Origin of the sequence: Streptomyces sp. NBC_01352 (genome assembly GCF_036237295.1) — a bacterium.
GTDB classification, from domain to species: Bacteria; Actinomycetota; Actinomycetes; order Streptomycetales; family Streptomycetaceae; genus Streptomyces; species Streptomyces plumbiresistens.
This window is the reverse complement of sequence record NZ_CP108354.1, coordinates 4689518-4745948: the sequence shown is the minus strand read 5'-3', so window position 1 is coordinate 4745948 and position 56431 is coordinate 4689518. Positions and strand designations below refer to the sequence as shown.

Annotated in this window: 56 protein-coding genes (1 of these 56 only partly in view); 31 read left to right on the top strand and 25 right to left on the bottom strand. The window is 68.5% G+C overall.

The annotated features are described in order from the left end of the window. Positions 1-67 precede the first annotated feature (67 nt). The 7 genes from rplK (at position 68) to OG252_RS21870 (ending at position 11758) form a co-directional block, all read left to right on the top strand. The gene (rplK, locus tag OG252_RS21900) at positions 68-502 is read left to right on the top strand and encodes a 50S ribosomal protein L11 (protein ID WP_266435150.1); all 435 of its coding nucleotides are present in this window, start codon (positions 68-70) and stop codon (positions 500-502) included. Between the two features lie 82 nt (positions 503-584). Beyond that, positions 585-1310 carry a 50S ribosomal protein L1 gene (gene rplA, locus OG252_RS21895; protein ID WP_266435148.1) on the top strand — a complete coding sequence of 242 codons (726 nt, stop codon included), beginning with the start codon at positions 585-587 and terminating at the stop codon, positions 1308-1310. Between the two features lie 120 nt (positions 1311-1430). Further along, the gene (locus tag OG252_RS21890) at positions 1431-2291 is read left to right on the top strand and encodes an LppX_LprAFG lipoprotein (RefSeq protein ID WP_329338090.1); all 861 of its coding nucleotides are present in this window, start codon (positions 1431-1433) and stop codon (positions 2289-2291) included. 329 nt (positions 2292-2620) lie between these two features. Next, positions 2621-3151, top strand: a complete 531-nt coding sequence (gene rplJ, locus OG252_RS21885; protein WP_030039746.1) for a 50S ribosomal protein L10 — start codon at positions 2621-2623, stop codon at positions 3149-3151. A 126-nt stretch (positions 3152-3277) separates the two neighbouring features. Further along, positions 3278-3661 (top strand): 50S ribosomal protein L7/L12, encoded by a 384-nt coding sequence (gene rplL, locus OG252_RS21880; protein ID WP_266435141.1) that lies wholly within the window; start codon positions 3278-3280, stop codon positions 3659-3661. A 617-nt stretch (positions 3662-4278) separates the two neighbouring features. Then, positions 4279-7764, top strand: a complete 3486-nt coding sequence (gene rpoB, locus OG252_RS21875; protein ID WP_266435121.1) for a DNA-directed RNA polymerase subunit beta — start codon at positions 4279-4281, stop codon at positions 7762-7764. Positions 7765-7858: 94 nt separating this feature from the next. Beyond that, a complete protein-coding gene (locus tag OG252_RS21870; RefSeq protein WP_266435118.1) occupies positions 7859-11758 on the top strand; it encodes a DNA-directed RNA polymerase subunit beta' in 3900 nt (1299 codons plus the stop codon). 99 nt (positions 11759-11857) lie between these two features. On the opposite strand, the gene OG252_RS21865 is transcribed toward OG252_RS21870, so the two are convergent. The 13 genes from OG252_RS21865 to OG252_RS21805 form a co-directional block, all read right to left on the bottom strand. Then, positions 11858-12118 carry a hypothetical protein gene (locus OG252_RS21865; protein WP_266435116.1) on the bottom strand — a complete coding sequence of 87 codons (261 nt, stop codon included), beginning with the start codon at positions 12116-12118 and terminating at the stop codon, positions 11858-11860. Then, positions 12115-12366 carry a hypothetical protein gene (locus OG252_RS21860; RefSeq protein WP_329338083.1) on the bottom strand — a complete coding sequence of 84 codons (252 nt, stop codon included), beginning with the start codon at positions 12364-12366 and terminating at the stop codon, positions 12115-12117. The genes OG252_RS21865 and OG252_RS21860 overlap by 4 nt, the downstream gene beginning before the upstream one ends. Before the next feature lie 27 nt (positions 12367-12393). Next, positions 12394-13263 carry a peptidoglycan-binding protein gene (locus OG252_RS21855; RefSeq protein ID WP_329338081.1) on the bottom strand — a complete coding sequence of 290 codons (870 nt, stop codon included), beginning with the start codon at positions 13261-13263 and terminating at the stop codon, positions 12394-12396. A 79-nt stretch (positions 13264-13342) separates the two neighbouring features. Next, a complete protein-coding gene (locus tag OG252_RS21850; protein WP_329338079.1) occupies positions 13343-13771 on the bottom strand; it encodes an ATP-binding protein in 429 nt (142 codons plus the stop codon). Positions 13772-13814: 43 nt separating this feature from the next. Beyond that, the gene (locus OG252_RS21845; protein ID WP_266435107.1) at positions 13815-14519 is read right to left on the bottom strand and encodes a hypothetical protein; all 705 of its coding nucleotides are present in this window, start codon (positions 14517-14519) and stop codon (positions 13815-13817) included. Beyond that, entirely contained in the window at positions 14519-15655 is a 1137-nt protein-coding gene (locus OG252_RS21840; RefSeq protein ID WP_329338077.1) for a hypothetical protein, read from the bottom strand. The genes OG252_RS21845 and OG252_RS21840 overlap by 1 nt, the downstream gene beginning before the upstream one ends. Continuing rightward, the gene (locus tag OG252_RS21835; protein WP_329338075.1) at positions 15652-16755 is read right to left on the bottom strand and encodes a hypothetical protein; all 1104 of its coding nucleotides are present in this window, start codon (positions 16753-16755) and stop codon (positions 15652-15654) included. The genes OG252_RS21840 and OG252_RS21835 overlap by 4 nt, the downstream gene beginning before the upstream one ends. A 63-nt stretch (positions 16756-16818) precedes the next feature. Further along, positions 16819-18015: a hypothetical protein gene (locus tag OG252_RS21830; RefSeq protein WP_266435101.1), complete on the bottom strand. Its 1197-nt coding sequence runs from the start codon at positions 18013-18015 to the stop codon at positions 16819-16821. 40 nt (positions 18016-18055) lie between these two features. Further along, positions 18056-19282: a hypothetical protein gene (locus OG252_RS21825; protein ID WP_329338073.1), complete on the bottom strand. Its 1227-nt coding sequence runs from the start codon at positions 19280-19282 to the stop codon at positions 18056-18058. A gap of 67 nt (positions 19283-19349) precedes the next feature. Further along, on the bottom strand, positions 19350-20270 hold the full coding sequence (locus OG252_RS21820) for a phage distal tail protein (protein WP_329338071.1): 921 nt from the start codon (positions 20268-20270) through the stop codon (positions 19350-19352). A gap of 72 nt (positions 20271-20342) precedes the next feature. Beyond that, positions 20343-21635 (bottom strand): tape-measure protein, encoded by a 1293-nt coding sequence (locus OG252_RS21815; RefSeq protein WP_329338069.1) that lies wholly within the window; start codon positions 21633-21635, stop codon positions 20343-20345. After that, entirely contained in the window at positions 21632-22825 is a 1194-nt protein-coding gene (locus OG252_RS21810) for a phage tail protein (protein ID WP_329338066.1), read from the bottom strand. The genes OG252_RS21815 and OG252_RS21810 overlap by 4 nt, the downstream gene beginning before the upstream one ends. 27 nt (positions 22826-22852) lie before the next feature. Continuing rightward, the gene (locus OG252_RS21805) at positions 22853-23704 is read right to left on the bottom strand and encodes a hypothetical protein (protein WP_329338064.1); all 852 of its coding nucleotides are present in this window, start codon (positions 23702-23704) and stop codon (positions 22853-22855) included. Between the two features lie 93 nt (positions 23705-23797). On the opposite strand from OG252_RS21805, the gene OG252_RS21800 reads away from it, so the two are divergent. Then, positions 23798-24223 (top strand): DUF3592 domain-containing protein, encoded by a 426-nt coding sequence (locus OG252_RS21800; RefSeq protein WP_266435088.1) that lies wholly within the window; start codon positions 23798-23800, stop codon positions 24221-24223. Between the two features lie 601 nt (positions 24224-24824). On the opposite strand, the gene OG252_RS21795 is transcribed toward OG252_RS21800, so the two are convergent. After that, the gene (locus OG252_RS21795) at positions 24825-25040 is read right to left on the bottom strand and encodes a hypothetical protein (protein WP_266435086.1); all 216 of its coding nucleotides are present in this window, start codon (positions 25038-25040) and stop codon (positions 24825-24827) included. A gap of 348 nt (positions 25041-25388) precedes the next feature. Here OG252_RS21795 and OG252_RS21790 point away from each other — a divergent pair, with 348 nt between their 5' ends. Continuing rightward, on the top strand, positions 25389-26228 hold the full coding sequence (locus tag OG252_RS21790) for a hypothetical protein (protein WP_329338060.1): 840 nt from the start codon (positions 25389-25391) through the stop codon (positions 26226-26228). A gap of 31 nt (positions 26229-26259) precedes the next feature. On the opposite strand, the gene OG252_RS21785 is transcribed toward OG252_RS21790, so the two are convergent. From OG252_RS21785 to OG252_RS21765, 5 genes are all read right to left on the bottom strand, one after another. Continuing rightward, positions 26260-26616, bottom strand: a complete 357-nt coding sequence (locus OG252_RS21785) for a hypothetical protein (RefSeq protein WP_443068421.1) — start codon at positions 26614-26616, stop codon at positions 26260-26262. Between the two features lie 116 nt (positions 26617-26732). Beyond that, positions 26733-27023, bottom strand: coding sequence for a hypothetical protein (locus tag OG252_RS21780; RefSeq protein ID WP_266435082.1), 291 nt, complete (start codon positions 27021-27023; stop codon positions 26733-26735). A gap of 141 nt (positions 27024-27164) precedes the next feature. Next, entirely contained in the window at positions 27165-27767 is a 603-nt protein-coding gene (locus tag OG252_RS21775) for a phage tail tube protein (RefSeq protein WP_266435080.1), read from the bottom strand. Between the two features lie 136 nt (positions 27768-27903). Next, the gene (locus OG252_RS21770; RefSeq protein ID WP_266435078.1) at positions 27904-28317 is read right to left on the bottom strand and encodes a hypothetical protein; all 414 of its coding nucleotides are present in this window, start codon (positions 28315-28317) and stop codon (positions 27904-27906) included. 352 nt (positions 28318-28669) lie between these two features. Further along, entirely contained in the window at positions 28670-29149 is a 480-nt protein-coding gene (locus tag OG252_RS21765; protein ID WP_266435076.1) for a helix-turn-helix domain-containing protein, read from the bottom strand. A 245-nt stretch (positions 29150-29394) separates the two neighbouring features. Between OG252_RS21765 and OG252_RS21760 the strand changes: the two genes are divergently transcribed. The 8 genes from OG252_RS21760 to OG252_RS21725 all read left to right on the top strand — a co-directional run bounded on the left by OG252_RS21760 (position 29395) and on the right by OG252_RS21725 (position 36997). Then, a complete protein-coding gene (locus tag OG252_RS21760; RefSeq protein WP_266435074.1) occupies positions 29395-29694 on the top strand; it encodes a WhiB family transcriptional regulator in 300 nt (99 codons plus the stop codon). Next, entirely contained in the window at positions 29687-30394 is a 708-nt protein-coding gene (locus OG252_RS21755; RefSeq protein ID WP_443068420.1) for a hypothetical protein, read from the top strand. The genes OG252_RS21760 and OG252_RS21755 overlap by 8 nt, the downstream gene beginning before the upstream one ends. Next, complete coding sequence (locus OG252_RS21750) at positions 30391-30597, top strand: hypothetical protein (protein ID WP_329338056.1); 207 nt, start codon at positions 30391-30393, stop codon at positions 30595-30597. The genes OG252_RS21755 and OG252_RS21750 overlap by 4 nt, the downstream gene beginning before the upstream one ends. Before the next feature lie 369 nt (positions 30598-30966). Continuing rightward, positions 30967-31830, top strand: coding sequence for a glycosyltransferase family 2 protein (locus OG252_RS21745; protein WP_329338054.1), 864 nt, complete (start codon positions 30967-30969; stop codon positions 31828-31830). A 147-nt stretch (positions 31831-31977) separates the two neighbouring features. Then, positions 31978-33168: a cellulase family glycosylhydrolase gene (locus OG252_RS21740; RefSeq protein WP_329338052.1), complete on the top strand. Its 1191-nt coding sequence runs from the start codon at positions 31978-31980 to the stop codon at positions 33166-33168. A gap of 114 nt (positions 33169-33282) precedes the next feature. Beyond that, positions 33283-34647 (top strand): lipopolysaccharide biosynthesis protein, encoded by a 1365-nt coding sequence (locus OG252_RS21735; RefSeq protein WP_266435067.1) that lies wholly within the window; start codon positions 33283-33285, stop codon positions 34645-34647. Next, positions 34644-35804: a glycosyltransferase family 4 protein gene (locus OG252_RS21730; RefSeq protein ID WP_266435065.1), complete on the top strand. Its 1161-nt coding sequence runs from the start codon at positions 34644-34646 to the stop codon at positions 35802-35804. Before OG252_RS21735 ends, OG252_RS21730 begins: the two co-directional genes overlap by 4 nt. Further along, entirely contained in the window at positions 35801-36997 is a 1197-nt protein-coding gene (locus OG252_RS21725) for a glycosyltransferase family 4 protein (RefSeq protein ID WP_329338049.1), read from the top strand. The genes OG252_RS21730 and OG252_RS21725 overlap by 4 nt, the downstream gene beginning before the upstream one ends. 93 nt (positions 36998-37090) lie before the next feature. Here the strand turns inward: OG252_RS21725 and OG252_RS21720 are convergent, their stop codons facing one another. The 5 genes from OG252_RS21720 to OG252_RS21700 all read right to left on the bottom strand — a co-directional run bounded on the left by OG252_RS21720 (position 37091) and on the right by OG252_RS21700 (position 43142). Next, positions 37091-38230: a glycosyltransferase family 4 protein gene (locus OG252_RS21720; protein WP_266435061.1), complete on the bottom strand. Its 1140-nt coding sequence runs from the start codon at positions 38228-38230 to the stop codon at positions 37091-37093. Then, complete coding sequence (locus OG252_RS21715; protein WP_329338047.1) at positions 38227-40647, bottom strand: DUF2206 domain-containing protein; 2421 nt, start codon at positions 40645-40647, stop codon at positions 38227-38229. The genes OG252_RS21720 and OG252_RS21715 overlap by 4 nt, the downstream gene beginning before the upstream one ends. After that, complete coding sequence (locus OG252_RS21710) at positions 40644-41765, bottom strand: glycosyltransferase family 4 protein (RefSeq protein ID WP_329338045.1); 1122 nt, start codon at positions 41763-41765, stop codon at positions 40644-40646. The genes OG252_RS21715 and OG252_RS21710 overlap by 4 nt, the downstream gene beginning before the upstream one ends. Continuing rightward, positions 41762-42223: a hypothetical protein gene (locus OG252_RS21705; RefSeq protein ID WP_266435055.1), complete on the bottom strand. Its 462-nt coding sequence runs from the start codon at positions 42221-42223 to the stop codon at positions 41762-41764. Before OG252_RS21705 ends, OG252_RS21710 begins: the two co-directional genes overlap by 4 nt. 94 nt (positions 42224-42317) lie before the next feature. Beyond that, positions 42318-43142 (bottom strand): glycosyltransferase family 2 protein, encoded by an 825-nt coding sequence (locus OG252_RS21700; RefSeq protein ID WP_266435053.1) that lies wholly within the window; start codon positions 43140-43142, stop codon positions 42318-42320. A gap of 357 nt (positions 43143-43499) precedes the next feature. On the opposite strand from OG252_RS21700, the gene OG252_RS21695 reads away from it, so the two are divergent. The 6 genes from OG252_RS21695 (at position 43500) to tuf (ending at position 50459) form a co-directional block, all read left to right on the top strand. Further along, positions 43500-45140 (top strand): right-handed parallel beta-helix repeat-containing protein, encoded by a 1641-nt coding sequence (locus OG252_RS21695; RefSeq protein ID WP_329338041.1) that lies wholly within the window; start codon positions 43500-43502, stop codon positions 45138-45140. 83 nt (positions 45141-45223) lie between these two features. Beyond that, on the top strand, positions 45224-45841 hold the full coding sequence (locus OG252_RS21690; protein ID WP_406494720.1) for a DUF1707 and DUF4190 domain-containing protein: 618 nt from the start codon (positions 45224-45226) through the stop codon (positions 45839-45841). Positions 45842-46109: 268 nt separating this feature from the next. Then, on the top strand, positions 46110-46481 hold the full coding sequence (rpsL, locus tag OG252_RS21685; protein WP_003948652.1) for a 30S ribosomal protein S12: 372 nt from the start codon (positions 46110-46112) through the stop codon (positions 46479-46481). A 3-nt stretch (positions 46482-46484) separates the two neighbouring features. Next, positions 46485-46955 carry a 30S ribosomal protein S7 gene (gene rpsG / locus OG252_RS21680; protein ID WP_003992340.1) on the top strand — a complete coding sequence of 157 codons (471 nt, stop codon included), beginning with the start codon at positions 46485-46487 and terminating at the stop codon, positions 46953-46955. Positions 46956-46994: 39 nt separating this feature from the next. Beyond that, positions 46995-49121: an elongation factor G gene (gene fusA, locus OG252_RS21675; RefSeq protein WP_266435050.1), complete on the top strand. Its 2127-nt coding sequence runs from the start codon at positions 46995-46997 to the stop codon at positions 49119-49121. Positions 49122-49265: 144 nt separating this feature from the next. Then, entirely contained in the window at positions 49266-50459 is a 1194-nt protein-coding gene (gene tuf, locus OG252_RS21670; protein ID WP_217237702.1) for an elongation factor Tu, read from the top strand. Between the two features lie 94 nt (positions 50460-50553). Here the strand turns inward: tuf and OG252_RS21665 are convergent, their stop codons facing one another. Further along, the gene (locus OG252_RS21665; RefSeq protein ID WP_266435046.1) at positions 50554-50937 is read right to left on the bottom strand and encodes a phage holin family protein; all 384 of its coding nucleotides are present in this window, start codon (positions 50935-50937) and stop codon (positions 50554-50556) included. A 225-nt stretch (positions 50938-51162) separates the two neighbouring features. Between OG252_RS21665 and OG252_RS21660 the strand changes: the two genes are divergently transcribed. From OG252_RS21660 to rpsS, 8 genes are all read left to right on the top strand, one after another. Continuing rightward, the gene (locus tag OG252_RS21660; RefSeq protein WP_329338038.1) at positions 51163-52383 is read left to right on the top strand and encodes an acyltransferase family protein; all 1221 of its coding nucleotides are present in this window, start codon (positions 51163-51165) and stop codon (positions 52381-52383) included. Positions 52384-52416: 33 nt separating this feature from the next. Further along, positions 52417-52929, top strand: coding sequence for a hypothetical protein (locus OG252_RS21655; protein ID WP_329338036.1), 513 nt, complete (start codon positions 52417-52419; stop codon positions 52927-52929). 454 nt (positions 52930-53383) lie between these two features. Next, positions 53384-53692 (top strand): 30S ribosomal protein S10, encoded by a 309-nt coding sequence (rpsJ, locus tag OG252_RS21650; protein ID WP_003948644.1) that lies wholly within the window; start codon positions 53384-53386, stop codon positions 53690-53692. A gap of 17 nt (positions 53693-53709) precedes the next feature. Continuing rightward, positions 53710-54354 carry a 50S ribosomal protein L3 gene (rplC, locus tag OG252_RS21645; protein ID WP_053753931.1) on the top strand — a complete coding sequence of 215 codons (645 nt, stop codon included), beginning with the start codon at positions 53710-53712 and terminating at the stop codon, positions 54352-54354. Between the two features lie 8 nt (positions 54355-54362). Beyond that, the gene (rplD, locus tag OG252_RS21640) at positions 54363-55019 is read left to right on the top strand and encodes a 50S ribosomal protein L4 (protein ID WP_266435037.1); all 657 of its coding nucleotides are present in this window, start codon (positions 54363-54365) and stop codon (positions 55017-55019) included. Further along, positions 55019-55438, top strand: coding sequence for a 50S ribosomal protein L23 (rplW, locus tag OG252_RS21635; protein WP_030039756.1), 420 nt, complete (start codon positions 55019-55021; stop codon positions 55436-55438). Before rplD ends, rplW begins: the two co-directional genes overlap by 1 nt. A 40-nt stretch (positions 55439-55478) precedes the next feature. Then, the gene (gene rplB / locus OG252_RS21630) at positions 55479-56315 is read left to right on the top strand and encodes a 50S ribosomal protein L2 (protein ID WP_097285858.1); all 837 of its coding nucleotides are present in this window, start codon (positions 55479-55481) and stop codon (positions 56313-56315) included. 12 nt (positions 56316-56327) lie between these two features. After that, a protein-coding gene (gene rpsS, locus OG252_RS21625) for a 30S ribosomal protein S19 (RefSeq protein ID WP_003948639.1) crosses the window boundary here: on the top strand, positions 56328-56431 show its beginning. The gene runs 178 nt beyond the window's last position; the window shows 104 of its 282 coding nt (coding positions 1-104); its start codon is at positions 56328-56330; its stop codon lies off the right edge, out of view.

Sequence of the window (56431 nt, the reverse complement as noted above, 5' to 3'; positions counted from 1 at the left end):
TACCCGTTAGGGTTGTGCGGTTGCCTTCGGGCATCAGGAAACTGACAGAAAAGACAGAGGACCCGGAATGCCTCCCAAGAAGAAGAAGGTCACGGGGCTCATCAAGCTCCAGATCCAGGCCGGTGCCGCCAACCCGGCGCCGCCGGTCGGCCCCGCGCTGGGTCAGCACGGCGTCAACATCATGGAGTTCTGCAAGGCGTACAACGCCGCGACCGAGTCGCAGCGTGGCTGGGTGATCCCGGTGGAGATCACGGTCTACGAGGACCGCTCCTTCACCTTCATCACCAAGACGCCGCCGGCCGCCAAGATGATTCTCAAGGCCGCGGGTATCGAGAAGGGCTCCGGCGAGCCGCACAAGACCAAGGTCGCCAAGATCACCGAGGCGCAGGTCCGCGAGATCGCCACCACCAAGCTCGCCGACCTCAACGCCAACGACCTGGACGCCGCCGCGAAGATCATCGCCGGTACCGCGCGTTCCATGGGCGTCACGGTCGAGGGCTGAGCCCCAACCCCCGCACAGCAGAAGAAGTGGCAGGGCCTGCTCGGCCCGCACCACGACTCCTCAAGAACACACAGGAGCAGTAGTGAGCAAGCGCAGCAAGTCTCTCCGCGCTGCGGACGCCAAGATCGACCGGGACAAGTTCTACGCCCCGCTCGAGGCCGTCCGCCTCGCCAAGGAGACCTCCACGAGCAAGTTCGACGGCACCGTCGAGGTCGCCTTCCGTCTGGGTGTCGACCCGCGCAAGGCCGACCAGATGGTCCGTGGCACCGTGAACCTCCCGCACGGCACCGGCAAGACCGCCCGGGTCCTGGTCTTCGCGACCGGTGACCGTGCCGAGGCCGCTCGTGCCGCGGGCGCCGACATCGTCGGCGCCGACGAACTCATCGACGAGGTGTCGAAGGGCCGTCTGGACTTCGACGCCGTCGTCGCCACCCCCGACCTCATGGGCAAGGTCGGCCGCCTCGGCCGTGTCCTCGGCCCGCGTGGTCTGATGCCGAACCCGAAGACCGGCACCGTGACTCCTGACGTCGTCAAGGCCGTCAACGAGATCAAGGGCGGCAAGATCGAGTTCCGCGTCGACAAGCACTCGAACCTGCACTTCATCATCGGCAAGGCGTCCTTCGACGACACCCAGCTGGTGGAGAACTACGGCGCGGCCCTGGACGAGATCCTTCGTCTGAAGCCGTCCGCCGCCAAGGGTCGCTACATCAAGAAGGCCGCGATCAGCACCACGATCGGCCCCGGCATTCCGGTCGACCCGAACCGCACCCGCAACCTCCTCGTCGAGGAGGACCCGGCTGCGGTCTGAGCCTGACGGCTCGCCTGGTCGGCGACGGGCCCCGCACCTTCTCGGTGCGGGGCCCGTTCCTGTGTGAGGGGACTGTGCCCTGGGTTAGCGTGCGCACAGGGCAATGGCACAGGGGGACGTATGAAGTGCACGACGGGGCGAGGCGGTGTCCGCTCGGTCGCGATGGCGGCCGCACTGACGGTGCTGACCGCCTGTACCTCCTCCGAGCCCTCCCCGAAGCCCGAGAACGACCGTGCGGCGACCTCCGAGTTCCTCCCGGCCCTGCGCCTGGCCGAGCGGTCCACCGACCGGGCCGAGTCGGCCAGGGTGCGGTCCACCACCGTCATGGGCACCCAGCTGTCCGTCGAGGCGGACGGCGCCCTGGACTGGGGCAGCGCGCTCACCGGCACCCTGACCATCACGTACACCGGCGGCACCACGGCCGACACGATGCGCGGCCTCGGCATCACGTCGATGGAGGCCCGCTATCTGTCCGACGCCTACTACGCGCGGATGGGCGACGCGTTCGCCGAGAAGGCCGGCGGCAAGCACTGGCTCAGGTACGTCTACGACGATCTCGAGGCCCTCGGCGGCGGTGGCGCGAACTTCGCCGACCAGATGCGCAACACCACGCCCAACCAGTCGGTGAAGCTGCTCCTGGACTGCGAGGACGTGCGCAAGGTCGGCGCGGAGACGGTGAACGGGCAGCCCACCACGCACTACTCCGGCACGGTCGAGGTGAGCGACGTCGCCGACGCCGAGCTGCGGCAGCAGCTGGAAGGGGCCGGGGTGACCACACAGACCGTCGACATCTGGGTCGACGACCAGGATCTGCTGGTCAAGAAGGTCGAGAAGGGCCGGATGGCCACCGGCGAGCTGACCCAGACCGCGTACTACAGCGACTACGGCGTGCGGGTCTCCGTACAAAAGCCTCCGGCCGGCGACACCGAGGACTTCAAGGAGCTCCTGAAGCAGCAGGGCGCGCTCGGCAACACCCCCTGAGCCACAGGGAAAGGTCACGGCCACAGGTGCGGACGCCGCGAGCTGGGCCCCGTACGGGCGGATTTGCTCGAGGGCGATCCGGTCGCGTACTCTCCTGAGGAAGCCAAAGACCGCTGGTCGTTGCCGTGTGCTCGTAAGAGGGCGCGGTGGCCGAAGGATCCGCTGAACTGCGGACGACCCGCGCAGGTGACCGTGGATGTGCTCCCGGAGTTCGCTGCTTGCGTTGCGAATGCCGGTCGAGCTACGCCCCGTGCGCCTGCGCCGGGGCGTTTCGTTCGTCCCAGCCCCTTCTGAGCGGTCCTCATCACCCGGAAGGAGGCCGACGCTCTATGGCAAGGCCCGACAAGGCTGCCGCGGTGGCCGAGCTCGCGGAGCAGTTCCGTAGCTCGAATGCCGCCGTGCTGACCGAGTACCGGGGTCTCACCGTGGCGCAGCTCAAGACGCTGCGTCGTTCGCTCGGTGAGAACGCCCAGTACGCCGTGGTGAAGAACACGCTGACCAAGATTGCGGCCAACGAGGCCGGGATCTCTACGCTCGACGACCTGTTCAACGGTCCGACGGCAGTCGCCTTCGTCACCGGTGACCCGGTGGAGTCGGCGAAGGGTCTTCGTGACTTCGCCAAGGACAACCCGAACCTCGTCATCAAGGGCGGTGTCCTTGACGGCAAGGCGCTGTCCGCCGACGAGATCAAGAAGCTTGCGGACCTCGAGTCCCGCGAGGTTCTGCTCTCCAAGCTGGCGGGTGCCTTCAAGGGCAAGCAGACTCAGGCTGCTCAGGTCTTCCAGGCGCTCCCGTCGAAGCTCGTCCGCACCGTGGACGCCCTTCGTGCCAAGCAGGACGAGCAGGGCGGTGCCGAGTAACTCGGCTCCCGAAATGATCGCTGCCTGAGGCTCCCCGCCTGAGGTGACGGTCGTCGCGGGCCGAACGTACGCCCGCCAGACATGTACATACCGGCACCAGCCGAAAAAGTGGAAGGATCGCCCATCATGGCGAAGCTCAGCCAGGAAGACCTGCTCGCGCAGTTCGAAGAGATGACCCTCATCGAGCTCTCCGAGTTCGTGAAGGCGTTCGAGGAGAAGTTCGACGTCACCGCCGCCGCCGCGGTCGCCGTTGCCGGTCCGGCCGGTCCGGCCGCCCCGGCCGAGGCTGCTGAGGAGCAGGACGAGTTCGACGTCATCCTCACCGGCGCCGGCGAGAAGAAGATCCAGGTCATCAAGGTCGTGCGTGAGCTGACCTCCCTGGGCCTCAAGGAGGCCAAGGACCTCGTGGACGGCGCCCCGAAGCCCGTTCTCGAGAAGGTCGCCAAGGAGGCCGCGGAGAAGGCCGCCGAGTCCCTCAAGGGCGCCGGCGCCTCCGTCGAGGTCAAGTGACCCCACGGAGTCCGCAGGACTCCTCTTGCTAGCTGACACAGTCCCTTCGAGAGGGCTGTAACGCTGACGCACCGAAGAGCGATCATCCATCCGGGTGGTCGCTCTTCGGCGTTCCGGGGAGCCGGGCGGCGGCTGCCTTGCACCGACGTTCGTGCGGAGTATGGTGATCTTCGTCGTGTCTCCGGGCGCCCCCGGTGCAGGCTGCAACGTGACGAGCGCAGCACCCGGTTCGGGCAAGGAGGGCCTTGACGAACCGCACGCAGCGCGCAATTCTCAGGACGCGTCGTCACAAGGATCCGAATCCGAGGCATGGATCGGCGACGAAGAGGGCAGTATCACCGTGCGTTGAGGACGTGGGCTTGCCGAAGGTGTTGAGAGCAACGAGGGTCTTGAAAAACCCGGACTGGACATCAGTGTGCCAAATGGCTACACTGACCCTTTGCGCTGCCTGTTAGCTGCCTCCTGCCCGTCACCAGGGGCATACCCTCGCTTGAGCACCGACGATCAGACCGTATCTGACCTGGCCATTTGAGCTGGAGAAGGAATCGTCTGTCTCTGTGTCCGGGAGAGGGACCGGTACGCGCGTAGTGAGTCCGAGCCCTCGGAAGGACCCCCTCTTGGCCGCCTCGCGCACTGCCTCGACCGCGAATACGAACAACGGCGCCAGCACCGCCCCGCTGCGCATCTCCTTTGCAAAGATCAAGGAGCCCCTCGAGGTTCCGAACCTTCTTGCGCTGCAAACCGAGAGCTTCGACTGGCTGCTCGGCAACGACGCGTGGAAGGCTCGTGTCGAGGCGGCTCTGGAGTCCGGTCAGGACGTCCCCACCAAGTCCGGTCTGGAGGAGATCTTCGAGGAGATCTCTCCGATCGAGGACTTCTCCGGGTCGATGTCGCTGACGTTCCGCGACCACCGTTTCGAGCCGCCTAAGAACAGCATCGACGAGTGCAAGGACCGCGACTTCACGTACGCGGCCCCGCTCTTCGTCACCGCCGAGTTCACCAACAACGAGACCGGCGAGATCAAGTCCCAGACCGTCTTCATGGGCGACTTCCCGCTCATGACCGGCAAGGGCACCTTCGTCATCAACGGCACCGAGCGTGTCGTGGTGTCGCAGCTGGTCCGCTCGCCGGGTGTCTACTTCGACTCCTCCATCGACAAGACGTCCGACAAGGACATCTTCTCCGCCAAGATCATCCCGTCCCGGGGTGCCTGGCTGGAGATGGAGATCGACAAGCGCGACATGGTCGGTGTGCGCATCGACCGCAAGCGCAAGCAGTCCGTCACCGTCCTGCTCAAGGCTCTCGGCTGGACCACCGAGCAGATCCTCGAGGAGTTCGGCGAGTACGAGTCCATGCGCGCCACCCTGGAGAAGGACCACACCCAGGGCCAGGACGACGCGCTGCTCGACATCTACCGCAAGCTGCGTCCGGGCGAGCCCCCGACGCGTGAGGCCGCGCAGACCCTGCTCGAGAACCTCTACTTCAACCCCAAGCGCTACGACCTCGCCAAGGTCGGCCGCTACAAGGTCAACAAGAAGCTGGGTGGGGACGCTCCGCTGAACGCGGGTGTCCTGACCGTCGAGGACGTCATCTCGACGATCAAGTACCTGGTGAAGCTGCACGCCGGCGAGACCGAGACGGCCGCCGACAACGGCCAGACGATCGTCGTCGAGACCGACGACATCGACCACTTCGGCAACCGTCGTCTGCGCAGCGTCGGCGAGCTCATCCAGAACCAGGTCCGTACGGGTCTGGCGCGTATGGAGCGAGTCGTCCGCGAGCGGATGACGACCCAGGACGTCGAGGCGATCACGCCGCAGACCCTGATCAACATCCGGCCGGTCGTCGCCTCCATCAAGGAGTTCTTCGGCACCAGCCAGCTGTCGCAGTTCATGGACCAGAACAACCCGCTGTCGGGTCTCACCCACAAGCGCCGTCTGTCGGCTCTGGGCCCGGGTGGTCTCTCCCGTGAGCGGGCCGGCTTCGAGGTCCGTGACGTGCACCCGTCCCACTACGGACGCATGTGCCCGATCGAGACCCCTGAAGGCCCGAACATCGGTCTGATCGGTTCGCTCGCCTCCTACGGCCGCGTCAACGCGTTCGGTTTCGTGGAGACGCCGTACCGCAAGGTCACCGGCGGTGTCGTCACCGACGACGTCGACTACCTGACGGCCGACGAAGAGGACCGATTCGTCATCGCGCAGGCCAACGCCGAGCTCAATGACGACATGCGTTTCACCGAGAACCGCGTCCTGGTCCGCCGCCGTGGCGGCGAGGTCGACTACGTCCCCGGTGACGACGTGGACTACATGGACGTCTCGCCGCGCCAGATGGTGTCGGTCGCGACCGCCATGATCCCGTTCCTCGAGCACGACGACGCCAACCGTGCCCTGATGGGCGCGAACATGATGCGTCAGGCCGTGCCGCTCATCAAGAGCGAGTCCCCGCTCGTCGGCACCGGCATGGAGTACCGCTCCGCCGTCGACGCCGGCGACGTGGTCAAGGCCGAGAAGGCGGGTGTGGTCCAGGAGGTCTCCGCGGACTACATCACCACCGCCAACGACGACGGCACGTACATCACGTACCGCCTGGCCAAGTTCGCCCGCTCCAACCAGGGCACCTCGGTCAACCAGAAGGTCATCGTCAACGAGGGCGACCGGATCATCGACGGCCAGGTCCTGGCCGACGGTCCGGCCACCGAGAACGGCGAGATGGCGCTGGGCAAGAACCTGCTCGTGGCGTTCATGCCGTGGGAGGGTCACAACTACGAGGACGCGATCATCCTGTCGCAGCGCCTCGTGCAGGACGACGTCCTCTCCTCGATCCACATCGAGGAGCACGAGGTCGACGCCCGTGACACCAAGCTCGGCCCCGAGGAGATCACCCGGGACATCCCGAACGTCTCCGAGGAGGTCCTCGCCGACCTCGACGAGCGCGGCATCATCCGTATCGGTGCCGAGGTCGTCGCCGGCGACATCCTGGTCGGCAAGGTCACGCCCAAGGGCGAGACCGAGCTGACCCCGGAGGAGCGCCTGCTCCGTGCGATCTTCGGTGAGAAGGCCCGTGAGGTCCGTGACACCTCGCTGAAGGTGCCGCACGGCGAGATCGGCAAGGTCATCGGCGTCCGCGTCTTCGACCGTGAAGAGGGCGACGAGCTGCCGCCGGGCGTGAACCAGCTGGTTCGTGTCTACGTGGCGCAGAAGCGCAAGATCACGGACGGCGACAAGCTGGCCGGCCGTCACGGCAACAAGGGTGTCATCTCCAAGATCCTGCCCATCGAGGACATGCCGTTCCTCGAGGACGGGACCCCGGTCGACATCATCCTGAACCCGCTGGGTGTGCCGTCCCGAATGAACCCGGGACAGGTCCTGGAGATCCACCTCGGCTGGCTCGCCAGCCGCGGCTGGGACGTCTCCGGCCTCGCGGAGGACTGGGCACAGCGCCTCCAGGTCATCGGCGCCGACCAGGTCGACCCCGGCACGAACGTGGCGACCCCGGTGTTCGACGGCGCCCGCGAGGACGAGCTGACCGGTCTGCTGCAGCACACCATCCCGAACCGCGACGGGGACCGTCTGGTCCTCCCGACCGGTAAGGCGCGGCTGTTCGACGGCCGTAGCGGTGAGCCGTTCCCGGAGCCGATCTCGGTCGGCTTCATGTACATCCTGAAGCTGCACCACCTGGTCGACGACAAGCTGCACGCCCGGTCGACCGGTCCGTACTCGATGATCACCCAGCAGCCGCTGGGTGGTAAGGCCCAGTTCGGTGGCCAGCGCTTCGGTGAGATGGAGGTGTGGGCGCTGGAGGCTTATGGCGCCGCGTACGCCCTCCAGGAGCTGCTGACCATCAAGTCCGACGACGTCACCGGCCGCGTGAAGGTCTACGAGGCCATCGTCAAGGGCGAGAACATTCCCGAGCCCGGCATCCCCGAGTCCTTCAAGGTGCTCATCAAGGAGATGCAGTCCCTGTGCCTCAACGTGGAGGTGCTGTCCTCGGACGGCATGTCCATCGAGATGCGCGACACCGACGAGGACGTCTTCCGCGCTGCGGAGGAGCTTGGCATCGACCTGTCCCGGCGTGAGCCGAGCAGCGTCGAAGAGGTCTGACGGGAGTTCGGAGGCCTTCGCCATGAAGGCCTCCGGCCCCAGGACCCCCGTATCAGACCCCATGACTTACAACCCTGAGAGGGATTGACGCATAGTGCTCGACGTCAACTTCTTCGACGAGCTCCGGATCGGTCTGGCCACCGCTGACGACATCCGTCAGTGGAGCCACGGCGAGGTCAAGAAGCCCGAGACCATCAACTACCGCACCCTCAAGCCCGAGAAGGACGGACTCTTCTGCGAGAAGATCTTCGGTCCGACCCGGGACTGGGAGTGCTACTGCGGCAAGTACAAGCGTGTCCGCTTCAAGGGCATCATCTGTGAGCGCTGTGGCGTCGAGGTCACTCGCGCCAAGGTGCGTCGTGAGCGGATGGGCCACATCGAACTGGCCGCGCCCGTCACGCACATCTGGTACTTCAAGGGCGTTCCGTCGCGGCTGGGCTACCTGCTCGACCTCGCCCCGAAGGACCTCGAGAAGGTCATCTACTTCGCGGCGTACATGATCACGTACGTCGACGAGGAGCGCCGCACCCGCGACCTGCCCTCCCTGGAGGCGCACGTCTCCGTCGAGCGGCAGCAGGTCGAGAACCGCCGGGACGCCGACCTGGAGGCCCGCGCCAAGAAGCTCGAGACCGACCTGGCCGAGCTGGAGGCCGAGGGCGCCAAGGCCGACGTGCGCCGCAAGGTGCGCGAAGGTGCCGAGCGGGAGATGAAGCAGCTGCGCGACCGTTCGCAGCGCGAGATCGACCGTCTCGACGAGGTGTGGACCCGGTTCAAGAACCTCAAGGTCCAGGACCTCGAGGGTGACGAGCTGCTCTACCGCGAGCTGCGTGACCGCTTCGGCACGTACTTCGACGGTTCGATGGGTGCCGCGGCGCTGCAGAAGCGCCTGGAGTCCTTCGACCTCGACGAAGAGGCCGAGCGGCTGCGCGAGATCATCCGTACCGGCAAGGGCCAGAAGAAGACCCGTGCGCTGAAGCGGCTGAAGGTCGTGTCTGCCTTCCTGCAGACCTCCAACAGCCCCAAGGGCATGGTCCTCGACTGCGTCCCGGTCATCCCGCCGGACCTTCGCCCGATGGTGCAGCTGGACGGTGGCCGCTTCGCGACCTCCGACCTGAACGACCTGTACCGCCGTGTGATCAACCGGAACAACCGCCTGAAGCGGCTTCTCGACCTCGGCGCGCCCGAGATCATCGTGAACAACGAGAAGCGCATGCTCCAGGAGGCCGTGGACGCCCTCTTCGACAACGGTCGTCGTGGTCGCCCGGTCACCGGTCCCGGCAACCGCCCGCTGAAGTCCCTGAGCGACATGCTCAAGGGCAAGCAGGGTCGTTTCCGTCAGAACCTGCTCGGCAAGCGCGTGGACTACTCCGCGCGTTCCGTGATCGTCGTCGGTCCGCAGCTGAAGCTGCACCAGTGTGGTCTGCCCAAGGCCATGGCGCTGGAGCTCTTCAAGCCGTTCGTGATGAAGCGCCTGGTCGACCTGAACCACGCGCAGAACATCAAGAGCGCCAAGCGGATGGTCGAGCGCGGCCGCACGGTCGTGTACGACGTCCTCGAAGAGGTCATCGCCGAGCACCCGGTTCTGCTGAACCGTGCGCCCACCCTGCACCGCCTGGGCATCCAGGCCTTCGAGCCGCAGCTGGTCGAGGGCAAGGCCATCCAGATCCACCCGCTCGTCTGCACCGCGTTCAACGCGGACTTCGACGGTGACCAGATGGCCGTGCACCTTCCGCTGTCCGCGGAGGCGCAGGCCGAGGCCCGCATCCTGATGCTGTCCTCGAACAACATCCTCAAGCCCGCCGACGGCCGTCCGGTGACGATGCCGACCCAGGACATGGTCCTCGGTCTGTTCTTCCTCACCACCGACGGTGAACTGCGTGACACCAAGGGCGAGGGCCGGTCCTTCGGCTCCACGGCCGAGGCGATCATGGCGTTCGACGCCGGCGAGCTCGCGCTGCAGTCGCCGATCGACATCCGCTTCCCGGTGGGCACCATCCCGCCGCGCGGCTGGACTCCGCCGGTGCGTGAGGAGGGCGAGCCCGAGTGGCAGCAGGGGGACACCTTCCGCCTGCGCACCACCCTGGGCCGCGCGCTCTTCAACGAGCTGCTGCCCGAGGACTACCCGTTCGTCGACTACTCGGTGGGCAAGAAGCAGCTCTCCGAGATCGTCAACGACCTGGCCGAGCGCTACCCCAAGGTCATCGTGGCGGCGACGCTCGACAACCTGAAGGCGGCCGGCTTCTTCTGGGCGACCCGTTCCGGTGTCACCGTGGCCATCTCCGACGTCGTCGTTCCCGAGGCGAAGAAGGAGATCGTCAAGGGCTACGAGGCGCTGGACGAGAAGGTCCAGAAGCAGTACGAGCGCGGTCTGATCACCAAGGAAGAGCGCACGCAGGAGCTCATCGCGATCTGGACCAAGGCGACCAACGAGGTCGCCGAGGCGATGAACGCGAACTTCCCCAAGACGAACCCCATCTTCATGATGGTTGACTCGGGTGCCCGAGGAAACATGATGCAGATGCGGCAGATCGCCGGTATGCGCGGTCTGGTGTCGAACGCGAAGAACGAGACCATCCCGCGTCCGATCAAGGCGTCCTTCCGTGAGGGCCTGTCCGTGCTGGAGTACTTCATCTCCACGCACGGTGCCCGTAAGGGTCTGGCGGACACCGCCCTGCGTACCGCCGACTCGGGTTACCTGACCCGTCGTCTGGTGGACGTCTCGCAGGACGTCATCATCCGCGAGGAGGACTGCGGCACCGAGCGCGGTCTGAAGCTGCGGATCGCCAACCGCGACGCCGACGGTGTGCTGCGCAAGACGGACGACGTCGAGACCAGCGTCTACGCCCGCATGCTCGCCGAGGACGTCGTCATCGACGGCAAGGTGATCGCGCCGGCCAACGTCGACCTCGGCGATGTCCTCATCGACCAGCTGGTGCGCCACGGTGTCGAGGAGGTCAAGACCCGCTCGATCCTGACCTGCGAGTCGCACGTCGGCACCTGTGCCATGTGCTACGGCCGCTCGCTGGCCACCGGCAAGCTGGTCGACATCGGTGAGGCGGTCGGCATCATCGCCGCCCAGTCCATCGGTGAGCCCGGTACCCAGCTGACGATGCGTACCTTCCACACCGGTGGTGTGGCCGGTGACGACATCACCCAGGGTCTGCCCCGTGTCGTCGAGCTCTTCGAGGCTCGTACGCCGAAGGGTGTCGCCCCGATCTCCGAGGCCCAGGGCCGCGTGCGGATCGAGGAGACCGAGAAGACCAAGAAGATCGTCGTCACCCCGGACGACGGCAGCGACGAGACGGCGTTCCCGATCTCGAAGCGTGCCCGACTCCTGGTCAGCGAGGGCGAGCACGTCGAGGTGGGCCAGAAGCTCACCGTGGGTGCCACCAACCCGCACGATGTGCTGCGCATTCTGGGTCAGCGCGCCGTCCAGGTCCACCTGGTCGGCGAGGTCCAGAAGGTCTACAACTCGCAGGGTGTGTCGATCCACGACAAGCACATCGAGATCATCATCCGGCAGATGCTGCGCCGCGTGACGATCATCGAGTCGGGCGACGCGGAGCTGCTGCCCGGCGAGCTGGTCGAGCGTTCGAAGTTCGAGACCGAGAACCGTCGTGTGGTCCAGGAGGGCGGTCACCCGGCCTCCGGTCGTCCGCAGCTGATGGGTATCACCAAGGCCTCGCTGGCGACCGAGTCGTGGCTGTCGGCGGCGTCCTTCCAGGAGACGACCAGGGTTCTGACGGACGCGGCGATCAACGCCAAGTCCGACTCCCTGATCGGCCTCAAGGAGAACGTCATCATCGGTAAGCTCATCCCGGCCGGTACGGGTCTGTCCCGCTACCGCAACATCCGGGTCGAGCCGACCGAGGAGGCCAAGGCCGCGATGTACTCGGCCGTCGGCTACGACGACATCGACTACTCGCCGTTCGGCACGGGCTCCGGCCAGGCCGTTCCGCTGGAGGACTACGACTACGGTCCGTACAACCAGTAGTAGTTGGTCCTGAGGTCCTGAGGTTCAGGGGTCCTGAGGGTCTGAGGTTCTGAAGGGCGGTCACCCCGTTTCGTACGGGGTGGCCGCCCTTCGGCCTGTTCAGCGTGCTGCCAGTTCCCAGGCCATGACGATCATGGTGGCTACGGCGGCCAGCGCGCCGATGCTGGCGAGCGGCCATCGGGAGTGCTCCAGGGCGTCCAACCGCTGTTCGTGATCGGCGAGTTGCTTGTCGGTCTGGTCGCTGCGCTGGACGAGGAGGGCGAGGGACCCGTCGACGCGGGCGAAACCGGCCTCGACGGTGCCGCGCAGGCGTTCCAGTTCGAGGGCGACGTCGTGCTGTTGCTGCTCCGGAGGCGTCATCCGGCACCCCCGGAGTCCGGGCCGGCTGTGCTTGCTGTGCTGTCTGTGCGCAGCCAGGCGGGAAGCAGGGTCTGGACGCCGGGTACGGCCATGACACGGGTCACGCCCGCGGCGACGGCGAGGGCGCCGGCCACCCAGGGGAGTGTCCTGGAGATGCCGGCGGCGTCGACGACCGTCGGCAGCAGGACGCACAGGCCGGCAGCGGTCTGGACAACGGTGCGGAGGGTCCGCTTGGCGGCCTCTGACATGGGGGCGGCCTCCTTTCTGTACGGGTCTCAGGGGCTGTACGGGACCTGCAGTGCCGCCCAGGACTTCGCGCCCGGCCACCCGTCGGCCGACGCGCCGGTGTAGCCGAGCTTTCGCTGCCACTTCGCGTACGACCGGCGGTCGGCCTCGGTCCACTGGGGGCCGGGGCCGTCGGTGTAGGCGGAGCAGCCGAGGGCGACCAGGCGCTTGCCCATCGCTGTGACGATCGGCGACCGGGGGTGCTTCCTGAACCAGGCGGCGCCGGGGAAGGGCTGGTATGTGGGCCTGGGGGCACTGGTCGGCTTCTTGCCGAGCCGGGTGGCGACCCTGGCCCGGAAGTCGGTCATCGTGAACCCGCGCGGGTCGATCTTCGCGCTGGTCCACTCCTTGTGTCCGATGACGGAGCCGGCGCTCCAGCCGTGGGCCCGGCACAGCGCGGCCGCCGCCCGGGCCGTCGCGTCCAGCTGGGCCTCGGGCCAGGGGTCCTTGCCGTCGCCGAGGTTGACGCACTCGAAGCCGTAGAAGTGCACGTTGCCGTCGGTGTCGTTCTCGTTGGGGGAGGGGAGAGGGGTGCGTTCGGCGACTACGGCGTTCAGTACGTCCCCGTCGCCGCTGCCGGCGTGGTTGGCGCGGCCGTTGCCGACCAGGTGAACCGTGCCGTCCTTGGCGATGACGCCGTGGCAGAGCGGGCCGGGGAGGTCGGAGCGGCCGTTGAAGCAGAGGTTGACGGTGGCGGCGGTGCCCGAGGTGACGGTGTGGTGGATGATCACGCCGTTGACCGGGCCCCAACTTCCCTTGTGGTTGCGGTTGTTGGTGTGCCAGCCAGGGTGTTCGACGACGGTGACGCCCTCGGCCCGTAGGGCGGAGACGAGGGCGTCGGCGGAGAGGGGTGTGGCCATGGGCTGCCTTTCAGGGGTGACGCGGGCATGAGAAAACCCCGGCCGGGAGCGGCTCGGGGTGGATGTGGCGGGGGGTGGGTCAGGTGGTTGCTGTCCCTGTCCCTGTCCCTGTCTCCGTGTCCGTGTCCGTGTCCGGATCCGGGGTGCTCGGGCTCGTCCACGTGGCGCACAGGGCCGCGTACTTCTCCGTGTTCGCCCGGAAGTCGACCAGTGCGGCGGCGACCGCCCGCTGCACGGCCGTCTGGTCCGGTACGACGGGGTCGGTGCCGGTCGGCTGGACGGTGACGCGGCCGCCGCCGCGCAGGACGGCGCCGCTGCCGTCGGTCTCGGAGAACTGGGCCGTGACGGTCACGGACGCGTGGCGTCCGGTGAGCGGGTCGGGGGCGATGATGCTGCTGAGGCTGGCGTCGGAGACGTTGACGTGGATCGCGTGACCGTCCTCGACGACCGTGGCGCGGCCCGCGTAGTCGATCGCGACGCCCCAGGGCTGGCTGGTGTCGATGTCCATGGGTTTCTCCGTGAGGGCTGAAAGGGCTGAGGGCTGAAGGGGCTTACGAGGTCTGGAGGCCGAACATCATTCGCGGCTGGGCGTAGACCGTGCCGGAGGTCGAGGTGACCCGGGCCTGGATCTCCACCTTGAGCAGCGAACCGAACGAGGCGTTGAAGTCGGCGGCGACGGCGCCGGTGTGGTCGAGGGACGTGGGCGCGGTGACGGCACCGGACCACTCGGCGTCGTTGATCAGGACGCGGACCTCGCCCGTGGCACCGGAGCTGACCGCCGTCGCGACGAAGATGCGCATCCGCGGCTGCCACAGCGGGTTCCAGGACCGGGCGACCGTCGACCAGTCCGTCAGAGTGGTGCGCGGCCAGCGGGCGTTGTCCAGGTCGGTCGGGAGTGCCATCGGGAGCCAGGGCCGGGCCAGGCCGCCGGTGTCGATGTCGTCGGAGAAGATCTCGCGGCCGTTGACGTCGTGGACCCGCAGCGGCTGCTGGGAGGTGCTGGTGCCGTCGCCGTTGTACATACTCAGCGCCAGCTTGCCGGTCTGGCGGCGGATCGCGAGGCCGAACTCGTCAGCCGTCCACTTGCCGACCCGGAACACCTCGGAGCTGTTGTCCGGGGTCCGTACGGAGATGTAACCGCCCGCGCCCGAGCCCTTGTTGAGCGCGGGCAGGCCGTTGACGGCGGTGGACAGCTGCTGGATGCGGCGTTCCATCTGGGTGAGCCGGTCGATGATGTCTTCGGGGAGCTGGGGCATCAGACCTCCTCCAGGTAGAGCTCGGCGGTGTCGGGGCGGCCGCGCTGGGCCGGGCTCACCTTGACGCCGATGATCCGGTACCGGGCGTCCAGGCCCTCGGCCCACCACTCGTCGGTGATGCGGATACGGACGGTTCGGCCGAGCAGGGCGGGCGGGACCAGGTCGTCGAGGCGGACGCTGATCTCCGGGATCACCACGGCCGCGGTGGCCGATGCCAGTTCGGCCTTGGCCAGCGAGTTCAGGGTGGCCTTGCTCGTGACCTCGGTGTGGTCGGAGGACAGGTCGATGCGCGGGTAGCCCGCCTTGGTGATCAGGTCGTCGGCGACCTGGATGTCGGAGCACTGCGGGCGGGACTCCGCGGCCTGGTTGTCGTTGACGGAGGCCCCGCGGGTCCGCGCGGTGGTGCCGCCACGGGTGGCGTCGCGCGGAAAGGAGTACGCCAGGATCGTGCCCGGCCGGTCCAACAGCAGGTCGGTGGTGCCGATCAGGATCTTCGGGTTGCCCAGGCGCAGCCGGCGCGTCCGTTCGCCGGTGGACGGGTCGCGGTAGACGGCGATGTGGTGCTCGAAGCCGTTGTCCACGGCGGCGAGCGCGTCGAGCGCCTCCAGGTAGACGGTCTCGTCCCCGTCGCGGTAGGAGACGGTGCGGGTCTGCGTGGAGGTCTCGTCGCCGGACGTGACGCCGATGTCGCCGCCGGCCTCGGTGGGCTCGGCTTCGGCGTCGACGGTCCCGGTCTGGAGGTGCCGCCAGAGCTTGCGGGCCACCTCCAGCTGGTCCTCATCGGTGAACGCGAGGTCCTTGCGGATGCGGCGGCGGCCCGCGTACGACTCGAAGGTGGCCGCCTGGATGCCGAGGGTGAGGACGCCCCGGGTGTCGCTCTGCAGGGTGGACGTCCAGATGATGCCGCCCCACCACAGGTCGTTGCCGCGCTGGAGGTACACCGAGGTGCGGCCCTCTTCGATGCGGCGGGCGCGGGCGGCCATCTCGGCGTTGGGGAGGGGGACGGTGCCGGAGAGGGAACCGGCCTTGCCTATGTAGTCGTCGACGGTGACGTCTCGTAGGGGCAGGATGTCGATGGTGTGGTCGGTGAGCAGGTCGCAGAAGATCGCCCGGTAGGGCGTGTTGATCGTGCTCATGAGGCGGCCTCGTAGGTGGCGGTGCCCCGGACGGCGTGCGAGGCGGCCCAGGTCCAGGGCGACAGGGAGTCCGCGGTGCCCTGGTTGGGACCGGCGATCGTGGCGGCGTCGACCCGGCCCGTGCCGATGTTCAACTCGAAGGTGTTGGTCGTGGCGAGGTAGATCCGGCCCATCAGGCGGGCGGCGTTGGTGGCGGACAGCTCGGCGAAACCGATGACGGGGTGGGCCGCGGAAGCGGGCACAGGCAGCGAGAACCGCCAGTTGTCCGCGGTGGTGGGACTGGTGCCGAAGTTGGTGGTGGTGCCGAACTGGATCGAGAAGTTGAGGTGCACGGTCGTACCGGACTTGAGGTAACGGCAGTTGACGGTGGCGTTGCCGTACGACGGTGTGGCGCTCCCGGTGCCGGTCGTCCAGTTCGGCGTCCAGCTCTGCCAGGTCGGCAGGGCCGGGTAGTCGGCCCAGGCGCTGCCGGTCCAGCGCTGCAACTGGCCATTTATGTCGCGGTACTGGCCGGGGTAGGAGCCGATCGCGGTGTCGGACGTGACCGACAGGATGCCGCCGACGGCGACCGTCGGGGTACGGCGGTCGGCGAGGACGGAGGACCAGGCGAGACCGCCGCCGCCCGCACTCGCGCCCTTGGCCACGGTGACCTGGTACAGCGGGATCGCGAGGGCGGGTACGGGCTCGGCGGCCGGGGTGGCGGCCGGGGTGCCCGGGATGATCTCGACGACGGCCTCGGTACGGTCCTGGCCGTCGTACGCGTGGTCGTACACCCGCAGCACGACCAGGTCGATCCGGTCGTACAGGGCGTCGCCGTCGGCGAAGGTCAGGGGCAGGTACCCGGTCAGGGCGACCGGGTAGGCGCCCTGGGTGTCGGTGCCCTGGAGGACCGCGCGGCCGGGGCTGACGCTCACGGTCATGGTGTTCGGGGTGCCGGTCAGGGTGAATCCGGAGATCCGCCACTGGCCGTCGGGGGAGCCTGGCAGGATGCCGGAGCGGGTGGCGACGGCCGAGGTCGGAGTGAGGGCGCCGAGCGAGACGAGCCGGGTGTCCTCGCGGGACTGGCCGTCCGGGGACAGCCAGCCTGAGCGTACGGGCATGGGGAACTCCCTTTCTGGGGCAGGTCAGTTGGGCGGGTCTGTGGGCCGGGTCAGTTGGCCGGGTCAGTTGGCTGGTTCGACGCGCATGAAGATGTTGTCGAACCAGCAGGTCACGGCCGCGTCGCTGGAGCGGTGCATGGCGGTCGCCGTGTAGCTCGTGCCCGGGGTGAGCGCGCCCAGCCGCCACACTGTGGAGGCCGACGAGTAGACGGTGCCGCCGTGGGAGACGCAGTACTCGTCGTTCGCGCTCGACACGACGGTGCCGCCCTGGGTGACCTGCGCGGCCATGAACGCCGTGGCGGTGGTGCTGCTCTGCGTCAGCATGCGCGCGCCGAAGTGGAGCAGTACGGCGCCGGTGGTCGGGGCGGTGAAGGCGAGGGTGAGCGCGGTGACGGTGGATTCCGTGAGCGCGGCCGTGTAGGTCGTCGACGTGGTGTAGCCGGAGTCCAGGGACGACGCGAACGGCGGCGGCGTGATCGCCGACTGCCATGCGGAGCCGTTCCAGCGTTGCAGGACGCCGAGGGAGGAGTCGCGGTACTGGCCGGTGTAACTGCCTGTGGTGACCGTGCCGGTCGGCGCGATGCCGCCGAGCGCCTTCGGGTATCTGACCCACTCGGTGCCGTTCCAGCGCTGGAGGAAACCCGAGTTGTCGTTGTCCTGGTACTGACCGGGGTAGCTGCCGGCCGCTGTCGCGTTGTTGTAGACCGGGAGGATGCCGCCGGCCGAGACCAGCGTGGTGCGCAGGTCGGTGGTGGAGGTGGTCCAGGGGATGCCGCCGGTCCCCGCGCTGGTTCCGGCCGGGACGGAGACCCGGAACAGCGGGAGCGCCAGGTCCGGGGTGGTCGGTGCGACGGGGGCGGCGGCCGGGGTGCCCTGGACGATCTCGACGACTGCCTCGGTGCGGCCGGAGCCGTCGTAGGCGTCGTCGTACACGCGCAGCACGAGCAGGTCGATGCGGCCGTGCTGGGCGTCGCCGTCGGCGAAGGTCACCGTGATGTCCTCGTCGAGGGCGACCGGGTAGGCACCCTGGGTGGTGGTGCCCTGGATGACGGCCCTGCCGTGGAAGACGACGGCGGTCATCGTGCCGGCATTGCCGCTCATCCACAGGCCGCCCACCCGGTACTGGCCGTCGTACGTGCCCGGCAGGATGCCCGAGCGGGACTGGAGGGGGCCGGCCGGGGTGGTGGCGCCGAGAGCGGTGTGGCGGGTGGCCTGGCGGGTCTGGCCGGTGGGGGACAGCCAGCCGGAGTGCAGTGTCATGGTCAGCGAGCCCTTCGATTGGTCTGCTGGCTGTGTCCGCTCAGGAGGGTGAGGCGGCTTCGTAGGTGCCGTGGATGGACAGGACGTCCCCCAAGGCCCAGGCGAAGGGCAGCGACCTGTCCCAGAGGCCGGTGTTGGTGGCCAGGGCGTCGCGCACCGAGCGGACGAATCCGCCGTTGGTCGCCGCCAGCAGGGCGGAGCCCTGGTGGAGCAGTGATTCCGAGGAGTCGAACGCCTCCGCGTTCAGAACGCGCCCGTCCAGCTTCCAGGCGGGGGTGGCGACCGGGGCGGTCGGCAGCGAGAACGTCCAGTTGGCGTTGGCGTCCTGGGCGGCCAGGTTGGTCGTCGAACCGATCTTCAGGTAGATCCGGACGTGCACGACCGTGCTGATCTTCATGTACGACCCGGCGAGCGTCCCGTTGCCGATCGTGGGCGCCGGGCCGTTCTCGGCACCCCAGACCGGCGTGTAGTCGACCCAGCTCGGCACCGGCTGGTACGACACCCACGTCGTGCCGTTCCAGCGCTGTAGCAGCCCCGAGGACGAATCCCGGTACTGCCCGGTGTAGCTCGCCGTGGTGACCGCACCGGCCGGGGCGATCCCGCCCAGCGCGCTCGGGTACGACACCCACGCCGAGCCGTCCCAGCGCTGCAGCGTGCCGCCGGAGTCCCGGTACTGGCCGGGGTACGCGCCGTTGCCGGTGTCGCCGTACGCCGGGAGGATGCCGCCGAGCGCGACGACGGACGTCCGCAGGTCCTCGGCGTCGTTGTTCCAGTTGACGCCGCCGGTACCGGCGCTGACGCCGGCCCGCACGGTGACCCGGTAGATCGGCAGCGCGATGTCCGGGAGCGGAGGGTCGACGGGGGTGGCGGACGGAGTGCCCTTGATGATCTCGACGGCGGCCTTCGTGAAGCCGGAGTCGTCGTACAGGTCGTCGTAGATGCGGAGTACGACGAGGTCGATCCGGGCGTTGGAGGCGTCGCCGTCGGCGAAGGTGAGGGACAGCGACTCGGGGAGCGTGACCGGGTAGGCGCCCTGGTTGTTCTCGGCCTGGATGACCGCCCGGCCCTCGTACACGGTCGCCTTCATGGTGCCGGCGCCGCCCTCCATCCAGAAGCCGGAGACTCGGTGCTGGCCGCTGTAGGAGCCGGGCAGGATGCCGGAGCGGACCCCGACGGGGTTGCTCGGCGTGGTCGCGCCGAGCTGGGTGAGGCGGGTGTCCTCGCGGGTCTGGCCGGTCTCGGCCACCCATGAGCTGCGCAGGTTCACGAGTGTTCTCCTCTGGGGTGGGGCACGGGGTGGGGCACGTGGGGCATGGGGTGATTCACGGCCCGGGTCACCATTCGGCGTCGCGCCAGCGGACGGTCATCCGGGCGCCGGTGTCGTACGTGTCCGGCCGGAACGCCAGCTGGGCGCGGCCCGGTTCGAAGGCGAACAGCTCCTCGGGACTGCTGTCCGCGGCCGCGGTGTGGCGGCGCGAGGCGGTGCCGTTGAGGGTGACCGTGCCGGCCGCGGTGTCGACGACCAGCTCGTCACCGGCGGCGAGGGTGATGTCGTAGCGCAGGCGGCGGGCGGAAGTGCGGTCGGTGACGGTCGGGTTGGCGCACGGACCGTTGAAGATGAGCACCGGGTGCGTGGGCGCCGAGCCGGTGTTGTCGGCGTTGACGTCTCCGGTGGAGGCCGTCTGACCCCAGTACAGCGGCCAGGTCAGCGGCCAGGTGAGGCCGCTCTCCGGCTGCGGGGCGCCGGTGACGGCGGCCTGCTCGTCGACGGCGTAGCGGCGCGGGTCGGTGGCGTACCACTGCACGGACGCCTTGGAGACGCCCTGGGTGGTGTACGTCCGGTCGGCGGCCAGCACGCGCTGGCTGACCCGGGCCCGCACGGCCAGCGTCTCGCCGTGCAGCCGAACGGCGAGCCAGCGCTCGGCGTCGCCGAGCAGGAGGGCCTGGCGCAGGACGCGCATCGCGGCGAGGGAGGACTCGGTGCCGCTCTCCGCCGGTACGGTCCACAGGGTGCCGCCGACCTTGCGGGGCTTGGCGTAGCGGGTGCCCGGCCAGGCGCCGTGCGCGGTGGGGTGGTCGGCGTCGGAGCTGTCGTACTCGGGCAGGTCCTCCCAGCCGCTGAGGCCGCCGCGGTCGATCTCGTACGGGGTGCCGGGGCCGAGCAGCAGTCCGGCCCACTGCATCTGCCCGTCGCGGGTGATGAGTGAGCCGGGGGGAACGTCCTCGGCGTATGCGGTTGTGGTTATGTCGGCCATCGGGCCGTCACCTCACTACTCTCGTCGCTCTCGGGTTCAGGTCCTCGCGGGTGCTCATGCGTGGCGTTGTGCTCATGCGTGTGCCGACGCGAGGAAGAGGAGGTCTTCGGCGGTGCCCCGGGCGCCGGCGCCCGCACTCTCGTGGAACTCCTTGATGTTGTGCGGGAGTTGGGACCGGGACCGGGACCGGGTTCGCCGGGCGAGTGTCTGCTGCCGTTCCAGGTTGGTGAGCGGCAGCACCCGGCCCGCACGGCGGGAGGCACCGGGGACCGCGACGCCGCCCTCCGCGAGCATCGGGATCTTGTCCAGGTCGATGCCGAACTTCTTGCCGAAGAGGGAGAAGCTCAGGGAGTTGAGCCCGTCGACGACCCAGTTGCAGAACGCGATCAGCCCGTTGACCGGTCCCTTGATGACACCGGCGACGGTCTGGGCGCCGGTCGTGACGAACTGCCCCATCGCACGCAGGGTGTTGGACATCGCCTCCTTGATCCGGGTGAACATCCGGGGGATGTCCTTGGTGATCCAGGTCAGCGCCGGCCTGACCGCGTTCTTGAAGCCGCGCCAGATCGACGACACCCTGCCGCTGAGCGCACGGGTGTCGCCGGTGGTGAGTGCCCTGAGGGCGGCGAATGCGGTGCCGAGGAGCGTGCTGATGACGGAGATCGCGGTGGTGATGAGGGTGAGGTAGGCGGTGGCGTATGTGTTCACCGCGCTCGCGATCGCCTTGAGCAGCGGCGTCATGACGGTCAGGTAGCCCTCGACGTACTTCAGGACGAGCGTGGCGAGCTGCTCCATGAGGCGCTGACCGGTCTCGGAGTTCATCGCCAGGTCAAGGAGCCAGGCGGCGACCGGGAGGAGCAGGCCGGTGACGAAACCGATGGGGTTGGCGCGGGTCAGGGCGTTGATGACGAGCATGACGCCGGAGCCGATGGTCATGGCGGTGCCGAAGGCGCCCATCAGGTCGCCGACGATTCCGGCGACGTCGATGAGACCGGCGGCCAGGGCCAGGATGCCGCCGGCGGCGGACGTGAGCCTGCCGAGGGCCTTCGTGGAGCGTTTGGCTTCGCTGCCGACCGCCTTGATGCCGGGTGCGGCGGTGGTGGCGGTCTGCCCGGTCCTGGTGACGGAGCGGGCGGCGGCGTCGGCGTTCGTCTTGACCTGGCGCAGGGCGGTGGCGCCCTGGTCGGCGGCGGGACGGATGCGGTCCACGGCGGTGGCGGCGCCCTTGATCCGGTCGGTGAGGGTGCGGAGGGTGGACTGGGTCTGCGTCACCCTCGTACGGAAGGAACCTAGGACCGGCGCGACCCCGGCGAACGGGTTGACCGGCAGGGGCAGGCCGCCCGCCGATATCGAGGCGGCACTCATCCGCGGGCCTTCGCCAGGAACATCAGGGCGTCGGCGGTGCGCTGGGGGCTGCCGGCCTCGGCCGCGTAGTAGTGCTCGATGTGCAGCGCGCCGTGTGCTCCGGCCGCGCCGGCGTAGGCCGGGCCCTGTGCGGCGGCGCGCCTGAGCAGCCGGTCCAGCTTGCTGAGCGGCAGTACGGCTTCCGCCTCACCGGCCTCTGCGAGGATCGCCGGTACACCGCCGGAGCGAGGCATGACGACACCGCCGGCCGCGAGGGCGGGGATCCTCGGCAGGCTGACGCCGAAGGTCTTGCCGCCGACCTTCGGGACCCAGCCCGGGATCGACACCTTGATGCCGTTGAGGGCGCCGATCGCGGAGTTGATGATGCCGATGACGGCGTTGATCGGGCCCTTGACGGCGCTCTTGATGCCGTCGAAGGCGCGGCCCGCGATGCCCTTGAGGCCGCCCCAGACGCTGGACAGCCTGTCCTTGACGGCGCGGAAGGCGTTCGGGATCGCGGACCTGATCCAGTTCACGACCGGTGAAATGACGGCCTTGATGCCCTTCCAGACGCTGGAGACGACCGTCTTGATGGCCTTCAGCGCCGTGCTGATGACCTTCTTCCAGATAGCGACGTAGGTCTTGATGACAGTGGCGACGGCCTTGACGACCGCCGAGATCGCCTTCTTGATCCCGCTCCAGACCGACTTGATCAGCTTCGCGGCGTTCTTCATGATCGGCCCGATGGCCTTCATGACGCTGCTGATCACGGACTTGATGGCGCCGAAGGCCGCCTTGAGGACCTTCTGCATGGTCTTCGACTTGGTCGCCATCTCGACGACCTTCTCGATGAGCGGCATGAGCAGGTCCATGAGCATGCCGAAGAAGTTGCCCTTCATCGACTTGTTCATCTTGTCCTGGCCCTTGGCCGCCTTGGTCGCCCCCGACTCGTACTTGCCGAGGTTCTTGCCGGCGGTGGAGCCGGTTTTGCCTGCCTTGGATATGGACTTCTCGGCTTGGTCGGAGGCCTTCTTGAGGTCCTTGAGCTCCTTTTCGGAGCTCTGGGCGGCGGTCTTGAGGGCCTTGAGCTGGGTTGCCCCTGCCTTGCCGGCGTTTCCGACACCCTTCGCCGCCGACTCGGCGCCGGACGCCTTCGACTTGAAGTCCTGCAGGGATCCGGACGCCTGCTTCAGTGAACTAACGAGACTCATGGCACACCTCCTTCGGGCGGAACGGGGTCATCTGGCGGCGGGGGCGGTGGCGCCGCCGCCGATGGCGCCCGCGGCGGTGTTGGACGCGGTGGCCAGCTCCAGGAACGTCTGGCGCAGAGTGCCGGCGTCCCGGTTGAGGTCCTTGGCGGCGTCAGCGATTTTCTTGAAGGCCTGCGGCTTGGGGAGTTTCTCGGGGTCGTAATGCTGGAGCTTTCCATTGAGCTCGCCGATGGCCGTGGCTACTTCCTTGATGTCCTCGGCGGGGTTTGGGGTGAGCTTGGCCTTGAGGTCTCCCACCGCCTTGGCGATCTTCTTGATCTGCGCTGGGGATTTCATCGCCCTGATTTCGGAGTTATAGCTATTGACTTCCGGAGTGAGAGTGTTGAGTGCGGACTGGAGGGCGCTGAGTCTTTCGGGCGTGACGTTCGTGGGGTTGATGGAGACAGCCTGGCCGGCCTCCGTCGCTTCGCGTGTCTGGAATGCCGGAGTGCCTCTCTGCGGGTCGACGCTGACGATTTTCCCTGTAACCTTCTCGACCAGCAGGTTCAGAAGCTTTCCGTAGTTGAGGACCCGGTCCTTCAACAAGGCCAGGGTTGCGCCGACGAAGATGATGACCACGGTGAATGTGTCCAACTGCTTGAAGGCTTCGAAGATCTCCTTCAGGTGGAGCGCCTCCATGAGGGCTTCCCAGCGGGTTTTCTGCTCATCCTTTCCTTTCTTGACGGCATCGACAATCTCCTTCTTGCCTTTCTCGAACTCTCCGTCGGTCAGCTGGTTCCCTGATTTTACATGCGTGTTCAGTGTGGTATTCACTGCACTGATGTCAGCCTTGAGCTCAGCGATCTTCTCAAGAGTTTCAGTGTCCGAAGTGCTGGCCATATTCACCTCGTTTAATTGGTGGAGAGGGTTGACCCTCTTGATTTGCCGATGCTAGATTCGCGTCGCCAGTCAAGCGAGAATGGGTGGGGTGCCGTGGAAAATTCGACCGTCGGCTTCGTCGTCGCAGGCCTCCTTGTGATGGCCGGCTTCGCTGCCATGATTATTCAATCCACTACATTTCTGACATATCACCGTCTGCGAAATCTGGTGCGGCATGGAGTCGAGGGTGAGGCGGTCTCCACGACGCACGATTATTACGGCGGGGGAAGATACCGAGTCCGCTACGAAGTTCTCCTGCTCGAAGGTGAGCCGCGGGCCGAGTTCCGCGAGGTCCAGAGGGATCAGCCGAGCCCCGGCATGGTGGTCCCAGTGGTATACGACAGAAGAAAGCCGCGTCGTGCAAAGACTGGATTCCTGAAGGACATCGACTACCGCGCCGAGAGGATCCTCGTGTTCATCCTCGGGTACGGCGGTCTGGCGATGTTCGTAGCGGGAATCTTGCTGCTGACCATGGTCTGAGGGTTGTTACGCCGCCCAAAGGCGTCGCGGTGAACGCTGGCTCAGCCTCGATTTTTGATGACGGTCCGCCGACGGAGTCGGCGGACTGTTTCGCTTTGTGAAGCTGGGTGATGGGCCCCCGGTAGGCCGAAGCCGTCTCGGGTGGATGCCGGGTTCCGCTGCTGCGGGACGGGGGGTGCCGTCGTTGGGACAGAGAAGCGGCTGGTAAACCGGGGGTCGGTCTCGGGCGAGCTGGTCGAGGGCAGCGGTGATGTGACTGGTAAGGGCGAGCTTCGGCAGCGGACGCAGGTGTTACCGCTGCTGTGGATGAGAGTGCCGCTCCGGTCTGACGCCTGAGTGCCCTCTGACGCAGCCCCCTCCTTGAGGCCGGGCGACAGCTCGCGTCGGTGTTGTCGCGAGTGATGGTGATCGACCGTGTCTGGAGCGAGGCGCTCAAACTGCCGGCCGGGGGTTGCGTCTCGTCGAGGCCTTGGCGCGTCGGTGGGGGTGGCACATCGGACGGGCTTCGACGAGAAGCAGGTCTGGTGCACCTTTGCGCTCACGTCCGGCGCCGCCCTCGCGGGATCGGCGGATCCGTGCCACCCCCGGACCCGGTGAGCGGTTACGAGGACCGTCGGCCCGGGCGTGCCCGCCGCGCCTCCGTCAGCGCGTCCGTCCAGCCGGCGGCGTAGGCGCGGGACTCCCGGGTGAGCAGCTCCTCGTACACCTGGTCGAGCAGGGCCTCGCGGCTGGGGGCGGGGGCGCGCAGGAGGTGGGCGAGGCGGGTGTAGGTGTCCGTCGGCTGCTGCGGGTGGTTGCTCGTGCCAGTCGTCGCCATTTCGGCCTGCTTTCCGGTGTGTCCGCTGGGCTGGTGGTACAGGTGGCGCCTCGGGGCGTTCGAAACGCGTTGTTCGAACTAGTGTACGAGTGATCCCGCGGTGCCGTCCCGTGTTTGCCGAGGCGGCTCCGTCGTGCGTGGTCCGGACCTGCGGCGATGCGGGATCCGGTGAAAGTTCTGTCAGGTTGGTGGAGTAGGATCCGGCCGTTCTTCCGTCGGTGAATGAAGTGTGAATAAACGGGCTCCACAGGAAGCTGAGGGCCCGGCAGACGACGGCGACGGCCGCCGATGGCCGTCCTCGCGCCGGGGGGGTGCGAAGGGGCAGGCGACGAGAGCAAGGCCTACTGGGTGGATGCGGACGCGAGCAACGCGCGGCACGAGCATGTGATCGACTGGCTGGAACAGTTCGCCGATCTGCCGCATCTCATCGCCAGAGTCTCCGAACTCGTCCACCGTCTCGGCTACGACGCCCAGGACCTCATCGTCCTGCCCCGGGGCGAACTCGACCGGCGTGAACTGGGCGCCTACAGCGCGGCCTGGGCGGACGTGGTGGCCGAGCAGATGCCGGGGATACGGCGGGCCTACGAGGAGCGGATCACCGCCGCGTACTTCGAGGGTCACGAAGACGCCCGCACCGGCCGCCGGCCGCGCCGGACCGGACGGCCCGGGGACGAGCGGGGCGAGCGGGGCGGAGAGGTCATTCCGCTGCCGTATCTCCAGCTCCTGCGTCCCCCTTCGGAAGTGACGCGGGTAGAGGAGAAGGGCGAGCGGGAGCGGTCGGTGGCCGACGAGAAGGAACAGTCGCCCGAGCCCGAGCCTGAGCCTGAGCCCGAGCCCGAGCTTGAACCCGGCCCCGGCCCCGGCTCCGGCCCGGTCAGCGTGCCCGCCGCCGACATCCTGCTCTCCGCGCGTGACGTGCGGGAGGCGCGCCCGGCGGTCGAGCGGCGGCCGGTGGTGCGGCGTAACGGGCGGCCCAGCGTGCCCCCGCTGAAACGTGCCGCCGACACCGGGGCGTTACGGGACAAGAATCGCCGCCAGCAGGATCAGCCCGATCCGCAAGTGCCCCGGGACGAGGACCGCCCCCGGCTCTCGGACAAGGCCCGGGTCCTCGCCGACGAGCTGGAGGGCAAGGGCAGGACCTCGGGCCGGGGTCGGGATGAGAACGACGAACAGACGCCGCCTCGTTGAATCGGGGCTCCGCCCCGACCGGGGTGAAGAATCAGGCGAAGAATCGGGCCAGTTGGACCGCGGACGGCGTCGAACCGTCCCCGTCCCCGTCCCCGTCCCCGGGTGTCCTTCGACCGTCGACCGGCGACCGCTCCGGCCCTGCCTCTCCTTCTTCCCGTTCCTTCCCCGCATCCTCTTCCTCCGCCGCGTCGCCCGGGCGCGGGACCGGCACCGGAGGCTCCGGCTGGTCACCGTCCTCGGACGAGTTGACACACATGAACATCCAGTTGGCGGCGGCCAGATGGTCCACCGTCGCCGCCAGCAGATGGTCGGTCACCGACCACTCGGCGGCCTCACCGTGCAGGTCCCGGTTCAGGGCACTGTCGCGCGGCAGGTGTTTGACGAGCACCGCGAGCCGGCGGGAGGAGAGCCGGTCGCGGTGCCAGTCGAGCAGGTCGATGCCGTAGTAGCGGAGCAGGTCCGCCTCCAGGGCCTCGGCGTGTTCGTCTACGAACCCGACGAGGCTCAGCCTTCCCCCAGGCCGAGCCCCGTCTCCTTGCCGTAGGCCTCCAGGATGGCGGCGATGTCCTGCATGGTGATCTCGTACCGCTCGAAGCGGGCGAACTGCTGCTCACCCATGAGCAGGCCGAGCAGCCCGTCCACGTCGTTGTCGTCGAGCTTGCGCAGGGCTCGGGCGGTGGCCCGGGTCAGCTCGGTGGGCAGGGTGAAGGTCTCGCCGTCGAGTTCGAACGACCAGGTGCGGCCGAGGGCTTCGAGGCGCTGGGCGCGGGCTGCGTTGACGTCGAATCGGGCCATGGTGAGGCGTACTCCTTGGAGTTCTTGAAGACCGGAGTCCTTGAAGACCGCGGACAGAAGGCTGAAGGCGGCTGAACGGTGTGAGGGTCCAGGGTGAGGGCCCGGGGTGGGGCGGATCGGCGTCCGCCCCACCCCGGTGGGTCAGGCCGCCGCGTACGAGGCGTCCTTCATCACGAAGCTGGCGAGCGCCGAGCCGTCGGCGGACGCCATCGCCGTGTAGGTGATGCCGAGCTGGGCCGCGGACTTGCGGGCCAGCTTGATGTCGTCCGCCGCCGTGACCTGGCCGCGCGGGATTCCGAAGCGGTAGGTCACGGTGGTGCCGTCGCTCGCCCGGACGTCCGTGAACTCCAGGCCGAGGGCGCGTACGTCGGCGTACGGACGGTCGGCGATGTCGTACTTGTAGACGCCCGTGGAGCCGGTGACGGCCTCGACCGTGCCGCCGCCCATGAAGAACGGCAGCGTGTCCTCGTTGAACTGCATCAGCGAGAACTTGAGGGTCAGGTCGCGGTCCGAGTACACGAAGTGCACCGGGCTGACGGCCTGCCACACGTCGACCGGCTCCAGCTTGTCCTTCTTGCTGAAGGTGACGCCCTCACCGGAGGTGAAGCCGAGGTTCTTCCAGCCGGTCGCCCAGTCGGTGGCGGTGTCGGTGGAGAAGGTCGTCGGGACGTCGGTGTCGGCGGTGGCGACATAGAGGCGGCCTACACCGGCGATGCGGATCTCGGAGGAGTTGGTTCCTGCCATGGTGGTGGTTCTCCTTGTTCATATGGGTTCATACAGGTTCGTATGGGTGGGTTGTCGTGCCCGAGTGGTGGTCCGGGCACGACGAAGGCCCCGCCGGGGTGGCGAGGCCTTCGGTCTGTGGGGAGTGGAGCGTCTGTCAGTAGACGTCCACGTACACCTTCATCACGGTGACGTAGCGGTTGGCCGCCGAGTAGAGGTAGTCGGGCAGCCAGCGCGGGCCGTCCTGTTCCTCCACCTCCGTGACGAGGCTGGTGCCGTACCGGGTGTTGGCCATCGCCAGTACGGCCTGGCGGGCGTCGTTGGCCAGGACGTGTGCGGCCTGCTTGGTCGGGCCGTACACCTCCAGCTCGATCAGCGGCTGGTCGACGTGGAGCTCGCCGACCCAGGCGCCGCCGCGGCGGTTGACGAAGACGGCGGCGGCCGTGCCGTCGAAGCCCGACGGTGCCTGGACGTCGACGATCGCGCCGGAGAGCCTTGAGTCGTCCTCCAGGACGTCGACGATCATGGCCTCGACGTCGGGGAAGGTGCTCGGGGGAGTGGGTGTGGTCATGCCGGGTCACCTCGGGGAGCGTTGGGAAGGCGGTGTGGCGCCCTGCGGGCACAGCTCCGCCGCTGCACCAACTGTGACAGAGGTGCGTGCGCGCACGCAACTAAATCCGGAGACCTGTTGTGGGGGAAGGGAAGGCGAAGGGGGGGGTATGAGGTGGGGGGCGCTGCGGGTGCGTGAGGGCTTGTCGCGCTCACGCGGTGGAGCCGCGCATCGATACAGTCCCGCGCCCCTGAAGAAAGGGGCGCTGAGGCGCACATGGGCGTTCAGGAGTGCCGGAACTCGCCGCCCCCGTGCAGGTGCACCCGTCGGCCCACGGGTGTCCTCTGTGGCGCGTCCGGCATCAGGGAGAGGGTCAGTCGGCGGTCGCGGCCGCGTCCGCCAGCTGGCGGGGCTCCTCGTGGTCGCGCTCCATGGCCGGTACGTCGTTCGGCAGGAACTGCTCCACCACGCGGACGAACATCTCCCTTCGGTCGGCCGGTACTCCGAGCAGGTCGGCGACCTCCTCCAGGGTGGGGCGGCGGCCGAACTCCGCGCCGGGCGTGGGGGAGGTCAAGTGGTCGCCGGGGTCGGTCAGTTCCTCGGCGGTCAGTCGGCCGGAGCGGATGAGCATGTCGCGGACCGGCACGCCCAGGGCGCGGGCGAGCCGGCGTGTGGTCTCGAGGTCCGGCATGCTCTGGCGCTGCAGCAGGCGGGTGACGGCGGCGCGATGGACTCCCGCCTCGTCCGCGATGCGTGACTTGCCGCCGCCGCGTGGGCTGTCGATGTCGTAGCCGCGGTCGCGCATCAGGTGCTCGACCCAAGCGGCGAACGCGTCCAGATCCTGGCTGGTCATCTGAGGGCTCGCTTTCCTGTGGAGTGCGGCAAGTTTAGCTTGCTTGCGCGCGCGGAATTACGTGCTCTCGCGCAAGCACTGAGGAAGATCGGTGTGAGGAGGGGGGATTCGGTGGAGGTGATGTCCGACTGATCCGGATCTCCCGATTCCGCCGAAAGGGTCGCTGGCATATTTGTTGCGGGCGCGCACGCAATCTGTCACTCTGGGCGACCCTTGCATCACACCCGCCACACTGGGAGGCCCCCATGTCCGTCACCGGTTCGTGTCCACCGCCCCGTCCGGGCGCCTGGCAGACCGCGGCCGCCTGCGTCGGGCTCCCGCCCGGAGTCGTCTTCTCGAAGAAGGTCAAGGAGGCCGCACCCGCGCTGCGGGCCTGCGCCGGCTGCCCGGTGCGGCGCAAGTGCGAGGAGGCCGTCGCTCCGGCCGACAACTGGTTCGACGGAGTCTGCGGCGGCCGCCTGTGGCGACGCGGTCGCCCCGTGGAGATTCCGGCGCACTTCCTGCCGGTCGTGCAGGGTCGGCCCCGCGGAGGCTCCGTTGTCTGATCAGTGCCCGACGCCTGACCGTCGTACGGCTGCCGCCCCCGATTCGACTCCCGCCGACCGCCCCACCGACAACGCCCGCCTCTGGATCGGCATGCTCCTCCACCAATTCCCCGAGCTCTCCACCGAACTCGCCCCCGGCCGCACCACCCCGGCCCACCGCCCTGCCGGACCACCACCCCCGGCAGGCCTCGCCGACCGCCTCCGCGAGGAGCGTGCCGAGGCTCTGCTCCTCCAGCAGACGCATGGACTCGTCGCCCCCGGCCACAGCGCGGCACCCCTGCGCCTGCACATCTCCGACACCATCCGTGACATCACCGACGGCGTGATCGAACTGGAGGAGGCGGTGCGCGACCGCCTCGGTCTGACCCGGGCCCGCCGCGCGACCGTGCCCGAGCGGCTGCGCCGTATCGCCGCCCTGCTCGACGGCGTCGCCGCCGACCCCGTGCTCGCCGCGCACGTGAGGGACGAGACCCGCCGCATGGCACGGCGTTGCGCCCGCGCCCTGGGGGACACCGAGACCGTCGTCCGTGTCTCCGGACGCTGCCCCTGGTGCGACTCCGTCTCGCTGCGGGCCTTCCCGGACCGCGCGGCCGTCCTCTGCGTCAACCCGGCCTGCCGTTGCTCGGCACCCGACTGCGGCTGCCACGACGATCCGGCCTACCGGCACACCTGGAACGAGGGGGAGTGGAACCACCGATGAGGACCGACCTGCCGACGCTCATCCCCGGCCCCCTCGCCGCCCAGGAGGCCGGTGTCGCCCCCGCGACCATCCGCAAGTGGGTCCAGCTCGGCCGTCTCACGGCGGCGGGCAAGGTGGGGCGCGCCCAACTCTTCCGCCTTGAGGACGTGTTCGCCGCGGAGCGCGCGGCGGCCCGCGCCACCACCCGAAGACGGGTGCGCTGAGCTGTCGCGCCGGCGGCCTCGCTACTCGCTGTTCCTTCCCGATTCCTGTCTGCCGAAGGCGGTCACCTGGGCGTCACCTGAGCGGTGGCCGCCTTCGGCGTCCGCCGCCCCGTAAAGAAGAAGTGAGCTCCATAACAAGTCCATGAAGAACGTGCGTGGGGCAAGTAAGGGCCGGTTAAGGTGCGCTGAAAGTAGTTGAATGAGACATCTGCTCGTTGCGTGTGCACGTGTTCGCGACGGGCTTCCGGTTTCCCGTGGTGCGCAGAGGGGGCCCGTGTCGCAGGACACGCGCCGAAGCGCCGCCGCGGTCGGGCAAGGGGGCCCGCCCGGAGTGATGTCCAGTGTGTTCAAGTCCCTGGGGGGGACTCCTTGAGATCGCTGTCCATCGTCATACCCGCGCTCAACGAGGCCGAGAACCTGCCCGCGGTGCTGGCGTCCATCCCGCGGGTCGAGCTGATGGAGGCGGGGTGGGCGACGGAGGTCATCGTCGTCGACAACGCTTCCACCGACGACACCGCCGAAGTCGCCCGGTCGCTGGGCGCCACCGTCGTCTCGCAGCCCAGGCGCGGGTACGGCAATGCCTACATCGCCGGGTTCGACGCGGCGACGGGCGATGTCATCGCCACAGGTGACGCCGACTGCACCTACCCGTTCGACGCGCTGCCGCACCTGCTGCACATCCTGGACGCCAGGAACGTGGAGTTCATGACCACGAACCGGCTCGGCCGGGAGAACCGGCACGCCATGAAGCCCTCGCACACCATCGCCAACCACGCGCTGAGCGGCCTCAGCAGGGCGCTGTTCCGCAACGGCCTGCGCGACTCGCAGTCCGGGATGTGGATCTTCCAGCGGCACGTGTGGACCGGGATCGACGTCCGCTCGCCCGGCATGGCGTTCTCCCAGGAGATCAAGAACGCGGCGACCCGGGCCGGTTTCCGCTGCCTGGAGGTGCCCATCGAGTACCGGGTGCGCGGCGGCGAGGTCAAGCTGAACGCGCTGCCGGACGGGGTGGCCAACCTGCGCCAGCTGTTCGAACACAAGCTCCGGGACAATCGTTTCCGCACCACGCCCGCCCGCATGGTCCCCGCTGCCGAGGCGGCCCGGGCCAACGCCGCGGCGGAGCGGGCCGCGCAGGCCGCCGAACAGGCCGCGGCTCTCGTCGCGGAGCTCGCCGCCCGCGCCGCCCTGCCGACTCCGCGCGCGGTCGAAGACGCATCCCTGGAACTGGCGTGAGTACTCGGCGGTGCGTGGCCCGCTTCCGCGCGGGGCGATCCCTGGAATGGGGATGTCTTGTCGTCCATTAAGGTGCACCGCATGTCGACAGAATTCGAACAAGGTGAAGGGCCTGGGAAAGTCGGGCATTTCACCTCTCGTCGTAGGGTGCTGAGGGCGCTGTGGGCCGCCCCCGCCCTCGTCGCGCTGGGCAGTGGATGCTCGGCGGACACCGGCACCGCCTCGCCCGAGGCCACGGACTCGTCCAAGTCGCCGTACGAACTGCCCTCGGCGGTCGCGCAGGCCGAGGGGGCGCGTACGAAGCCCCTGGACTTCGGGCTCGCCTACAGCGACACCCTGCCGTGGATGAACGACGCGGATCTCGCCCAGGCGCTCGACGACGCCGTCGACCTGGGTGTCACCTGGATCCGCGCCGACCTGTCCTGGACGAACATCCAGCCCGACGGTGAGTCGCAGTACCTGTGGGAGCGTTTCGACCGGGTGGCCCGCGCCGCGCAGCAGCGTGACCTGAAGGTGCTCGCCACCCTCGGCTACACCCCACAGTGGTCCCGCGACCTCGCGTGCGCGTCCGAGGGCGCGACCTGCCCTCCCGCGAGCAACGCCCGCTTCGCCCAGTTCGTCGGCGAGGCGGTGAGTCGCTACTCGGAGATGGGCGTGCACACCTGGCAGATCTGGAACGAGCCCAACATCAGCGGCTTCTGGGCGGGTGGCGCCGACCCGGAGCGCTACGCGGAGATGGTCAAGGAGACCTCCAAGGCCATCCGCGCCGCCGACCCCGACTCCTTCGTCCTGCTGGCCGGCCTCGCCAATGCCGCCACCACCACCAGCAGACGTCAGACCCCCGCCGATTTCCTGGACAACGTGCTGGAGCGCGGCGTCGGCGACCATGTGGACGGGATCAGCTTCCAGGCGTTCTCCCACGGCATGCTGCTCAGCACGAAGACCGGTGACAGTCCCTACGAGCAGGTCACCGGCGTCCGCCGAAGCCTGACCGCGGTCCTCGCCCGGCACGAGAAGACCGATCTGGAGATCTGGCTCACCGAGACGGGCGCCCCGACCGACGGCAGGGGCGCGGTCGCCGACAGAGAGCGGCCCGGCGTGGAGACCAGCCATGTCACCCTCGCCCATCAGGCGCGGATCGCCACCGACATGATCAAGGCGGCGGACGAACTCACCCCGGTCACCAAGGTGTTCTGGTACGGACACCGCGACGTCAAGACTCCCGAGGCGAACGCGGGCACATGGGCTTACTACGGGCTCATCGACTACGCCGGCGAGCGCAAGCCGTCGTTCGACGCCTATCGGGACGCGATCGCGGCATATCGGGCCAAGGACTGACGGCCGATGACCCGGGCGGGGGAACCGGGCCCGGGCGGGCCGTTCACACGATCGCTGCCGCCCGTACCACCGGGCGGCTTCGGCGTTACGACCATGTGGGGGGAAACGTGAGCCGTGTGCTCCGCCATCGACGGGACCGACGTGGCGAGACATAGGCGTCCCAAAGAAGGGCAAGCGGTCTACCGCAACTCGGCCTTCGTGCTGGCCAGCACGGCCACCACGGCCGCGCTGGGCTTCCTGTTCTGGGTCGTCGTGGCGCGCTTCTACACCCCGGCCGAGGTCGGCATCGCCACCTCGCTCATCTCCGCGATGAGCCTGATCTCGTATCTGAGCTTGTTCGGCCTCAACAACACCCTCATACGCTTCCCCGCCGCCTCGGATGCCCGCAACGCCCAGCTGACGCTGGCGCTGTGCGCGGTCGCCGCGGCCGGTGGTCTGCTGGCGCTCGGCTATCTGGCGGGCCTGCCCTGGTACGGCGAGAAACTGCTCTTCGTCCGTGAGAACCCGCTCGCCGTCACGACGTTCGCCGTGCTGTGCGCCTTCGCGGCGCTCAACCAGCTGGCGAAGTCGGTGTTCATGGGGGCTCGCGCCCCCGAGCTCAACGTATGGTCGGACGGGCTGACGCAGGGGGTGGCCAAACTCGCCCTGCCGGCATCCCTGACCGGCTTCGGCATGTACGGGATCGTCGGATCGACCGGGGCCGGATTCGCCGCCGCCGTGCTGTGCGCGCTCTTCCTGATGCGGCGCCGGCTCGGCTTCCGCTTCGACCTGCGCATCGGCGGCACCCGGCTGCGCGAGCAGTTCACCTACTCCCTGGCCAGCTACGTCGCCGGGCTGCTGAACCTGCTGCCGCAGCTGATCCTGCCGCTGATCGTGCTGCACCACCTGGGCGCCGAGGCGACCGGATACTTCTACGTGGCCTTCCAGATCGCGGGCCTGCTCAACGCGATCGCCTTCTCCGTCGGTGAGGCGCTGTTCGCCGAAGGGTCGCACGATCCGGCCCAGGTGCCCATGCTGCTGCGTCGCACCGCCGTGATCATCGCCGCCGCCCAGACCCCGGCCGCCGCCGTGATCGCGGGAGGCAGCGGGCTCATCCTGTGGGTGTTCGGGCCCGGCTACTCGGACGCGGCCAAGCCCCTGCTGGTCTCCTTCGCCCTCGGCTCACTGGCGGTCGCGCTCTCGGCCTGGGCGAACTTCGCCCTGAAGATCACCCGTCAGCTGCGCCAGCTCGTCGTCAACAACGCCGTCTTCGCCGTGGTGACGGTCTCGTTGGCGCTGCTGTGGGCGCCGCGCGGCCTGGTCTGGATCGGCTGGGCCTGGGGGCTGGGCAACCTCGCCTCCGGTCTGGTCGCCCTGGTCGCCGTGGTGCGCGGCCGACGCGGACAGACACCCCCGCCCGGAGCCGCCCCGGTGGACTCCACGCTCACGCTCACCCCTGTTGACCGGCCGCACGGCCTCGGCACCCGGACATCGTCATGAAACTGCTGCACGTCATCAACATCGGCCATGAGGCGGGCGGCGCGGAACGCAGTGTCCGCCTCATCCAGCAGGGCATGACCGCCCGCGGCCACCAGATACGCACCGTCGCCACCACTCTCGACTCCGAGGGCCATGAACTCTTCGCGGACGACCTCGTCCCCGCCATCCAGGGCAGCGCACCCCAGCGCTTCCTCGGCTACTTCTGGCACCGGGACGCCCACCGCCGCCTGACGCGGATCATGGACGAGTACCAGCCGGACGTCGTCCATCTGCACACCATCGGCGAGTTCAGTCCCGCGGCCCTCGCGGCGACGGACCGCAGCCCGCAGATCCTCACCCTGCACGGGCCCGAGGACTGGACGCTGGAACTGCTGCGCTGGAACCTGCACTCCGCCACCCGCGGTGAGCGGCTCTCCCTGTCGGACCAGGCCCGCTACCTGTACCTGCGGTTCCTCCAGCGCCCGGCCTACCTCCCGCGGCTGCGCAGGCTCGACCGGGTCCTCGCGCCCAGCGCCTACTTCGCCGAGCTGGTCCGGAGGGACGTCGGCAAGGTCCCCGTCCACGTCCTGCCCAACGGGGTGCCCCGTACGGCACTGCCCCAGCCGGTGAAGGAGAGCGGCAGCCTGCTGTACGTGGGGCGGCTGGAGCGGGTGAAGGGCGTGCACGTCCTGCTGGACGCCTTCCGGCTCCTGCTCGAGTCCCACCCCGACACCACCCTCGACATCGTGGGCGACGGCGCCGACCGGGCCGCGCTGGAGACCTCCGTGGCCGACCTCACGGCCGCCGGACGGGTGCGCTTCCGGGGCTGGGTCTCGCCCGACGCCGTGAGCGAGGCGCTGGCCGCCTCCTCGGTTGTGGTCATCCCGTCGGTGTGGCCCGAGAACTTCCCCACCGTCGCCCTGGAAGCCCTGCAGATCGGCCGGCCGCTGGTGGCGTCCCGGGTGGGCGGGCTGCCGGAACTCGTCGGCGAGGACAACGGGGCGCTCGTCCCCGCGGGCGACGCCCCGGCCCTGGCCGAGGCCCTGCGCCCGCTCGTGAGCGACCTGGAGCGGCTGCGCCGGCTCGGTGACGGCTCCGCAGCCCGAGCCGCCCGCTACGACGTCGAGAGCTTCCTCGATGCGTTGGAGAACCATTACAGAGAGGCCATCAGCCGGTGAACGTCGTCATCGACAACGCCAAGCGTCGCCTGCGCTCCGTCGTACCCGCCCCGCAGGGGCCGCGGGGTGAGCGCACGGTGGCCGTGGTGACGTCGTACTACCCCCCGAAGATCGGCGGCGTCGAGAACTACGCGGCCCGCATCGCCGAGGCCGTCGCCGCCGAGCCGGGGATGCGGGCGGTCGTGCTGACCACCAACACCGAGGGCCGGCGCACCCGGGTGAGCGTCGAGAACGGCGTGAAGGTGGTGCGGCTGGGCCCCTGGCTGAAGCTGTCGAACAGCCCGATCAACCCGCTGTGGCCGTTCCAGGTCCGCCGCCGGCTGCGCAAGGAGCGCGTCGACGTGGTCAACGCGCACGCGCCGGTGCCCGGCCTCGCGGACATCGCGGTGTTCGCGGCGAAGCGCCGGCCCACCGTGCTGACGTACCACGCGGGCACCATGCACAAGCAGGACGCCGAGGGCGGCCTGGCGAACCGGATCATCGCCGTCTACGAGCGCTCCGTCCTGCCCCGGCTGATGGCCCGGGCCACGGTTCCCGTCGCCGTGGCCCCCGGGTCCATGGCGTACGGCCGTCCGCGCGCCCAGGAGATTCCGCCCGGCGTCGACACCGAGCGCTGGGTCCCCGGCCCGCCGCCCTCCGAGCGGCCGCCGGTCGTCGTCTACGTCGGCCGGATGGACAGCACCTCCCGCTGGAAGGGCGTCGACCAGCTGATCCGCGCCTTCGCGCTGCTCACCGACCTGCCCGAGGCGCGGCTGAAGCTGATCGGCGGCGGCGACGACGTGGAGAACCTGCTGAAGCTCGCCGCCGAGCTGGGTGTCGCCGACCGCGTGATCGCGGTGGGTGAGCTGCGTGGCCAGGAACTGGTGGACGCCGTACGGCACGCGCGGGCCGGGGTGCTGTCCTCGGTGAGCGACTCCGAGTGCTTCGGCACCGCTCTCGCCGAGGCCCAGGCGTGCGGTACCCCGGCCGTCGGGACGGCTGTCGGCGGGCTGCCCTTCACGGTGGCCGACGGCGAGACCGGTCTCATCGTGCCGCCGCGCGACCCCGAGGCGCTCGCGGCGGCGCTGCGCACCCTGCTCACCGACGACGAACTGGCCGACCGTATGGGCCGGGCCGGACGCCGCCGGGTGGTCGAGAAGTACGACTGGCCGTTGCTGACGAAGCGGTACAACGAGCTGTTCCGCTCGCTGTGACAGCTTCGGCGTGACAGCTTCGATGTGACAGCAGAGGGGGGCGGGACCTGAGTCCCGCCCCCCTTTCAAGCCTCGTTCTTACGCCTCTTCTTCTTACGCCTCTTCGTAGGCCGCCACGAGCGCCTCCGCATGCGCGTCCCACGAGAACGCGGTCCGCGCGTACCGCTCCGAGTACTTGGCCATCTCGGTGCGCAGCGAGGCGTCCGCGGCCAGCCGCGACAGCTCCGCGGCGACCGCCTCCGGGTTCCGCTCGGCGAACACGAACCGGTCCGTGTCGAGGCCGTACGGCGCATAGCCGGCGTCGGGGGTGGTCACCACCGGCAGACCCGCCGCCATCGCCTCCTGCACCGACAGCGGGAAACCCTCCGCCACCGACGGCAGCACGAACATGTCGCAGGCCCGGTAGAGACGGGCCAGCCGCTCGGGCGGCAGCGCACCGACGTAGTGCACGCCCTGTCCGCCGTTCAGTTCGGAGGCGTCACCACCGCCGGCGAGGACGAGGTCGAAGCCGGTGCCGCGCTCCTGAGCCGCGACGGCGACGTCGTACCCCTTCTTCGGGACGAGCCGCCCCGCGAACAGCGCCAGCGGCCGGTCGAGCGGGAGCCCGAACTCGCCCCGTATCTCGCGTCGTTCGATGGCGTCCTGGCAGGGCCGGTACAGCTCGGTGTCCACGCCGTTGGGCAGATGCCGCATCCGCTCCGGCGACGCGCCGTGGCCGCGGACGAACTCGGCGACGCGGGCGTTGAGGGTGAACACGGTGCGCGCGCCCCGCCAGATCCGTGCCCCCGCCAGCCGGTACACGGCCCGCTGCACCGTAGTGACCAGCGCCGAGGGATGGTCGACCAGTTCCACGTGCTGGGTGACGAGCCAGGGGCGGCGCGCCCGCCGGGCCGCGCGGGCCGCCGACCACGAGGTCAGATAGAAGGTGTCGTGGATGTGCACGACGTCCGCCCACCGTGCCCAGCGCCGCATCTGCCGCGGCAGCCCCGGCCCGAACAAGGGGAAGGGCACGCCGAAACGGGACTCCAGCCCGTTCCAGGCCCGCACCCGCACGACCCGGACCCCGTCCTCCCCGACCGTCTCGGCCGCCCGTTCGCCCGAGGTCACCACGGTGACCTCCAGCCCGAGAGCGGCCAGCCGGCGCGCCTCGGCCTGGACGACCCGCTCGATCCCGCCCATGTGCGGTGGATAGAAGTGGCAGACGAGCAGCACCCGTCGCACGGAACCGGTCACCTCAGCACCACCGAACCGCCGTTGTTGTACACCAGGTCCTTCTTCTTCTCCACGAGCGCCCGTGGGAACTCGTACGTGATCCGGTCGCCCCGATAGAAGATGGACACCCGTCCGGTCTTCGCGGGCGTCGTGCCCAGCAGCAGGTACGCCTCCCTGTCCAGCCACACCGGAGTGCCGATGTCGGCGGCGTCCGACGCCATGTACGGCTTCAGCCGGGTGTACGAGAAGCTGTCCATCTGGATGGGTGTCGCGTCCTTGCGCGCCCGCTTCCAGGCGTCGAGCCAGAGCGCGGCCTGCACTTCCTGCGCCTGCGTGTAGTAGATGTCGTAGTAGTCGCCGCCGTTGGACAGCTGGATCTGCGCCGGGTAGCCGCCGAGCAGCTTCGGCATGACGCCCACGAGGTTCAGCAGCAGGCAGAACGTCAGGACCGCGCTGAAGACCTCCCTGCGGCGTGCCCAGCGCAGCACCCACAGGGTGCCGGCGGCCAGGAACGGGGCGAAGAAGAACAGCCCCTGCTGGAACGCCCGCAGTACGCCGTAGTCCACGGACAGCTGCGGTACGAGGGTGAACAGCGCGACCGTGCTCAGGGCGGCACAGGCCATGGTCGTCTGGTCCCGGACGGCGCGGAACGCCGAGACGCGCGCCCTGAGCACCACCCAGATGCCGAGCAGGGTCATCAACTGGAAGAAGTAGGCGACCGCGCCCCGCACCGCGCCGTTCAACGACGGCACCGGAATGCCCACGGCGTCCAGGATCCGGCCGAGCGGGGTGAGCGGCATGTCCGCGGTGGACACGGCCCTCCAGTCGATGCCGTCGAGTTCCTTCTGTGTCAGCAGCAGGTCCGCGCGCTCCTTCGAGGAGTCGGCCTCCGACTCCTTCACGAACTGATCCAGGCGCTGCTGCGGCGACAGCTGCTCGCCCCCGAACAGGCTGTAGCCGGTGTCGGAGGAACCGGCCTGGCCCTTCTTGGGTGACACCAGATCGGAGACCGCCTGCGCCACCGTCGTGTGCAACTGGCCGCCGGTGTGGGTGACCGGACCCGCCCAGACCAGCGCGGCCACCGCCGGCACGAGCACCATCCACCACTGAAGGAAGCTCAGCATGCGGTCCTCGCGCCGCTTGCGGCGGAACCGGTCCCGGCCCCGACGCGACACCAGCCGCCACACCTTGTCGTAACCGAGCGCGAGTGTCAGCGTGCCGATCACCACGTACGCGGTCGAGTAGTGCGAGAGGACCACGCCGACCATCAGCACCACGAACAGCACCCGCCGGGCCGTCCGCGGGCCCCGGCTGTCGGTGAGCACCACGATCGCGCTGCCCAGCAGGACGAAGGCGATCGCCTGCCGGCCGAGGAACACCATGTCCGTCAGGAAGGTCGGGAAGGCGACGAAGAAGACCGCCGCGAGCAGCGCCACGGAGCGCGGGGCCACGTTCCGCACGGAGCGGAACAGCATGACCGGGGTGAGGGCGAACAGCGCCGGGATGATCGCCTTGAAGATGTAGATGTCGTCGATGCCGGTCAGCTGACGGATGCTCACCGGAAGCAGGGTGATGCTCAGACAGGCGTTGTAGGCGTGCCGGTACGTCGACACGTCCCAGTACTCGCCGCCCAGCGCCATCCGGTAGAACAGGTACTCGGTCTGGACGTCGTGCCCGGTGATGAACCAGCCGCGCAGCGAGGCGAGGAACAGCAGCGCGAGCGCCGCCATGTACAGCCCCGTCTCCAGGGCGGTCACGTGGTACTTGCGTCGCCTGACGGTCAGCAACAACAGCAGCAGGCCGCCCAGCACACTCGCGACGATGCTGACCGTCCCGCCGTATCCGTTGTTCAGGCGGATCGTTCCGGCGACCGCGCACAGCACGGTGACGGCCCCCGCGGCGGTCGCCATGCCGAGGCCGGGGGTGGCGCGGGCGAGCGCCCACAGCCGCGTCGGCCCGGTGCGCTCGTACGGCGCGTACCGCCGACGGCACCACCACAGGACGCCGATGCCCAGCACGGTGGCCGCGGTCAGGTACCCGCGCGTCAGCGGCCGGTCCACGCCCACCAGCGGCAGCACCGTGTTGACCAGCAGTGCCAGCAGCATGTCCCCGATGACGACCAGGCCGACGGAGACCAGCGTGCGGCCGCTGCCCGTCGGCACGATCCGCCCGGCGAGCGGACGCCACAGTTGCAGCGGGGCGCCGAAGAGCAGATACAGCCCGGCCGCGAGACGTACCAGCGATGGCGTGACGGGCATGAGCACCGCGAGGGTGCAGAGCGCGGAGGCGATCAGCACCGCGCCGTCCGGCACCTCGAAGCGCTTGCTCTTCCGGCGGCTGGCGGTCCGCGTGCCGGTCGCCGTGTCGGTCTCTCTCCGGTCCTCTCCGCGGTGCTTCACGGTGGTCAACGCAAGGGTTTCGTCCGTCTCGAGCGTCATGCCAACGCCTCGGTGTAGACCTGCTCGACGCGCTCGGCGACCCGGGACCACGACAGTCCCGCCGCGGTGCGGGCGCTGCGCTCGGCCAGGCTCCGCCACAGCTCCGCGTCGGCGGCCAGCTCGTCGATCCGCCGGGCCAGCGCGGCCGGGTCGGGCGCCGCGAGCAGCCCGGTGCCGTCGACCAGTTCACGGTTGCCGGGCACATCGGTGGCTATGACGGGAAGCCCCGAAGCCATCGCCTCCAGCAGCACGAGCGGCATCCCCTCCTTGTCGGAGGGCAGCACGAAGGCATCGCTGTCCGCGTACGCCTTCACCAGGTCGTCCCCGTACAGCGCCCCCACGAACTCGACGTTCCGCAGCCCGAGCCGGGCCGCCTGCGCCACGAGCGGCTCGCGCAGTTCGCCGTCGCCGACGATCCGCAGCCGTACGTCCTCCTGGACCTGGGCCATCGCGTCCAGCAGCCGGGCCACGTTCTTCTGGATCTGCAGACGTCCGACGAAGAGCAGGCGCAGCGGCCGGGCCGGAGCGGGCCGGGGCGGCAGGAAGTACGCGTCCGACACGCCGTTCGGCACGATGTGCAGCCGCTGCCGGGACACCCCGTACCGCTCGACCAGGAACTCCGCCATCTCCTCGGTGAGCGCGACCACCGCGACGGCCCGGCGCAGCACCCGGCCCAGGAAGTGCTGCTTGTACCAGGGCAGCAGCCGCCCCAGCGGGCCGCTGGCGTCCACGTCGAGATGGAAGTGGGCGACATACGGAACATGCCGCAGCGCCGCGACCGCGGAGACGAGTTCGGGGACCAGGGCGTGCGCGATGTGCAGATGTACGACGTCCCCGGGCCGCGCCTTGGCGAGTTGGACGGGCAGCAGCGCCGAGATGGCGGTGTTGGCCACCTCGATCGCGGGCAGCCGGTGCACGTGCACGCCGTCCTCGACGCTGTGCCGCGGCAGGCCTGACGTCCGCAGTCCCGTGGTCACCACATGCACTTCGTGCCGGTGCGCCAGCTCCTGGGACAGCTGCGCCACCACCCGCTCGAGCCCGCCGAGGGCCGGCGGGTAGTAGGGGGTGACCTGAATGACTCTGCGCCCCATGAGGCCCGCCTCTGTCTCCGCGCTCATCCGGTGGCCTCCAGATGACCGATCAGGTACTCGGACCGGCCCGCCACCGAGACGCGCAGCGCGTCGGCGTCCTCGCCCTTGGGCAGGTCCACGTCCACCTTCACCACGCTCGCCTTACCGTCGACGGCACGCACGGTGGCCCACCCGGTGGCCAGGCGCTCACCGTCCCGGTCCGCCTCGGCCTTCAGCACGAACGTGTCCGCCCCGGGCCGGGGCGCGCCCTCTTCCCGCTCCTTCGCCGACGGCCCCGTGGACCGCACGCCGCCGTGTGGAGTGAAGGCGACCTGGGCTTCGACCCGGTCGCCCACATAGGACGGCAACTCGATGAAGTACAGCTCCAGATAAGGGCGGTCCTGGCGGGTGAAGGACTTCGTCAGTTCCGTGCGGACCGCCGGTGTGGACCAGGCGACGACCACCGCGGCGACCACCGCGACGGCCACCAGGACACGCCGGATCACAGGGCCGCGCCCGCCGACCGTCTCGTCTGCGCTACCGCGTTGCCCGTCGCGCGTTGTCTCAGTCCGCATTGTGGCCTTTCAGCAGCCCAGCTCGTCACACGCCATGGTGCCCTGTCCACACCATCTTCTGCGGCGCGTCGGCGGGCGCCGCCTGCCGCTGCGCCGGCATCAGCGGTGGCGGGACGGGCCGGGTGGAACGGTCGCGCCACTGGGACCGGGTGTCCGTGCGCAGCGCGTTGTCCTTGAGCCGGTGGCGGAACAGCTGGGCCAGATTGGACACCCCGTCGGAGACGGCGTTGAGCTTCACCTCGCCGCCGCGCGGCCGGTACTCGATCGGTACCTCCAGGCAGCGGAAGCCTTCCCGGACGGCGGCGTTCTTGATCTCCTGGGAGAAGCCCATGCCGTCGGACGTGACCTTGAGGGACTCCCAGATGTAGCGACGGAACACCCACATCCCGCTCTGGGAGTCGCGCATCTGGCTCTTGAACAGCTTGCGGCTGATCAGACTCAGGGCGTGATTGGCCACGGTGTGCGAGGGCTTCATGGCCTCGCGGTTCTCCCGGCCGAGTCTGTTGGTGTTGAGGAACTCGACCTGCTTCTCGTCGACGATGCTCAGCAGTCTGGGCAGGTCGTCGAACGGGTAGGTGCAGTCGGCGTCGCCGGTGGCGATCACCTCGCCGCGCGCGGCGGCGATGCCGGCCTTGTAGGCGTTGCCGTAGCCGCGTAACGGCTGGTGGACCACCCGCGCTCCGTAGGAGGCGGCGATCTCGGCCGTCCCGTCCGTGGAGCCGTTGTCGGCGATGACCACCTCGACTCCCCAGCCCTGCTGGGTGAGTTCCTCGAGCGGGATCGTCGCGAAGACGTGCGGCAGGTTCTCGGCTTCGTTCAGGGCAGGTATGACGATGGACAACGTGGACACAGTGGGCTCCCCCCCAACTGGTGATGCACACAAGCGCTCGGGAATCAAGACCGGCGCCTGTGTTCCCACAGTCCCCGCCGAACCCCCCCGACAGCGGGTCTTACTTTAAGCTCACAAAACTTTTAATCACACTTTCGCCGCAGGATTGTGATCTGGAACCCCTCGTCCCACGGGGGTGCTCGGGTGTACGCAACCTCTGCGTTACCGGACGTTAATCTTGTGGCGAGACGGGCGGGGACTGTGACCACTACAAGACGCTCTGTGCTCCGATCCGCAGCGGGGGCCGGAGGCCTCGCTCTGGCCGTCACGGCCGCGAGCACGAGTACCGCCGAGGCGGCCACGACCGGAGTTTCGTGGTTGAACGTTCGTGACCACGGAGCAGTTGGCGACGGCGCCACCGACGACTCCGGCGCCATCCAGGACGCGATCGATGCCGCCAGTGACGCGGGCGGGGGCACGGTCTATCTGCCTCCGGGGAACTACGCCTGCTCCAGCTCACTGACCCCCAGGTCGAACGTCACGCTCTCCGGAGACGCCGGATCCGCTCTTCACCACACTGCCGTCAGCGCCATCATCTACGGGTCCGCCGTGGCCTTCACCGACTTCGCCGTCGAAGGCCTCACCTTCCTCGGCCCCGTCGACGAGTCACCCGCCACGCCGAAGCGCGGACGCACCGCCTCCGGCCCCGGCGCGCAGACCGCCGTCTTCCTCACCGGCGATCTCGACACCACAGGCAGCGGCCAGGCGCGGCTCACGAACTTCACCATGCGCGACTGCGCCGTACGGAACATGACCGCGCTGCCCATCAGAATCGGCGGGGTCCGGGGCAAGGTCTCGGTGACCGGCTGCGAGTTCACCAACAACCAGGACGCCGGATTCCTCTTCTGCGAGGAAGTGATCTTCCAGGGCAATCACGTCCGCCAGTCCGCGGACAACGGGGTGTCCCTCTCCCGGGGCAACGGCAAGATCAGTTGTGTCGGCAACACCTTCGAGAACTGCGCCTTCAACGGCATCTGGGTCGCCGGATTCCTCACCGACAAAGGCCCGGCCAACTTCACGGTCACAGGCAACGTCGTCCGCGATGTCGGCCACAACGGCATCTACGTCGACTACGCCTCCAAGTACGGCGCGATCACGGGCAACGAGATCGACTGCGGACTCTTCCGGGGCCCCTCCGACAGACCGAGCGACGTGAACGGAGCCGGGATCTACCTCGGTGGATTTCCGATCACGGACCGGGGCAACCCCACCGACCGGGCGGAGGGCATCACCGTCGTCGGCAACCACATCCGCAGGGCCGCCCGCGCCGGCGTCTATCTGAACGGCGTCAGACACGTCCAGGTGACCGGCAATCAGATCAGTGACGTCGGCACCGCACACCTCGCGGACGGTACGACCGTCATCGAGAGCGGCGATCTCACGCAGAACATCGGAATCCTCATGGAGAACCCGGTGACCTCCGCCGATGTCACCGTCGCCCTGAACTCGGTGGTCGACACAAGAGCGACCCCGTACACGAACCAAGGTCTGGTTCCCCAGAGCGCCTCGGCGGTCAACGCCCATCTCAACACGGTGACCGGCACGCGGCAGGCCGGCAATCCGCTGGAGACCGGTCCCACCCGCACATGGCAGGCCGCGCACCACTTCAACGGTGACATCCGGTTGAACGCCCACGTCATCGGCGGAGGAACCGCCGTGACCGTCGCCGCGGGGGCGCAGTCGGCATCCGCGGCCGCCGGGAGCAACGGGGCCAAGGACAACGCCGGCGTCATCAACACCACGGCCGCCGCCTCTCCCGCGGCGGGGACCATCGCCCGCGTCACCTATGCCACGGCCTACGGCGCCATTCCCAAGGTCGTCCTCACCGCGCGCAACGCGGCCGCCGCCGCGGTCGGCCTGTACGTGACCTCGGAGAGTGTCGCCGGATTCTCCGTCGCCACCGCGATGGTCCCCGGCGCCGGTGCGGCTCTCTCCTTCGCCTACCACGTCATGGGCTGACAACCGCGGTCGGTGCGGGAACCTGTCCCCATATCGGCGCGTTGGAGCATCATGGAGGCATTCGACCTCTCAGGGGGTACTCCGTGTCGCAACCGTCATGGCAGCCGTGGCAGGACAAGGACGAGTCGTCGTCGCCGTCAGGACTGAGTGGCAGTGCCGGCGGTGGTAGTGGTGCTCCGCAGCTGTGGCAGGGCGGAGGTGTGCAGCAGTCCTGGCAGCCCTACAGCGCCCCGTCCATGCTCGCCTCCCACGCCGACCGCGAGCGCGCCGTCGACGTGCTCAGGGCCGGGTACGGCGAGGGGCGGCTGGAGAAGGTCGAGTTCGACAAGCGGGTGGGGCGGGCGTACGCGGCGCGTACGGTGGGGGAGCTGGCTCTGCTGGTCGCCGACCTGCCCCAGGGCCCCGTACCGCACCCCGCGCCCGTCACGGCCGTACCGCGGACGTTTCTGCCCGCGCCGCAGCCGCGGACCAACGGGAAAGCCGTGGGGGCCGCCGTGTGCGGGCTGCTGTGTGTGCCGACCTTCGGGTTCACCGGGATTCCGGCGGTGATCCTCGGGCACGCGGCGCGTTCGGAGATGCGGTCCACGGGGGAGGGCGGCGAAGGGCTGGCCCTGACCGGGCTGGTCCTCGGCTGGCTGTACACCGGGGGCTGGGCGCTCGTCCTGACGCTGTTGCTCTTGGCGGGCCTCGCGTCCGGATGAGGCTTGACACGTCCGCCCGCAGGTGGGGGCGAGGCCTAGTTGTTTTGACCGCAGCCTATGAGGTAGGTACGCTCAGACCTTGTGCCTGGGGTGTGCCCTGGCTCCCGTGCGTGCCTTCAACCGCACATAGGGAGCCGTCACTGGCCACCGTAATCTGCGCTCTTTCTGCCTCGCGGCGGGGGTCTGCAGCATTCGACACACCCGACCGCGTGGGTCGGCGACGTTCCAGGTTAGCTTCACCATTCGGCACACAGAAACCGGAGAAGTAGTGCCTACGATCCAGCAGCTGGTCCGGAAGGGCCGGCAGGACAAGGTCGAGAAGAACAAGACGCCCGCACTCGAGGGTTCGCCCCAGCGTCGTGGCGTCTGCACGCGTGTGTTCACGACCACCCCGAAGAAGCCGAACTCGGCCCTGCGTAAGGTCGCGCGTGTGCGTCTGACCAGCGGGATCGAGGTCACGGCTTACATTCCGGGTGAGGGACACAACCTGCAGGAGCACTCCATCGTGCTCGTGCGCGGCGGCCGTGTGAAGGACCTGCCGGGTGTTCGCTACAAGATCATCCGTGGCTCGCTCGACACCCAGGGTGTCAAGAACCGCAAGCAGGCCCGCAGCCGCTACGGCGCCAAGAAGGAGAAGTAGAAAATGCCTCGTAAGGGCCCCGCCCCGAAGCGCCCGGTCATCATCGACCCGGTCTACGGTTCTCCTCTTGTCACGTCGCTGATCAACAAGGTGCTGCTCAACGGCAAGCGCTCCACCGCCGAGCGCATCGTCTACGGCGCCATGGAGGGTCTGCGTGAGAAGACGGGCAACGACCCGATCATCACGCTGAAGCGCGCGCTGGAGAACATCAAGCCGACCCTCGAGGTCAAGTCCCGCCGTGTCGGTGGTGCGACGTACCAGGTTCCGATCGAGGTCAAGCCCGGTCGCGCCAACACGCTCGCGCTGCGCTGGCTGGTCGGTTACTCCCGCGCCCGTCGCGAGAAGACCATGACCGAGCGTCTGCTCAACGAGCTTCTCGACGCCTCCAACGGCCTCGGTGCCGCTGTGAAGAAGCGCGAGGACACCCACAAGATGGCCGAGTCCAACAAGGCCTTCGCGCACTACCGCTGGTAGTCGCTACCCACATCGAGACCGAGAGAAGACGAAAGCCTTATGGCTACCACTTCACTTGACCTGGCCAAGGTCCGCAACATCGGGATCATGGCTCACATCGACGCGGGCAAGACGACCACCACCGAGCGGATCCTCTTCTACACCGGCGTCAGCTACAAGATCGGTGAAGTTCACGACGGCGCTGCCACCATGGACTGGATGGAGCAGGAGCAGGAGCGTGGCATCACGATCACCTCTGCTGCCACCACCTGTCACTGGCCGCTCGAGGACAACGACTACACGATCAACATCATCGACACCCCGGGGCACGTCGACTTCACGGTCGAGGTGGAGCGCTCGCTGCGCGTCCTCGACGGTGCCGTCACGGTGTTCGACGGTGTCGCCGGTGTCGAGCCGCAGTCCGAGACGGTGTGGCGTCAGGCCGACCGTTACGGCGTGCCCCGCATCTGCTTCGTGAACAAGCTGGACCGTACCGGCGCCGAGTTCCACCGCTGTGTGGACATGATCTCGGACCGCCTGGGCGCCCAGCCGCTCGTCATGCAGCTTCCGATCGGTGCCGAGGCCGACTTCAAGGGCGTCGTGGACCTGGTCCGCATGAAGGCGCTCGTGTGGTCCGCCGAGGCCGCCAAGGGCGAGATGTACGACGTCGTCGACATCCCGGCCACGCACACCGAGGCTGCCGAGGAGTACCGCGGCAAGCTGATCGAGGGCGTCGCCGAGAACGACGAAGAGATCATGGAGCTGTACCTGGAGGGCGTCGAGCCCACCGAGGAGCAGCTGTACGCCGCGATCCGTCGCATCACCATCGCGTCCGGCAAGTCCAACGACATCACGGTCACCCCGGTGTTCTGTGGCACCGCGTTCAAGAACAAGGGCGTCCAGCCCCTGCTCGACGCGGTCGTGCGCTACCTGCCGACCCCGCTCGACGTCGAGGCCATCGAGGGCCACGACGTGAAGGACCCCGAGCTGGTCGTCAAGCGCAAGCCGTCCGAGGACGAGCCGCTGTCCGCGCTCGCGTTCAAGATCATGAGCGACCCGCACCTGGGCAAGCTCACCTTCGTCCGGGTCTACTCGGGCCGCCTGGAGACTGGCACCGCCGTGCTGAACTCCGTCAAGGGCAAGAAGGAGCGCATCGGCAAGATCTACCGCATGCACGCGAACAAGCGTGAAGAGATCGCGGCGGTGGGCGCCGGCGACATCGTCGCCGTGATGGGTCTGAAGCAGACCACGACCGGTGAGACGCTCTGTGACGACAAGAACCCGGTGATCCTGGAGTCCATGGACTTCCCGGCGCCGGTCATCCAGGTCGCCATCGAGCCGAAGTCCAAGGGTGACCAGGAGAAGCTGGGTGTAGCCATCCAGCGTCTCGCGGAGGAGGACCCCTCCTTCCAGGTTCACACCAACGAGGAGACCGGCCAGACCATCATCGGCGGCATGGGCGAACTGCACCTCGAGGTGCTGGTCGACCGTATGCGCCGTGAGTTCAAGGTCGAGGCCAACGTTGGTAAGCCGCAGGTCGCGTACCGTGAGACGATCCGCAAGGCCGTCGAGCGTGTGGACTACACCCACAAGAAGCAGACCGGTGGCACCGGCCAGTTCGCCAAGGTGCAGATCGCGATCGAGCCGCTCGAGGGTGGCGACACCTCGTACGAGTTCGTGAACAAGGTGACCGGTGGCCGTATCCCGAAGGAGTACATCCCTTCGGTGGACGCCGGTGCGCAGGAGGCCATGCAGTTCGGCATCCTCGCCGGGTACGAGATGACGGGCGTTCGCGTCACGCTTCTCGACGGTGCCTACCACGAGGTCGACTCCTCCGAGCTCGCGTTCAAGATCGCCGGTTCGCAGGCCTTCAAGGAGGCCGCCCGCAAGGCCAGCCCCGTGCTGCTCGAGCCCATGATGGCCGTCGAGGTCACCACGCCCGAGGACTACATGGGTGAGGTCATCGGCGACATCAACTCCCGCCGTGGCCAGATCCAGGCCATGGAGGAGCGTGCCGGTGCCCGCGTCGTGAAGGGCCTCGTGCCCCTCTCGGAGATGTTCGGCTACGTCGGAGACCTCCGCAGCAAGACCTCGGGTCGCGCAAGCTACTCGATGCAGTTCGACTCCTACGCCGAGGTTCCGCGGAACGTCGCCGAGGAGATCATCGCGAAGGCCAAGGGCGAGTAACGCACCCCGTTCCCACGCTTTAGGCTTGACACCGACCGCCGGGGCTCACCCGGCAAGGGAAAACCCCGGCGGGCGGCATCCCAGCAAAGATCACCCTGGCGCCGATGAGCAAGGCGTACCAGAACCACTCCACAGGAGGACCCAGTGGCGAAGGCGAAGTTCGAGCGGACTAAGCCGCACGTCAACATCGGCACCATCGGTCACATCGACCACGGTAAGACGACCCTCACGGCCGCCATTACCAAGGTGCTGCACGACGCGTACCCGGACCTGAACGAGGCCTCGGCCTTCGACCAGATCGACAAGGCTCCTGAGGAGCGCCAGCGCGGTATCACCATCTCCATCGCGCACGTCGAGTACCAGACCGAGACGCGTCACTACGCCCACGTCGACTGCCCCGGTCACGCGGACTACATCAAGAACATGATCACGGGTGCGGCGCAGATGGACGGCGCCATCCTCGTGGTCGCCGCCACCGACGGTCCGATGCCGCAGACCAAGGAGCACGTGCTCCTGGCCCGCCAGGTCGGCGTGCCGTACATCGTCGTCGCCCTGAACAAGGCCGACATGGTGGACGACGAGGAGATCCTGGAGCTCGTCGAGCTCGAGGTCCGTGAGCTCCTCTCCGAGTACGAGTTCCCGGGCGACGACCTGCCGGTCGTCAAGGTCTCGGCGCTCAAGGCGCTCGAGGGCGACAAGGAGTGGGGCCAGTCGGTCCTGGACCTGATGGCCGCCGTCGACGAGGCGATCCCGACCCCCGAGCGTGACGTCGACAAGCCGTTCCTCATGCCCGTCGAGGACGTCTTCACGATCACCGGTCGCGGTACGGTCGTCACCGGCCGTATCGAGCGTGGTGTCCTGAAGGTCAACGAGACCGTTGACATCATCGGCATCAAGCAGGACAAGACCACCACCACGGTCACCGGCATCGAGATGTTCCGCAAGCTGCTCGACGAGGGCCAGGCCGGTGAGAACGTCGGTCTGCTGCTTCGTGGCATCAAGCGCGAGGACGTCGAGCGCGGCCAGGTCATCATCAAGCCGGGCTCGGTCACCCCGCACACCGAGTTCGAGGCGCAGGCCTACATCCTGTCCAAGGACGAGGGTGGCCGCCACACGCCGTTCTTCAACAACTACCGTCCGCAGTTCTACTTCCGTACGACGGACGTGACCGGCGTCGTGACCCTCCCCGAGGGCACCGAGATGGTCATGCCGGGTGACAACACCGAGATGAAGGTGGAGCTCATCCAGCCCGTCGCCATGGAAGAGGGCCTGAAGTTCGCCATCCGTGAGGGTGGCCGGACGGTCGGCGCCGGCCAGGTCACCAAGATCAACAAGTAAGCTTGTCGATCTGACCTGGTAGCTCCAGCGCGAGCACCTGAAGGGGCCCGTACGACTTCGGTCGTGCGGGCCTCTTCGCTGTCTGCGGGGGCCTTCAGGAGGCTTCCGGCACCGGTTGCGGGCCGAGCGCCAGGCAGACGAGGACGGTCGCCCGGACGATGACGCCGCCGAGCAGCGCTGCCAGGAAACCGTCGACATGGACGCCGTAGTCCATCCGCGAGCCGAGCCAGGAGACGAGGAGCCAGATCAGCGTGTCCTGGAGGACGCCGAGCGCGCCGAGGGCCAGCAGGGCGATCGGGGCAGCGCTTCGGACGGTGCCGGGATAGGTGTGGATCAGCTGGTTCACGATCAGGAACACGGCGACCGGGAGGAGCAGCTCCAGGGGCGGCGAGTCGAGGACCAGTGAGATGCCGGGGAGCAGGGCGGTGGCGAGGGCTGCTCCGAGGGCGGTGCCGACCACGCGTCTTCGCTTGTACATGGGCGTGATCATGAGGTCGGGCCGGGGAGTATGACAAGGGCGCCAAGTGAAGTATTGCCGAACGTTGCCGGACGCCTCGGAGAGCTTTCGGGCAACTCCGCCTTGCGGTGGCACGGAATGTTCCTGTCTGTTCGCTGTGGGGTGCTTGGGGCGGTCGTAGCGTGAGCGGCGGCCGGGAGCCGCCCGGACCGGGATTCCCTCGTGAGGACGGACTGACAGGTGCCGATGCGTGGTGCGGACGGCAGAACGACGATCCCGACGCGGGTGGCGGGCTTCGGCGCCGGCCTGCAGCAGCCGCTGCCCCCGCTCGTCACGCCCGGAGGGCGGCCGCCGCGGCCCGCCGGAGCGGGCCGTAGGGCCGTCGTACGGGAGCGGGTGGGCCGCCGGCTGTACGCCATCGACGGCATCCGGCTGCTTGCCGCCCTGATGGTCGCCGTGCACCACTTCGCCGGCACCAACCGCGCCGACCAGCCCGGCAACGTGATCTGGGACCGGCCGGTCTCCGAGATCATGCCCACGGTGTTCCGCCTCGCCTCCTACGGCTGGATCGGCGTCGAGATCTTCTTCGTGATCAGCGGCTTCGTGATCTGCATGTCCTGCTGGGGGCGCACACCGCGGCAGTTCTTCGTGTCACGGGTGATCCGGCTGTACCCGGCGTACTGGTTCGCGGTGCTGTTCACCACGGGCGTGCTGATGGCCGTACCGGGGGTGTGGGAGCGGCTGCGGCTGCGCGAGGTCCTGCTCAACCTCACGATGCTGCAGTCCGGTTCGGGCGTGGCCAACGTCGACGGCGTGTACTGGACGCTCTGGTCCGAGCTGCGCTTCTACCTGCTGTTCCTGCTGGTGGTCGCCACCGGGCTGACGTACCGCAAGGTCGTGGTCTTCTGCTGCGTGTGGGGTGCGGCGGCGATGCTCGCACCGGTGTCCGAGTTCCCCCTGCTGGAACTGGTCGCCAACCCGGAGGGCGCCTGGTACTTCATCGCCGGGCTCGCGCTCTACCTCATGCACCGCTTCGGCCAGGACCTGCTGCTGTGGGGCATCCTCGCCATGGCGTGGCTGATGGGCCAGCTGGAGCTCGGGCACCGGATCGACGAGGTCGAGCACGTGTCCGGGTGGCGGGGAAGTGTCCTGATCTTCACGGTCTTCCTGCTGGCCATGGTGGCCATCGCCCTCGGCGCGACGGACCGGGTGCGGTGGAAGTGGCTGGTGACGGCGGGTGCTCTGACGTATCCGCTCTACCTGATGCACTACGCGGCCGGTACGACGCTGATCAATCGGTTGCGGGACACGATGGATGCGCGGTTGCTGGTCGCCGTGGTGATCGCCGGTTTCCTGGTGCTGAGTTGGCTGGTGCACCGGGCGGTGGAGCGGCCGGTCTCGCGGCTGCTCAAGAGCGGGCTGGACACGTCGTTCGCGCGGCTGCGCAATGCGGGGTCGGGCGCGTGACCGGAGCAACCCGCCCCCGAATAGGCTGACTTCATGGGACTCCTCGACAAGCTGACCGGAACCGAGCACCCCGACGACGGTGTCGCGCCCCGCTCGGCCGAGGAGGTGCGGACCGCCCTGCTCGGCCTCGACCGGCCGGATGCCCCGTACGTCATCCGCGACGGCGCTCCGGAGGGCGCCGACCTGGTGGCGGAGTGGCGGGTGCGGGACCCCGCCTGGGAGAACTTCTTCGTCCGGTCGCAGCTGTCCCGCGCCGTCCGGATCCGGATGCGCCTGGTCCAGGACGGCCATGAGGTGCGCGCCCTCGAAGAGGGGTGGGAGGTCACCCGGGTCGGGAATCCGCCGAGGCTCGCGATCTCGAAGCGGTACACGCGCGGGCCCGACAGGACCGTCTCCCGCCGCTACACCGTCCAGCGCACAGACAGCGGCGGCCTGGAAGCGACGGAGACGTTCCGCTTCGACAGCGGGGAGCTGCGCAACCCCTTGCGGGACGCCGTCCTCGCCTCGGGGTGGACCTGGCGCAGCGTGGTCTTCGGCAGGCTGTAGAGGCCGGCGGGGCCCTGACCGGCCCCTGCTCGCCCCGCTGGTTTGACCTGCGTCACTCCCGGGGTATTGTCTCCGGCTCGATTGGCCAGGCCCCTGCCCCATATGGCAGACTGTCGGAGTTGCTCGGTCGAGTGTTGATGCTGCGCGCCTCCCGCCGGGAGGACCGGAAGCGAGTCCCACAGTACTCGTCGCCCCAACTGCCACATGGCAGCGCTGGGGCGGACGTACGGGAATCTTTCGGGAAGTGTCAGTGCAGCACCGGCCAGGCACCCGGTGGGTCTTCGCCCCCGCTTGCGGTTCCGGAAGGGCCGTGCTTTCCCAGCAGGGAAGTTCCAGAGATGGGACCTCTGTGTCAGTGAGAGCGCGACACACCCGACCGCGTGGGTCGGAGGGGCGAAGTGTTCGGAACACCGGGTTCCAGAGCGTTAAACGAGAGACAGGACTACTAGTAGCCATGGCGGGACAGAAGATCCGCATCCGGCTCAAGGCCTACGACCACGAGGTCATCGATTCCTCGGCGAAGAAGATCGTCGAGACGGTGACGCGTACTGGTGCGTCGGTCGCGGGCCCGGTGCCGCTGCCCACTGAGAAGAACGTGTACTGCGTCATCAAGTCGCCGCACAAGTACAAGGACTCGCGCGAGCACTTCGAGATGCGCACGCACAAGCGCCTGATCGACATCCTCGACCCGACGCCCAAGACCGTTGACTCTCTGATGCGACTCGACCTCCCGGCCGGTGTCGACATCGAGATCAAGCTCTGAGGGCCGGTGATCTGAGAATGGCTAAGCAGATCAAGGGCATCCTGGGCGAGAAGCTCGGCATGACGCAGGTGTGGGACGAGAACAACCGTGTTGTTCCCGTCACCGTCGTCAAGGCCGGCCCCAACGTCGTGACCCAGGTCCGTACGAATGACTCCGACGGCTACGAGTCGGTCCAGATCGCCTTCGGCGAGATCGACCCTCGCAAGGTGAACAAGCCCCTCAAGGGTCACTTCGCCAAGGCCGACGTCACTCCCCGCCGCCACCTCGTCGAGATCCGTACCGCTGACGCCAGCGAGTACACCCTCGGCCAGGAGATCACCGCCGAGGTGTTCGAGGCCGGCATCAAGGTCGACGTGACCGGCAAGAGCAAGGGCAAGGGCTTCGCCGGTGTCATGAAGCGTCACAACTTCAAGGGCCTCGGCGCCGGACACGGCACCCAGCGCAAGCACCGCTCTCCCGGTTCCATCGGTGGCTGCGCCACCCCCGGCCGCGTGTTCAAGGGCCTCCGCATGGCGGGTCGCATGGGCAATGAGCGTGTCACCACCCAGAACCTGACCGTCCACGCCGTTGACGCGGAGAAGGGTCTGCTGCTCATCAAGGGCGCGGTTCCCGGTCCGAACGGCGGCCTCGTCCTGGTCCGCACCGCGGCCAAGGGGGCCTGAGGTAACCGATGAGCACTGTTGACATCCTTTCGCCTGCAGGCGAGAAGACCGGAAGCGTCGAGCTCCCCGCGGAGATCTTCGGCGTGGAGAAGATCAGCATTCCGCTGATCCACCAGGTCGTCGTCGCGCAGAACGCCGCTGCCCGTCAGGGCACGCACAAGACCAAGCGTCGCGGTGAAGTCCGTGGTGGCGGCAAGAAGCCGTACCGCCAGAAGGGCACCGGCCGCGCCCGTCAGGGCTCGACCCGCGCGCCGCAGTTCGCAGGCGGTGGCGTCGTCCACGGCCCGCAGCCGCGTGACTACTCGCAGCGGACCCCGAAGAAGATGAAGGCTGCCGCTCTGCGTCACGCCCTCACCGACCGGGCCCGCCACAACCGCATCCACGTGGTCTCCGGCCTCATCGAGGGTGAGAACCCGTCGACGAAGGCCGCTCGGACGCTGTTCGGCAAGATCTCGGAGCGCAAGAACCTGCTCCTGGTCATCGACCGCGCCGACGAGGCCGCGTGGCTCTCCGCCCGCAACCTGCCCCAGGTCCACATCCTGGAGCCGGGCCAGCTGAACACGTACGACGTGATCGTCTCCGACGACGTGGTCTTCACCCAGGCCGCTTTCGAGTCCTTCGTGTCCGGCCCGCAGGCCACCGACACCGAAGGGAGCGAGGCCTGATGGCTACGCGTCACCCGAGCATCGCCTCGAAGGCCGCCAAGGCCAAGAAGGTCGCGCGCGTCGCCAAGGCGCGCCGCCACGAGGCCGAAGGCAAGAACACCGTCGTCACCCCGGTGAGCAAGTCGTTCACGGACCACCGTGACATCCTGCTCAAGCCGGTCGTGTCCGAGAAGAGCTACGCGCTTCTCGACGAGGGCAAGTACACGTTCATCGTCGCCCCGGGCGCCAACAAGACCCAGATCAAGCAGGCCGTCCAGGCGGTCTTCTCGGTCAAGGTCACCGGGGTCAACACGATCAACCGCCAGGGCAAGCGCAAGCGCACCAAGACCGGCTTCGGTCAGCGTGCCGGCTCCAAGCGCGCGATTGTGACCCTCGCTGAGGGCGACCGTATCGACATCTTCGGCGGTCCGACCGCCTGACGGCGGTCCGGATCGTCCGATATCGGACGAGGACTGAGAAATGGGAATCCGCAAGTACAAGCCGACTACGCCGGGCCGTCGTGGCTCCAGCGTCGCCGACTTCGTCGAGGTCACGCGGTCCACGCCGGAGAAGTCGCTGGTTCGCCCGCTGCACAGCAAGGGCGGCCGTAACAATTCCGGTCGTGTGACCGTTCGCCACCAGGGTGGCGGACACAAGCGCGCCTACCGAGTGATCGACTTCCGTCGTCACGACAAGGACGGCGTGCCGGCGAAGGTCGCGCACATCGAGTACGACCCCAACCGCACCGCGCGCATCGCGCTGCTGCACTACGCGGACGGCGAGAAGCGCTACATCCTCGCCCCCCGCAACCTGCAGCAGGGTGACCGCGTCGAGAACGGTCCCGGGGCCGACATCAAGCCGGGCAACAACCTGGCGCTCCGCAACATCCCGGTCGGTACCACGATCCACGCGATCGAGATCCGTCCCGGTGGCGGCGCCAAGTTCGCCCGCTCCGCAGGCGCCTCGGTGCAGCTGCTGGCGAAGGAGGGCACGATGGCCCACCTTCGTATGCCCTCCGGTGAGATCCGCCTGGTCGACCAGCGCTGCCGCGCCACGGTCGGCGAGGTCGGCAACGCCGAGCAGAGCAACATCAACTGGGGCAAGGCCGGCCGCAAGCGCTGGCTGGGCGTCCGCCCGACCGTTCGTGGTGTGGCGATGAACCCGGTTGACCACCCCCACGGTGGTGGTGAGGGCAAGACCTCCGGTGGTCGCCACCCGGTCAGCCCCTGGGGTCAGAAGGAAGGTCGTACTCGTTCGCCGAAGAAGGCTTCGAACAAGTACATCGTCCGCCGCCGCAAGACGAACAAGAAGCGCTAGGAGCGGGTTTAGATGCCGCGCAGTCTCAAGAAGGGGCCCTTCGTCGACGACCACCTGATCAAGAAGGTGGACGTACAGAACGAGGCAGGCACCAAGAACGTCATCAAGACCTGGTC

What these genes read in the sequence shown, in the direction of transcription:
- rplK (WP_266435150.1), top strand. Translation starts at nt 68, where the DNA reads ATGCCTCCCAAGAAGAAGAAGGTCACGGGGCTCATCAAGCTCCAGATC.
- OG252_RS21890 (WP_329338090.1), top strand. Translation starts at nt 1,431, where the DNA reads ATGAAGTGCACGACGGGGCGAGGCGGTGTCCGCTCGGTCGCGATGGCG.
- rplJ (WP_030039746.1), top strand. Translation starts at nt 2,621, where the DNA reads ATGGCAAGGCCCGACAAGGCTGCCGCGGTGGCCGAGCTCGCGGAGCAG.
- rplL (WP_266435141.1), top strand. Translation starts at nt 3,278, where the DNA reads ATGGCGAAGCTCAGCCAGGAAGACCTGCTCGCGCAGTTCGAAGAGATG.
- OG252_RS21865 (WP_266435116.1), bottom strand. Translation starts at nt 12,118, where the DNA reads ATGACGCCTCCGGAGCAGCAACAGCACGACGTCGCCCTCGAACTGGAA.
- OG252_RS21860 (WP_329338083.1), bottom strand. Translation starts at nt 12,366, where the DNA reads ATGTCAGAGGCCGCCAAGCGGACCCTCCGCACCGTTGTCCAGACCGCT.
- OG252_RS21855 (WP_329338081.1), bottom strand. Translation starts at nt 13,263, where the DNA reads ATGGCCACACCCCTCTCCGCCGACGCCCTCGTCTCCGCCCTACGGGCC.
- OG252_RS21850 (WP_329338079.1), bottom strand. Translation starts at nt 13,771, where the DNA reads ATGGACATCGACACCAGCCAGCCCTGGGGCGTCGCGATCGACTACGCG.
- OG252_RS21845 (WP_266435107.1), bottom strand. Translation starts at nt 14,519, where the DNA reads ATGCCCCAGCTCCCCGAAGACATCATCGACCGGCTCACCCAGATGGAA.
- OG252_RS21840 (WP_329338077.1), bottom strand. Translation starts at nt 15,655, where the DNA reads ATGAGCACGATCAACACGCCCTACCGGGCGATCTTCTGCGACCTGCTC.
- OG252_RS21835 (WP_329338075.1), bottom strand. Translation starts at nt 16,755, where the DNA reads ATGCCCGTACGCTCAGGCTGGCTGTCCCCGGACGGCCAGTCCCGCGAG.
- OG252_RS21830 (WP_266435101.1), bottom strand. Translation starts at nt 18,015, where the DNA reads ATGACACTGCACTCCGGCTGGCTGTCCCCCACCGGCCAGACCCGCCAG.
- OG252_RS21820 (WP_329338071.1), bottom strand. Translation starts at nt 20,270, where the DNA reads ATGGCCGACATAACCACAACCGCATACGCCGAGGACGTTCCCCCCGGC.
- OG252_RS21815 (WP_329338069.1), bottom strand. Translation starts at nt 21,635, where the DNA reads ATGAGTGCCGCCTCGATATCGGCGGGCGGCCTGCCCCTGCCGGTCAAC.
- OG252_RS21810 (WP_329338066.1), bottom strand. Translation starts at nt 22,825, where the DNA reads ATGAGTCTCGTTAGTTCACTGAAGCAGGCGTCCGGATCCCTGCAGGAC.
- OG252_RS21805 (WP_329338064.1), bottom strand. Translation starts at nt 23,704, where the DNA reads ATGGCCAGCACTTCGGACACTGAAACTCTTGAGAAGATCGCTGAGCTC.
- OG252_RS21795 (WP_266435086.1), bottom strand. Translation starts at nt 25,040, where the DNA reads ATGGCGACGACTGGCACGAGCAACCACCCGCAGCAGCCGACGGACACC.
- OG252_RS21780 (WP_266435082.1), bottom strand. Translation starts at nt 27,023, where the DNA reads ATGGCCCGATTCGACGTCAACGCAGCCCGCGCCCAGCGCCTCGAAGCC.
- OG252_RS21775 (WP_266435080.1), bottom strand. Translation starts at nt 27,767, where the DNA reads ATGGCAGGAACCAACTCCTCCGAGATCCGCATCGCCGGTGTAGGCCGC.
- OG252_RS21770 (WP_266435078.1), bottom strand. Translation starts at nt 28,317, where the DNA reads ATGACCACACCCACTCCCCCGAGCACCTTCCCCGACGTCGAGGCCATG.
- OG252_RS21765 (WP_266435076.1), bottom strand. Translation starts at nt 29,149, where the DNA reads ATGACCAGCCAGGATCTGGACGCGTTCGCCGCTTGGGTCGAGCACCTG.
- OG252_RS21760 (WP_266435074.1), top strand. Translation starts at nt 29,395, where the DNA reads ATGTCCGTCACCGGTTCGTGTCCACCGCCCCGTCCGGGCGCCTGGCAG.
- OG252_RS21750 (WP_329338056.1), top strand. Translation starts at nt 30,391, where the DNA reads ATGAGGACCGACCTGCCGACGCTCATCCCCGGCCCCCTCGCCGCCCAG.
- OG252_RS21730 (WP_266435065.1), top strand. Translation starts at nt 34,644, where the DNA reads ATGAAACTGCTGCACGTCATCAACATCGGCCATGAGGCGGGCGGCGCG.
- OG252_RS21715 (WP_329338047.1), bottom strand. Translation starts at nt 40,647, where the DNA reads ATGACGCTCGAGACGGACGAAACCCTTGCGTTGACCACCGTGAAGCAC.
- OG252_RS21710 (WP_329338045.1), bottom strand. Translation starts at nt 41,765, where the DNA reads ATGAGCGCGGAGACAGAGGCGGGCCTCATGGGGCGCAGAGTCATTCAG.
- rpsG (WP_003992340.1), top strand. Translation starts at nt 46,485, where the DNA reads ATGCCTCGTAAGGGCCCCGCCCCGAAGCGCCCGGTCATCATCGACCCG.
- fusA (WP_266435050.1), top strand. Translation starts at nt 46,995, where the DNA reads ATGGCTACCACTTCACTTGACCTGGCCAAGGTCCGCAACATCGGGATC.
- OG252_RS21665 (WP_266435046.1), bottom strand. Translation starts at nt 50,937, where the DNA reads ATGTACAAGCGAAGACGCGTGGTCGGCACCGCCCTCGGAGCAGCCCTC.
- OG252_RS21660 (WP_329338038.1), top strand. Translation starts at nt 51,163, where the DNA reads ATGCGTGGTGCGGACGGCAGAACGACGATCCCGACGCGGGTGGCGGGC.
- OG252_RS21655 (WP_329338036.1), top strand. Translation starts at nt 52,417, where the DNA reads ATGGGACTCCTCGACAAGCTGACCGGAACCGAGCACCCCGACGACGGT.
- rpsJ (WP_003948644.1), top strand. Translation starts at nt 53,384, where the DNA reads ATGGCGGGACAGAAGATCCGCATCCGGCTCAAGGCCTACGACCACGAG.
- rplC (WP_053753931.1), top strand. Translation starts at nt 53,710, where the DNA reads ATGGCTAAGCAGATCAAGGGCATCCTGGGCGAGAAGCTCGGCATGACG.
- rplD (WP_266435037.1), top strand. Translation starts at nt 54,363, where the DNA reads ATGAGCACTGTTGACATCCTTTCGCCTGCAGGCGAGAAGACCGGAAGC.
- rplW (WP_030039756.1), top strand. Translation starts at nt 55,019, where the DNA reads ATGGCTACGCGTCACCCGAGCATCGCCTCGAAGGCCGCCAAGGCCAAG.
- rplB (WP_097285858.1), top strand. Translation starts at nt 55,479, where the DNA reads ATGGGAATCCGCAAGTACAAGCCGACTACGCCGGGCCGTCGTGGCTCC.